The organism is Streptomyces sp. NPDC101237 (assembly GCF_044767465.1).
GTDB classification, from domain to species: domain Bacteria; phylum Actinomycetota; class Actinomycetes; order Streptomycetales; family Streptomycetaceae; genus Streptomyces; species Streptomyces gramineus.
In genome coordinates this window covers 1-57,671 of the sequence record NZ_JBIWNY010000037.1, presented here as the reverse complement: position 1 = coordinate 57,671, position 57,671 = coordinate 1, and the positions used below count along the sequence as shown (strand labels likewise).

Here is a 57,671-nt window from a genome sequence, read left to right as displayed (position 1 = left end):
GGCCGTCGCCAGGACCTGGGCGGAAAGGTCCACCGAGGGTTCGGCGAGCAGCCAGGCGTCGTCCTGGTCGGGACGGTACGACGGGACCGCCACGGGCGCCGGCGCGCCGGCGGGAGGCCCCTCGGGGCCCGGTGCCTCCCGCGCGTCGTCCGAACGCAGCAGGAGCAGTGACGCCAGGAGCGACGGCCGTTCCGCCGCCGGGCCGACCGCCGGCCGGAAGCGCACACCGGACGGGGTCAGCAGCGGGCGCAGCGGATGCCCGGGAGGAACGAACGGCTTGACGAGGGCGTGCAGTTCGGCCGCCGCCGCCTCGGGATCGGCCTCGGCGTCCGCCAGGATCTCCCGCGCCTCACGACGCGCGGGGACGTCCAGCAGCCCGTACAGCTCGTCCCAGTTGGCCCGGATCGCCTCGACCGCGTCCGTCAGGAACGACAAGCTCACCACCCCCTCTCCGCCAGGCACCGTAACAGCGCACGCAGAAGACGGCGCCGAGATCGCCGAACAGGAGCCACGGGGACCGTCGGTGATGCATCATTGCACCCTGTGACACGGCGGCCCTGGGGGAGGGTCAGTGAGCAACTCCGCTGCATACGAGTGGACCTACGTCGACGTCGAGGCGGAACGGCGGCGGGACCTGCGCGCCCGGCTCGCGCAGGAGATCAGCCGCTCGCGCAATCTTCGCGGTCAGGCCAGGTCCCTGCGCCGCGCCTACGGGACGGCCAAGATCGACGTGCACGTCGTCAGCGTGCCCGGCTCCGCCGACTCGTCCGAACTCGCCGCCGCGCTGGCGTCGGCCCAGGCCGTCAACGAACGCGCGGAGACCGAACTCGCCCGCGCCGCCGCCGGCGTGTGGTCGCTCCCGGACACCGGGAAGCAGGCACGGGACGACGGCGGCCCGGCGGCGGGCCCCGCCCGCGAGGCCCGGCCCGGGACCGCCCCCGCCGCCCGCCGGACCGACCGCACCGACCAGGTCAGGGCCGCCGCGCTGGTCGAGGCCGAGGCGCTCCTCACCCGCGACGGTCCGTCCTGCGAGCCCGCCGACCTGCCCGTCTTCGCACGCCGACTGGACGCGCTGCGCCGGGCCCGCACCGCCGAGGAGGCCCGGCTGCTCCTGCACGACCTCGGCGTGCTCGTGCACCGGTCGACCCGGCGGCAGCGCGACGCACTCCGGGACGACGCGCTGCGCGCCCGCCTGCTCGACCGGCTCGACGACGCCGAACCCGCCGAGCGGGAGCGGCTGGCGGAGGCCGTGCGCGAGGCGCCCGACCCGTCCCGGCTGGAGGGCGAGGTCGACCTGGCCGTGGCCCGCGCGGACACCGCCCGGCACCGCTCGACGGTCGCGGACACCCTGATGCGGGTGCTGCGCGAGCGCGACTACGCCGTGGGCGAGGACTTCGCCGACCTGCTCGCGGAGCACGGCAGCGTCGTCGTGCCCTTCGACGAGGCCGACGGCTACGGGGTGCGGCTGGCGCTCGCCGCCGACCGGCCCGGCCTCAGCACCGTGCTGGTCGCCGAGGAGGAGACGGACCCGGAGACCGACCGCGAGGTCCAGCGCTGGTTCTGCGACGAGCAGTTGCCCGGCATCGAGGAGGCGGTGCGCGCGCACGGCGTCGGCCTGGCGCGGACGTCCGCGCTGCCGCCCGGAGTACGGCCCACGGCCGTGGTGCCCGACGGGACCTGGCCCGACACCGGCCTCGCCCACGACCGTACCGGCGAGGGCGAGGGCGAGGGCGAGGCCGCGGACCAGCGGGAGCGGGACGGGCGGCCGGAGCGGCGCAGGACACGGCGCACCAGGCCCGCGCGGTCCACCACGTACGGACAGGAGCGGCAGCGTGAGCGCTGACACCACGGATGCCTTCCGCAAGGACCGGGCGCCCGCCGTCCTCGCCCCGGCCTGGATCCGCGAGCTGGACATGGCGCTCACCGTGTACCCGCAGATCCTCCTCACCGGCAACGTACGGGACGTCTTCCTGCTGGCCGAGGACGACGAGGGCGGCGTCGCCGCGCCCGAACCGGGCCGCCCGCCCACGCCGTTCACGCTGGAGGAGGTCATCGAGTCGGTCTGCCGCGGCCGCGGCTACGGCGCCCTGGCCCGGCAGAGCATGGTCGACGACCGGGTGGTCGCCTGGCGGCTGACCGGCGACCCGTTCTCGCTGCCGCCCGCCCTGCGCCGCATGGCCGAGGAGGACGCCCGCGCCGACCGTGAACGCGCCGCACGCGACGCAGCGGCCCGCGACGCCGCCGACGCGGGCCGGGACGACGCCGACGACGGCGACGTCGAGGCCGGCATCGCCCGCTTCCGGGAGATCATGATCGGCACGGTCCAGCACACGGGCCCCGCGATCGGCCTGATCATCCCCTACACCGCCCGGCTCGGCTCGCCCCGCGGTCCGGTGGCCGGTGAGGCGGCCCGCCTGCTCGCCGCCGCCGAGGAACTCGGCCACACCGCGCGCCCGGTGCGCGGCACCGGGGACGTGACGCCGTACAACACGATCTTCTGGGTGGTCGAGAAGCAGGAGGACCTGCCGCTCGAATTCGCCATCGGCAGCCGGGCGTTACGTGTCATCACGGTCCCCGAGCCGCCGCACGACCAGCGGCACGCGGCCGGCCGGTTCGTGGTCGAGCGCCTGGCGAGCCGCCCGCCGGCCGAGGACGGGGACGGCGGCACCGGGGAGGCCTCACCCGCGACGGAGGCCGAGCAGCGGCAGGCGACCGAGGCACTGGCCCGCTCCTCGTACGGCATGGGGGTCGGGGAGATCCTGGCGGTGGGCCGGATGGCCGCCGACCGGGGGCTGCCGCTCAGCCGCCTCGACGAGGCCGCCCGGCTGTACCGGGTCGGCGTCCTGGACAACCCCTGGGCCACACAGGCCGTCCGGGAGAACATCCTCAACGGCGAGGACTATCTCAACGCGGCGGTCATCGGCCAGCCGCACGCCGTGCGGCGGACCATCGAGATCTTCATGCGCTCGGCCGCCGGACTGACCGGCGCCCAGTCCTCCAGCTCTCCCAGCAGGCCCCGCGGCACCCTCTTCCTGTCCGGGCCGACCGGGGTCGGCAAGACCGAACTCGCCAAGGGCGTCGCCAAGATGATCCTCGGCGAGGACGCCCGCCCGATCCGCTTCGACATGAGCGAGTTCGCCGAGGAGCACGCCAGGGACCGGCTGATCGGGGCCCCGCCCGGCTTCGTCGGGCACAGCGCGGGCGGCGAACTGACCAACGCGGTACGGGCGTCGCCGATGAGCGTGCTGCTCTTCGACGAGATCGACAAGGCCCACCCACGGCTGTTCGACCTGTTCCTGCAGATCCTGGAGGACGGCCGGCTGACCGACGGACAGGGCGCCACCGTCCACTTCACCGAGTGCGTGCTGATCTTCACCTCGAACCTCGGGGTGTCGGCCGAGGTGATGCGGCCGAGGAACCGGCGCGGGGCCACGAGCGAACAGGGCGACGCCGACCCGGAGGCCGACCCGGAGGCCGAGGCGGCGGCACGGCAGCCCCGGCTCAGCCGGCACGACCGGCCCGAGGACGTGCGCGAGGCGTTGCGCGCCGCCTTCGACACCTTCTTCAACGACCACATCGGCCGGCCCGAACTGCGCAACCGGTTCGGCGACAGCTTCGTCGCCATGGACTTCATCCAGCCCGACTCGGTCGCGCCGATCCTCAACAAGGCCCTCGGCTCGGTGGCCGGCCGCGTCAAGGAGGTGCACGGCGCCGAGCTGACGATCCGCGACGACCCCTGGGAGGTCCTGCGCGTCGAGGCCACCCGCCGCCTCGACCACGGCGGCCGCGGAGTGGTGACCGCCGTGGAGTCCGCGCTGGTCAACCCGCTCTCCAGAGAACTGTTCCACCAGCCGGCCCGGCCCGGCGAGCACATCGAGATCGAAGCGGTGGACGGACAGGACGAGGCCTACACGCTGAAGGTGCGGCGATGGCGGTGAACGACGGCGACCGCGCGGCGGCACGGGCCGTGCCGCACCCGGCGGAACCCGTGCTGCGGGTGTCCCAGGTGCTCGGGCCGGTGACCGCGCTCGGGCCCGGCCGGCGCCTCGGCGTCTGGGTGCAGGGCTGCCCGCTCGCCTGTGCCGGCTGCATGTCCCGGCACACCTGGGACCCGCGCGGCGGCCACGACGTCGGCGTGGCACGGCTGGCGGCGCTGTGGCGGCGGGGCCTGGCCGAGGGCTACGACGGACTGACCGTCAGCGGCGGCGAACCGCTGGAGCAGCCGGCCGCCCTGGCCGCGCTGCTCGACGCGGCCGACCGGGTACGCGTCGCCGAGGGCCGGGCCGACGCCGACCTGCTCGTCTACACCGGCTGGGAGGACGCCGAGATCGCCGCCTCGCCCGAGGCCACGGCCGTGCTCGACCGTGCGGACGCCGTCGTCACCGGACGGTACCGGGCCGGCGAACCGACCGCGCTGGTGTGGCGCGGCTCCGCCAACCAGAACCTGACCCCGCGCACGTCGCTCGGCACCCGCCGGTACGGCCCCCATCTGCACCGCACGGCCGACCGGCCGGAACTCCAGATCCAGGTCACCGGCCGGGCCGTGCACATCATCGGCGTACCGCGCCCCGGTGAACTCAGCGCCCTGGAGCGCGACCTGTCCGCACGAGGGGTGACCTTCGGGGAGAACACATGGCGACCGTGACCATCCGCTACCGCTGCCCGGTGACCCCGGACGAGTGCCCGTCCTCGGACCGGCGCGGCTTCTGCGCGGTTCACCAGTGGGAACGGCTCGTTCCCGAACGGGTCTACGTGACCGCGGAACCGGACGACGCGCCGCGGACCGGTGCGCCGGACGGCTCCGGACCGCGTCCCGGCACGGACGCGGACGCGGACGGTGTCGCGGACGCCCGGCCCGAGGCGCTCGCCGACCGGCCCCGTGACCGCCCCGCCCGGCCGTCGGCCCGGCCGGACCCCCGCGAGCCGCGCGAGGGGACCACGGCACCGCCCGCCCGGCAGCCCCCGTCCGCCGCGCCCTGCCTCGCCCTCGTGCTCGCCGGTGCCCTCGTCCCCGTACGCGCCGAGGGCCAGGGGCCCACGCGGCTGGGACGGGACGCCGCAGACTGCGCCCACGTCACGGACCTGGCCGCGCTCGACCAGCTCTCCCGCCGGCACGCCGAACTGACCTGGCGCGCGGGCCGGCTCTACGTCACCGACCTGGGCTCGGTCAACGGCACGTACGTCGACGAACGGCCCGTCACCCGGCCCGTCCAGCTCTGGCCGGGCGGCCACCGCCTGCGGCTGGCCGACGACGTGGACGTACCCCTCGTGGAACTGGACGAGTACGGCGCGCCGCGGTGACGTGATCCGCCCGCCGCCACCGCACCGGCCACCGCACCGCCCGCACCGCCGCCATCCGTCCGACGCCCGCCTCCGGGCCGGGCACCAGGAACCGTCGAGGACTCCGCATGGCCGACAACCCGACCGAGGAACCCGCGGGCCCCACCGGCCCGCCGCGCACCCCCGCGAGCCCGCCGACCCGCAGACAGAAGCGGCCCGAGCCGGCCCCGCCGAGCCCGCGGACGCGGATCCAGCGGCAGGATCAGGCTCCGCAGAGCCCGCCGACACGGGTGCAGCGCCCTGATCCGGGCCACGACGAGCCCGCGAACCCCGCAGCCGCAGCGGCCGGTCCACCGAGCCCGCCGACCCGCGTCCAGCGCCCGGACCCCGCACCGCCCGGTGCCCCGCCGCACCCACCGCGGGCCGCGGACGCGGGCTCCTCCTCGCAGGCCCGGACACGTCCCGCCCGTCCCACCGACCCGCCCACCCGGCGCGATCCCGCCACCGCCCACGCCGAGTTCCCCGAGGCGCTCCGCGACCGCTACGAGCCGCACGGCATCGCGGGCGCGGGCAGCGAGGGCACGGTCTGGCACGTGCGCAGGCTCGCCGACGGCGCCGACGCGGCGGTGAAGATCGCCCACCCGGGCCAGGCCATGGACCTGGACACCCTCGAACACCTCGCGGCCCCCGACTTCCGCCGGCACGTCCCCGCCCTCCACGAGTTCGGCGACATCGCGATCGGCGGCACGGTGTGCGGATGGGTCGCGATGGAGTACCTGCCGACCACCCTGGAGGACCACCTCGCCCGCCGCCTGCGGGACGGCAGACCGCGCGAGGAACGGGCCCAGACCGAAAGGACCGTGCGCGAACTCGCCGACCTGCTCGACTTCTGGCAGACGCGGATCGACCGCAACCCGCTGGACCTCAAGCCCGCCAACATCCTCGTCCGGCAGAGCCACGGCGGCACCAGGAAGGACAACGACGACCGGTTCCAGCTCGTCGTGGCGGACTTCGGGGGAGTGGCCAGGTTCACCGCCAGCCAGAGCTACCGCGACTTCCAGATCACCGCGCTCTACATGGCGCCCGAGCAGATCGTGAACCAGAACCTCCGGGCCACCCCGTGGTGGACCGTCGGACTCGTCCTGTACCAGGTCTTCACCGGGCGCCCGCTGTACGTCCTCGGCGACGACGCCCGCATCACCGACGAGGCGTGGACCCGCGCCCTGATCGTCAACCACGAGGTCGACCTGTCCGCCGTCACCGACGCGCGGCAGAACCTGCTGCTCCAGGGCCTGCTCACCAAGGACCCCGACGACCGCTGGACCGCCGCCGAGGTGCGCCGCTGGCTCAAGGGCGAGACCCCGGAGGTGGTCCGTCCCGCCGCCCCGGACGCACCCGCCGCCGCCCGGCACGCCAACAGCCCCATCACCTTCCGCGGCACCGCCCACCACGAGGCCGAGAGCCTGGCCGCGGCCATGGCCCGGCACTCCCAGGAGGCGGCCGACTGGCTCGTCGCCGACGGCGGCCAGCGGCTGGCGACCTGGCTGCGCGACGACCTCAGGGACACCTCGTACGACCGCGGGCAGCTGCTCGCTCTGAACCGCGGACCCGACCGGCCGGTCCGCGCCGCGGTGGCCGCGCTGGCCTTCGTCGCCGTGTTCGCGCCGACCGCGACACCGCAGTACCGGGGCCGGCGCGTGGACGCCGACGGCATCGCGCGGATCGCCCAGGGACAGGGCGCGGTCGCCTTCGTCGACGAACTCCTGAAGGCCGACGTGCCGACCGTGGCGGCCGGCTTCCACTGCGCGCACGACGACTGCCCCGAGGGGCGCTGCGAGGTGCTGCTCACGCTGGCCGAGCAACTGCCCGCCACGCTCGAGGACGTGCGCGCCCGGGCCCGCACGCTGGGCCGGCGCACCGGCAACGACGGCGGCGCCGGCGGCAGCCTCGACCGGCGCGAGACGGACGCCGCCTACGGCCTGGCCGCCGCGCTCATCGTGCACCCGGAACAGCGCGGGCGGGCCCTGCTGCCGCTCGCGGGGCTGCCCGGCCTGCTCGCCACGTTCCTCGCGAAGGCCCCGGTGGGCCTGCTCGCCGCGCTGGCCCGCCTGGGCGCCGTACGCCATCGGCTGGGCGCACTGGCGCGCGCCCGCGCCGCGGACGCCGGTTTCCTGCGGCGCTGGGCGGAACTGCACCGCCGGGCGGCCGCCGGTGACGTGCGCACGGTGCCCGGACGGGCCGACCTGGTCGCGGCGGCCGTCCTGCTGCCCAGGGCGCTGCGCGCCGACGAGATCGGGCGGGACCACACGGTCACCCTCACCGAATGGTGGTCCACGGCCTGGCGCCCGCTGGCCCGCCGACTGGCCGCCGGCGTCGCCCTGTTCCTGGCGTTCTGGCTGCTGATCTGGTCCGGCGCGATGCTCCGCTCCGTGCACGACAGCGGGCTCGGCGGCGAGGCCCTCGACCCCGCCGACCGGCTCGTCGCCCCGCTCGCCCACGCCGCCGACCTCGCCTCCGCGGCCCAGACCGGGCTGTGCGCGGTGGCCCTGGCCGGCGCGGTGGCGTTCGCCGCGGCCACCGGCCGGATCTCCGGATGGCTGCTGGCCGCGGGCGCGGCCGTGGCGGCGTACGCCGGTTACGCGCGCCCCGACCTGCCCCCGCTGGGTCCGCTGCACGCTCCCGGCTGGGCGGCCGAGCGGATGCGGTACTTCCTGGGCGGCTGGAAGAGCTGGAACGGTGTCACCGCCCTGCTGCTCGTCCCGCTGGTCTGCGTGGTGCTGATGGTCCTGGCCCGCAGGCAGCTCGGCCTGGCCCGCGCCGCCGAGCAGGAGCAGTCCCGGCTGCGACGGGAACGGGCCGAGCAGCGCCGGGCCGCGGCCGGGCTGCCGAGGCGGCCGTACGAGAATCCGACGCGCTGGCGCACCGGTTCCCGCGGCACCCGAGACCGCGCGCTGTTCGCCGTGTCCGCCCTGCTGATGCTGGTCACCTCGCTGTGGGCGGCGGTGGAGGTCCGGGTCGCGCTCGACGGCGACCACCGGACGGCCGCCTCCTGGGGGACCGGACAGCAGGGCGCCTCCTACCAGTCGCAGTACGTCCTGGCCTGCGCGGCCGTCTGCGTGCTGGCCGCGCTCGCCTCACCGGCGGTCGCCCGCCGCGTACTGGGCTGGGCGGCGACCGCGGTGCTCGTGCTCGGCCTGTGGCCACCGCCCGTGGAGCCCGCCCGCGCGCTCAGCGTGCCCGTGGCACCGGACCTCTTCGGCGCGTTCGCCGAGACCTGGGGACACGGGGCCTTCTGGGCCGCGCTGCTGCTCGCGCTGCCGCTCAGCGTCTACGCCGCGGGCTTCGCGGTGCGCCGGACCCGGCGCGCCGCGCGATGACGGCCGCCGGCGCCGAGGCGCTCGACCTCCTCGACGAGGCGGTGGACCTGCTCGCCCGGCACGACGAGCAGGACCGGCCGGAGGAGGCCGGCGACTCCTGGCGGCGCTGCCGCGACATCCTGCTGAGCGCCCGCGGCCTCCTGGAGGACCAGGGCGCCCGGGCCGACCCGGCGGCCCTGGCCCGCGCGCGGTTCCTGCTCGGCCTCACCCTGTCCGTGGGCTACTGGCAGGCGGTGGCGGGCCACGCCGACGCGTACGGAGTCCAGGACCCCCAGGACCTGCGCGACCGGGCCGCGCCCCTCCTCGCGCTGGCCCGCGCGACCCTGCCCGGGGACACGGAGGAGTACGCCACCGCCTGCGTCCGCCTGGGCCTGCTGCTGCACGCCCGGTACGAGGACACACCCCCGCCCGAGGAGCCCGCCGAGGACCCGGCCCGAGCGGGGAGTGGCCGGGGTCCCGGTGCCGGTCAGGGCCGAGAGGCGGGGGCCGACGGTCCGGTCGATCCGGACACGGGCGGCGTTCGCGCTGACGATCTCGACGAGGCGCTCGCCGCCTTCGGCGACGGGCTGCCGCTGCTCGGCGACGACGTCCACCCCGGTCTCCTCGTCAGCCACGGCTGCGCGCTCGCCGACCGCTACGACCGCGACCGGATCCCCGGCGACCTCCGGGACGCGGCCACCGCGCTGGAAGCGCTGCTGGCGGACCTGAGGCCGTCCGGGTGGGAGCCCGCGGCGCACGGCGGAGGCTCCTTCGCGGACGAGGCCGACGAGATCGAGACCGAGGCCCGGGTCCGGCTGGCCAGGCTCTTCCTGGACCACTCCGACACCCCCGAGCGCGCCCATCCGCACCTGGAACTGCTGGCCGCGACGCTGCCGGAGGAGCACGGTTCCCGCATCTTCGCCGCCGCCCACCTCGTCGACGTCTACCGCGAACGCGGCGACGGCCGGGTCGCGCCCGCGGACCGTACCGCCTATCTCGCGCGGCTGCGCGACCTGTACCGGCTGCTCGATCCCGCGAGCCCCTACCACGCCCAGGCGACCTCGATGCTCGGCGCGGCGCTCGCGGAACGGGACGAGTCGGCCGGCCCGGGCACGGCGCCCACCGCGGAGAACGAGGAGGCGGTCGGGCTGCTCCGGGAGGCGCTCGACACCCTCCCCGAGGACGACGCCAGACGCCCGCCGACCCACGCCGTCCTCGGCTGCCTCCTGAACTCCCTGCGCGAACGCCATCCCGAGCGGTACGACAACGACGAGGCCCTGCGCCATCTGGAACGCGCCGTCGAGCTGTACCCGGCCGACGACCCGATGCGCAGCGACCTGCTCAACCAGCTCGCCCACGCGGCGATCGTCCGCGACGACCGGGGCCGCGCCGACCTCGAAGGCGTCGACCGGACCATCGCGCTGCTCAACGAGTCGATGCGGGTGCCCTCGCACTCCCCGGGCTTCGGTTCGCAGGCGCACGGCGCCTACGCCGCCGCGCTCAGCCAGCGGCACGCGCTGTCCAACTCCGCCGACGACCTGGACGGGGCGATCCGCCATCTCACCATGGCGTTCCGGCAGACCGCGCTTGACGACGTGAACCGGGTCGTCTACCTCCAGAACCTGGCCGTCAGCCTCTACCAGCGCTACCAGACGGGCGGCGACCTCCAGGACCTGGAGACCGCGGTCCGCTACATGCAGGAGGTCGGCGCCGTCCTGGACGGCGGCGACACCGGCGCGCCGATCGACCTGTACCTGATCGAACGGGACCGGCCGCATCTCGAACACGGCCTGGCGCAGCTCCAGTTCATGTTCGCCGTCGCCTCCCGCTCGGGACCGGGAACGGCGGCGGCCGTGGAGTCGATGCGCCGGCTGCGGGACTCCTTCGCCGAGGACGACCCCGAACGCCTCACGGTCGACGCGGACTTCGGCCTGATGCTGATGGTGTGGTCCTTCCACGGCGGCGGCCTGCGGGACCGCATGGAGGGCCTGGTCCTCCTGTCGGAGACCGTGGACGCCCTGCCCGAGGACCATCCCGAACGGCCCCGGCTGCTGCTGCGCACGGCGGGCGCGCTGCTGATGACGTCGTTCTCGCCCTACAACGGACGAGGCGTCGAGTCGGCCGCGACAATGCTCGGGGACGTCCTCGACGCCGTGCCGCCGGACAGCCAGGAGGGCCTCAGGGCCGCCGCGTTGACCGCGATGCTGCACCACGGCCGGTTCCTGCACGGGCGGGTCCCCGCCGACGCCGACCGGGCCGTCGAGGTGGCCCGGTCGGCCCGCGACCTGCTCGCCGACCGGCCGCCTTCCCCGGTCGGCGCCCAGCTCACCAACGTCCTCGCCGACTCCCTGCGGCTGCGCTCGGCCCCGGGGGACGCGGCGGACGGGCGGCGCACGGGCATCGCCGGGCTGCGCGAGGCGGCCACCGTCGTGCTGCTCCAGGCCGCCGCCGAACCCGCCCTCCAGGTGGCCCGCAGCGCCGCCGACCGGGCGCTGCACATCGCCCGCTGGTGTCTGGCGGACGGCGATCTGGCCGCCGCCGTCGAGGCCCTGGAGCTGGGACGCGGGCAGGTGCTGCACGCCTCCACGACCACCGCCGACGTGCCCGCGCTGCTGCGGGAGGCGGGCCGGGCGGACCTCGCGCAGGAGTGGGAGGGCGGCGGCAGCCGCGGGGCACCGGCCCCGATCGACCTGGCGGCGCTGCTCGACGGCCCCGGCTCACTGCTCGGCTCCCTCGGCGAGGGCGCCGAGATCCCGCTCCCCGACGACCTCCGCAGGCGCACGGTCACCGCGCTGGCCCGCTCCCGGGCGGGCACGGCCCTGATGACCCCGCCCACCGTCGACGAGATCGCCGCCGCGCTGCGCACGGCCGGCGCGCACGCGCTGGTCTACCTGCTCCCGCCGGGCGGCGACAACGCGGGCACGGCGGTGCTGGTGACCCGCGAATCCCGCGTGGACACCGTCGAGTTCGGCCTGCTCAGGCGCGACGGCCTGGACGTCCTGAGCACCTACCGGGCGGCCCACCACAGCCGCCAGGAGGCCCTGGACACCTCCACCGACCCGGACGTCCACCGGGCCGCGCACGCCCGCTGGCGCTCCGCGCTCACCGAACTCTGCGACTGGGCGGGCCCGGTGGTGATGGCCCCGCTCCTGCGCTCACCCCTCGTCCGGGCCGCGGGCTCCGAACCGCACCTCGTCCTGGTCCCGTTCGGCGACCTCGGCGGCATCCCCTGGCACGCGGCGCTGCTCAGCAGCGGTCTGCGCGACGGCGGACGGCCGGTGCGCGCGCTGGAGCGCCTGACCCTGTCGTACGCGGCCTCGGCCCGCCAGCTCCACGAGGTGCTGGGCCGCCCGCGCCTGCCGTTCGACGCCCGCCCGGTGATCGTCGGCAACCCCGACGGCACGCTGCCGGGCGCCACCACCGAGGCCCGGCAGATCCACGCCGCGTTCTATCCCTCGGGCCGGCTCCTCGGCAAGGTGCGCCGGGCGGCCGGTCCCGGCACGCCCGCCGAGGTCCTGGCCGCACTGCCGGCCGCGGCCGGAACGGGCGCCTCGGTGCTCCATCTCGCCTGCCACGCCCGTCCGTCGGGCACCTCCCCGCTGGACGCGTGCCTGCTGCTCGCCGCGCCGCCGGACGGCGGTCCGGGACGGCTGCCCGTCCGCGAGATCCTGCGCCAGGCCCGCGGCCGCCCGCCCGGGGCGCCCGGCGGCCTGGTCGTGCTCGACGCCTGCGTCAGCGACCACACCACCGGCGACTTCGACGAGTCGCTCACGCTCTCCACGGCGTTCCTCGCCGCCGGAGCGACCGCGGTCGTCGGCTCGCGGTGGGAGGTCCCGGACGGGCTGACGGGCCTGATGATGTACGTCTTCCACGACCGTCTGCGCACCGGCGCCACCCCCGTACAGGCCCTGCGCCAGGCACAGTTGTGGCTGCTCGACCCGGATCGCCCCGTCCCCGGCGACATGCCCCGCACCGTCGCGGACATACTCCACGACGGGGATCCTTCGGCTCTGGAGATGTGGGCGGCCTTCGCCTGCCAGGGACACTGAACGCGACGGGCGGCACGGGGGAGAGGCACGATGGACTCGGCGGTGACGGGCCTGCTGGCGGCACTGGTCGGCGTGGCCGGCACACTCGGCTCCGCCTGGCTGACCCAGCGCCGGGCGGACGCCCTGCGGCGCGAGGAGTGGGACCGCGTCGAGCGCGCCCGGAGGGCCGAACGCGCCGACGAGCGGCGGCAGTCGGGACGTGAGGCCCGGCAGGCGGCCTACACGGCGTTCAACGCGTCGGCCCGCCACTACCTGGCGACGCTCAACGACCACGCGCACGTCCTGCGCGACGGAGGCGACCCCGGGGAGTCCCTGGACGCGGTGGAGACCGCCCGGGTCGAGTACCGCCGCAGCTACGCCGAGGCCCAGATGATCGTGCCGGACACGGTGCTGGCCGAGGTGCGGAAGGTCGACCGGGGACTGGGCTCGGTCTACGGCAGCCTGGCCCGCGTCACCCGCGACCGGGGCCGGGACGGCGACGACCCGGACAGCGTCCGCACGGTGATCGCACAGGGCTGGCGGGACCTGTCGGACACCCGGGCCGCCATGCGGGCCGACCTGGACGTGACGGGTCCCACCCGGGGCCCCGCTGGGTAGTCTGCAGGCGCCCGGTCCGGCCCACGCACACCCACCGAGGTGAGAGATGTCCTTCACCACCCGGCCCACGCTCCAGGGAACCTTCGGGATGGCGTCCTCCACGCACTGGCTGGCCTCCCAGTCGGCGATGGCGGTCCTGGAGAACGGCGGCAACGCCTACGACGCGGCCGTGGCGGGCGCCTTCGTGCTGCACGTGGTCGAGCCGCACCTGAACGGACCGGCCGGCGAGGTGCCGATCCTGCTCGCCCCGGCCGGCGGCGAGGTACGGGTGCTGTGCGGGCAGGGCGTGGCCCCGGCCGGCGCCACCGTGGCCCACTACCGGGGGCTCGGCCTGGACCTGGTGCCCGGCACCGGACCGCTGGCCGCCGCCGTCCCCGGCGCCTTCGACGCCTGGCTGCTCCTGCTGCGCGACCACGGCACCAAGCCGCTGGACGAGATCCTGGCGTACGCCGTCGGGTACGCCGAGCACGGACACCCGCCCGTGGAGAACGTCGGCGCGACCGTGGCGAGCGTACGCGGGCTGTTCGAGACCGAGTGGACCTCGTCGGCGGAGCTGTATCTGCCCGGCGGCCGTCCGCCCCGGCCCGGCGAGCTGCTGCGCAACCCGGCCCTCGCCGCCACCTGGCGGCGGCTGCTCGCCGAGACCGCGGGCGCCGGGGACCGGGAGGCACGCATCGACGCGGCTCGCGAGGTGTGGCGCACCGGCTTCATCGCCGAGGCCCTGGTCCGGCAGGCGGCCCGGCCCACCATGGACACCAGCGGCGAGCGGCACACCGGCACCCTCACCGCCGACGACCTGGCCGGCTGGTCGGCCGGCTACGAGCCGCCGGTGTCGTACGACTGGAACGGCTGGACCGTGTGCAAGGCCGGCCCCTGGAGCCAGGGCCCGGCCTTCCTCCAGCAGCTGGCCCTGCTGCCGCCCGAACTGCCCGAGTACGGCTCCGCGGACTACCTGCACCTGCTGGTCGAGGGCTGCAAGCTCGCCATGGCCGACCGGGAGGCCTGGTACGGGGACGCCGCCGAGGTACCGCTGGCCGAACTGCTCTCGGACGACTACAACGCGCGGCGGCGCCACCTCGTCGGCGCCAAGGCCTCCGACGAGCTGCGGCCCGGCAGCCCCGGCGGCCGCGTGCCCAGGCTGCCCGCCCACGCGCGCGTGGAGGCCGCGCGGAGCACCGCCTTCGACCCGCTGGGCGGCGGCGAGCCCACGGTCGCGCAGGTCGCCGCCGACGGCACCACCCGGGGCGACACCTGCCACCTGGACGTCGTCGACCGCTGGGGCAACATGGTGGCCGCGACGCCCAGCGGCGGCTGGCTGCAGTCCAACCCGGTCGTCCCCGAACTCGGCTTCCCGCTCGGCACCCGGCTCCAGATGACCTGGCTGGAGGAGGGCCTGCCGAACTCCCTCACCCCCGGCCGCCGCCCCCGCACCACGCTCACCCCGTCCCTGGCCCTGCGCGACGGGGTCCCGGTGCTGGCCTTCGGCACGCCGGGCGGCGACCAGCAGGACCAGTGGCAGCTGCACTTCTTCCTCGCCGTCGCGCTGCGCGGACAGGTGCGCGGCGGCCTCGACCTCCAGGGCGCCATCGACGCCCCGAACTGGCACAACGACAGTTTCCCCAGCTCCTTCCACCCGCGCGGGCGCCGCCCCGGCAGCGTGACCGTCGAGTCGCGCACGGATCCCGGCGTGGTGGAGGAGCTGCGGCGGCGCGGCCACGACGTGACGGTCGGGCCGGGCTGGTCGGAGGGCCGACTGTGCGCGGTGGCCCGGGACCCGGAGACCGGCATCCTGTCGGCGGCGGCGAACCCGCGCGGCATGCAGGGCTACGCGGTCGGGCGCTGACCCGGCGGGGCCGGCCGGCGGCCCGCTGATCGCCGGCACCGGTTGTTCGTCCGTATTCCAGATCACGTACACCCGAGTGGGGGGGATTGTCAGTGACACGTGCTCTCATGGGGCACATGATCGAAGCAACGGAGACCATCGACGAGTTTCTCCACCAGCACGCCGGCGACGTCGAGGACGCCGTCCGCAAGGCCGCCCGGACCGAGATCCTGCCCCGCTGGCGGCGGCTCGCCGACCACGAGGTCGACCAGAAGAGCGGGCCCCACGACCTGGTGACGGACGCCGACCGGCTCGCCGAGAAGTACCTCACCGGAGCGCTCGGCGCCCTGCTGCCGGGCTCCGTCGTGGTCGGCGAGGAAGCGGTGCACGCGGACCCGGAGACCTACGGGGCGCTCCAGGGCGACGCACCGGTGTGGATAGTCGACCCGGTCGACGGCACCCGCCAGTTCGTGCGCGGTGAGGACGGCTTCTGCACCCTGGTCGCGCTCGCCCACCGCGGCGCCCTGCTGGCCTCCTGGACCTACGCGCCCGTCCGCGAGCAACTCGCCACCGCGGTGCGGGGCAAGGGCGCCTTCCTGGACGGCGTACGGCTGCACGCCGGGCCGCCCGCCGCGGGCCGTGACCTGCGGATCGCCACCTCCCACCCGGACTACACCACGGACGCGCAGAAGCGCGCCCTGTCCGCCCTGTGGGTCGACGGCGTCGCCCCGCGCGCCTGCGGCTCCGCGGGCCTGGAGTACCTCGCCGTCGCGCGCGGCGAGTTGGACGCGACGGCGTTCTCCTGGGAGGCGGCCTGGGACCACGCGGCCGGGCTGCTCCTCGTCGAGGAGGCGGGCGGCGCCCACCGCACGCTCGCCGGCGAGCCGTTCCGGATCACCGGCGACAACGTCCTGCCGTTCACCGCGGCCCGCGACGCCGCCACCGCGCAGCGGGTGCTGGACCTGCTGCGGAACCCGCACTGGTAGCCCCGGACGGGGGCGGTGTCAGTCCTGCGGCATATCCTGAACCCGAGTGGCCAATCGGCTGACGAAGGGGTGCGAAGGTGCCGTCGATGCTCGATGCGGTCGTGGTGGGGGCGGGACCGAACGGCCTGACGGCCGCCGTGGAGCTGGCCCGGCGCGGGTTCTCCGTCGCGGTCTTCGAGGCCCGCGGCACGGTGGGCGGCGGTGCCCGCACCGAGGAACTGACGCTGCCGGGCTTCCGCCACGACCCGTGCTCCGCGGCGCACCCGCTCGGCGTCAACTCGCCGGCCTTCCGCGCCCTGCCCCTGGAGCGCTACGGCCTGGAGTGGCTCCACCCGGAGCTGCCGATGGCCCATCCGTTCCCCGACGGCCGGGCCGCCGTACTGGCCCGCTCGGTCGCCGAGACGGCGGCCTCCTTCGGGCCCCGCGACGCGGGCACCTACCGCAGGCTGGTCGAGCCCTTCCTGCCCAAGTGGGACACTCTGGCCCGGGACTTCATGTCCCTCCCGCTGACCGCGCTGCCCCGCGACCCGGTCACCCTCGCGCGCTTCGGCCTGGCCGGGCTGCCGCCCGCCGCCCTGCTGCTGCGCCGCTTCCGCGAGGAGCGGGCCAGGACCCTCTTCGCCGGGCTCGTCGCGCACGTGATGGCCCCGCTCAGCGGCTTCGCGACCGGTGCCGTCGGCCTGGTCTTCGCGCTCGCCGCGCACGCCCGCGGCTGGCCGGTGGCCCGCGGCGGTTCCCAGGCCATCTCCGACGCCCTCGCCGCGTACCTCGAAGACCTCGGTGGCGCCGTCCACACCGACTACGAGGTCAAGCGCCTGGACGACCTGCCGCCCGCGCGGTCCTACGTCTTCGACACCTCGCCGACCGCCCTCGCCCGCATCGCGGGCCTCGGCAACTACTACCAGGGCTACCGGTACGGTCCGGGCGTCTTCAAGATCGACTACGCGCTGGACGGCCCGGTCCCCTGGACGGCCCCCGAGGCCCGCCGTGCCGGGACCGTGCAGATCGGCGCGGACAGCGCGGAGATCGGCGCCGCGCTGCGCGCCGCCTCCCGCCAGGGCCGCGCCCCGGACCGGCCGTTCATGATCACCGTGCAGCCCGGTGTCGTGGACCCCTCCCGCGCGCCCGAGGGCAAGCAGGTCTTCTGGGCCTACGCCCACGTGCCGAGCGGCTGGAGCGGCGACCTCACCGACGTGATGGAACGTCAACTGGAGCGCTTCGCACCGGGATTCCGCGACCTCGTACTGGCCCGCGCCACCGCGGGACCGGCCGAACTCGCCGCCCGCAACGCCAACTACGTCGGCGGCGACATCGGCACCGGCGCCGTCTCCGGGCTGCAGATCCTGCTGCGCCCCAAGCTCTCCCTGTTCCCTTACGGCACCCCGCACCCGGCAGTCTTCATCTGCTCGTCCGCCACCCCGCCCGGCCCCGGGGTACACGGAATGTCCGGGCACAACGCGGCCAAGGCCGTCTGGAGGAGGCTGAGACAGACATGACCCGCATCACGCTCGTCCAGGGCGACATCACCCGGCAGACCGCCGACGCGATCGTCAACGCGGCCAATTCCTCGCTGCTCGGCGGCGGAGGCGTCGACGGCGCCATCCACCGGCGCGGCGGCCCCGCGATCCTTGAGGAGTGCCGCAAGCTGCGCGCCGGCCACTACGGCAAGGGCCTGCCCACCGGCCAGGCCGTCGCCACCACCGCCGGCGAGCTCGACGCCCGGTGGGTCATCCACACCGTCGGTCCCGTCCACTCCCGCGGCGAGGACCGCTCCGGGCAACTGGCCTCCTGCTACCGCGAGTCCCTCCGGCGCGCCGACGAACTCGGCGCCCGCACGGTCGCGTTCCCGGCCGTCTCCACCGGGATCTACGGCTGGCCGCTCGACGACGGCGCCCGGATCGCCGTGACGACCGTCCGCGAGGCGGACACGGCCGTCGAGGAGGTCAGGTTCGTCCTCTTCGACGAGCGGGCCTACGAGGCGTTCGCCGCGCAGCTGCCCTGAGCGTGGAGGCGAATCCCTGCCGGGGCCGGGCGACCGTCCCGGCACCGGGCGCGGCACGGTGGCGCGTGCCGGGCTCGGCGCCGGCCACGGGCGCCCGCGCCGACGCACGGGGCGGCCGTGACCCGGCACACCGCGAACAGCCACGCCCTCCGGCGCCTCCGCCCCATACCTAGCCCACCTCCGGGCACCCGCCCCGTGGCCCGGCCCCGCCGCTCGGCTCCGCCCCCACCAGGCCCGCCTACGGGCAACCGGCCGTGACCCGGCCCCGGCCGTCGGCTCCGCTCGCACCGGCCCGCCTCACCGGCAACCGTCTCTCACCCGGCCCGCCGCTCGGCTCCGCCCGACCAGACCTGCCTACGGGCAAACGGCCGTGACCCGGCCCCGGCCGTCGGCTCCGCTCGCACCGGCCCGCCTCACCGGCAACCGTCTCTCACCCGGCCCGCCGCTCGGCTCCGCCCCACCAGACCTGCCTACGGGCAAACGGCCGTGACCCGGCCCCGGCCGTCGGCTCCGCTCGCACCGGCCCGCCTCGCCGGCAACCGTCCGTCACTCGGCCCCGGCCCTCGTTCCCCGCCCCTGCGGCTCTCCCGTCCGGCCGGTGCCGGGCGGGAGGAGGCAGGCCTTGGCCGCTCGGCGGAACGCCGGCAGCAGGGGATGGTGGTCGTCGGGGCGTGCGGCCAGGACCACCTGGACCGGGGCCGCGTCCTCGACCGGTACGGCGACGATGTCCGAGCGCAGGCTGCCCCGGAACCCGGCCGGTGCCAGCGACACCACCTCGCCGCTCGCCACCAGCTCCAGCTTGTCCTCCAGCGTGTCCACCAGGGCGCCCAGGTTGGTGTGCCCCGGCGGATTCGCACCGGACCGGTCCGCGCCGGTGAAGCGGGGCAGCGGCTCGTCGGCGAAGTCGGCGAGGGTGACCGACGCCCGGCCCGCCAGCCGGTGGCCGAGCGGCACCAGCAGCACCCGCGGCTCGTCGTACAGCACCGTCACGTCCAGGCCGTCCGAGCCGAACAGGAACCGGGTGACCAGCACGTCGACCCGGTGGTCGAGCAGCGCGTCGCGCGGCTCGCTCCAGTCCACGTGCAGGGTGCGGACGTCGGCGTCCGGGTGGCGGCGCCGCACCTCACGGACGGCCGGGGTGACGATCTGGTGCGTGGTGTACCCGACCGTGAACGGGCCGTGGGCCGCGGCCGAACGGGCGCTCGCGGCGGCTCGGGCGGCACTGCGCAGCAACTCCCTGGCCTGCGGCAGAAAGGTCTCGCCGGCCTGGGTGAGCCGGGTGCCGCGAGGGCCGCGGTCCAGCAGCGGGACGCCCAGCTCCCGCTCCAGCCGCCGGATCTGCCGGCTCAGCGACGGCTGCGCCAGCCGCAGCGCGTCGGCGGCCCGGCCGAAGTGCAGCTCGTCGGCGACGACGGTGAAGTAGCGCACCAGGCGCAGCTCCAGGTCCACCGGCGGTACGAAGGATTCGGGCACCCGTCGACTCTACTCCCGCCGCTGTGGGCTGCGGTCATGACCGTACGGTCATCACCGGGTGCGGAACGGGTCTTGGACCCCGGCCCCGGGCCGGACGCAGGCTGGAGCCGTTCCTGACATCCACTCTCCGTGAGGTGATTTCGTCATGCGTGTGTTCGTCACCGGCGCCACCGGCTTCATCGGCAGCGCCGTCGTCCGCGACCTGCTCGCCGCCGGCCACCAGGTGCTCGGCCTGGCCCGCTCGGACGCGGCCGAGGCGGCACTGAAGGAGGCGGGAGCCCAGGCGCACCGCGGCGACCTGAACGACACCGACGGCCTGCGGGCCGCGGCCGCCGCGGCGGACGGGGTGATCCACACGGGCTTCCACCACGACTTCTCCGACATGCCCGGCGCCCTGCGCACCGAACTCGCGGCCCTGGCCGCCTTCGGCGACGCCCTCGCCGGCTCCGGCCGCCCGCTGGTGGTCAGCTCCGTGACGGGCCTGCTCACCCCGGGCCGCCTCGGCGTCGAGACGGACGGACCCGACCCCGCGGCTCCCGGCGCGCACCGCGCCGAGTCCGAGCGGGCCGCCCTCGCCCTGGCCGGCCGCGGGGTGCGGGTCAGCGCGGTCCGGCTGCCGGCCTCCGTGCACGGCGCGGGCGACCACGCCTTCGTCCCGCTCCTGATCGGCCTCGCCCGCGAGAAGGGCGTCGCCGCGCACCCGGGAGACGGCACCAACCGCTGGCCGGCCGTGCACCGCCTGGACGCGGCCGTCCTGTTCCGCAAGGCCCTGGAGGACGCCCCGGCCGGTGCCGTGCTGCACGCCGTGGCCGAGGAGGGCGTACCCCTGCGGGACATCACCGCGGTCATCGGCCGCCGCCTGGGCCTGCCGGTGGTGTCCCTCGCGCCGGAGGAGGCGGCCGGCCACTTCGGCTGGATGACCCGCTTCGCCGTGAACGACAACCCGACGTCCAGTGCCGCGACCCGCGAGCGCTACGACTGGCGGCCCGAGCGGCCGGGACTGCCGGCCGACCTCGACCAGGACCACTACTTCCGCGGGTAGCCATCGCGGCCGTCAGGTCAGCGCACCTACGTGTCGGATTTCCGCCAGCACCGGCCGCACCCGGTGGCCGATGCTGGACCCATGCAGAAGGGGACGAAACTCGACCGGGAGCACTGTGTACGAGCCGTGCAGTCCAAGGACGCACGGTTCGACGGCTGGTTCTTCACGGCCGTCCTGACCACCCGCATCTACTGCCGGCCCAGCTGCCCGGTGGTGCCGCCCAAGCCCGAGAACATGACGTTCCACCCGAGCGCGGCCGCCTGCCAGCAGGCCGGGTTCCGGGCCTGCAAGCGCTGCCGCCCCGACACCAGCCCCGGCTCCCCGGAGTGGAACCAGCGCGCCGACCTGGTCGCCCGCGCGATGCGGCTGATCGCCGACGGGGTCGTGGACCGCGAGGGCGTACCCGGCCTGGCCGGCCGCCTCGGCTACAGCCCCCGCCAGGTCGAACGCCAGCTCCTCGCCGAACTCGGCGCCGGCCCACTGGCCCTGGCCCGCGCCCAGCGCGCCCAGACCGCCCGGCTGCTCGTGGAGACCACCGGCCTGCCGATGGCGGAGATCGCCTTCGCGGCCGGATTCTCCTCGATCCGCACCTTCAACGACACCGTCCGCGAGGTCTTCGCGCTGTCCCCGACCGAGCTGCGCGCGCGAACCCCGAAGAGCGCGCCGGCCGCCCCCGCCCCCGCTCCCGGAGCGCTGTCGCTGCGGCTGCCCTTCCGCGCGCCCCTGAACCCCGACAACCTCTTCGGCCATCTCGCGGCCACCGCCGTCCCCGGCGTCGAGGAGTGGCGGGACGGCGCCTACCGGCGGACCCTGCGGCTGCCGTACGGCCACGGCATCGCGGCCCTCACCCCGAAGCCCGACCACATCGCCTGCCGGCTCGCCCTGAGCGACCTGCGGGACCTGCCCGTCGCCATCGCCCGGTGCCGGCGGCTGCTCGACCTGGACGCCGACCCGGTCGCGGTCGACGACCAGCTGCGGACCGACCCCGTGCTGGCTCCGCTGGTGGACAAGGCGCCGGGCCGCCGGGTGCCCCGCACGGTCGACGAGGCGGAGTTCGCGGTGCGCGCCGTGCTCGGCCAGCAGGTCTCCACGGCCGCCGCCCGCACCCACGCGGCCCGCCTGGTCACCGCGCACGGCACCCCGGTGGAGGACCCCGAGGGCGGCCTCACCCATCTCTTCCCGGCCCCCGCGGAGCTGGCCGGGCTCGACCCCGAGACCCTGGCGATGCCCCGCAGCCGGCGCACCACCTTCACCACCCTGGTCGGCCGCCTCGCCGACGGGACCCTCCACCTGGGAGTGGAGAGCGACTGGGCCGAGGCCCGCGCCGGACTCCTCGAACTCCCCGGCTTCGGCCCCTGGACCGTCGACGTCATCGCCATGCGCGCCCTCGGCGACCCCGACGCCTTCCTCCCCACCGACCTCGGCATCCGCCGCGCGGCCCTGGAACTGGGCCTGCCGGGCACCCCGGCCGCCCTCACCGCGCGCGCGGCCGCCTGGCGCCCCTGGCGGGCCTACGCGGTCCAGTACCTGTGGGCGACCGACTCGCATCCGATCAACTTCCTGCCCGTGTAAGGACTCCTCCGTGAAGAACCACACCGTCACCGACAGCCCCTACGGCCCCCTCACACTGGTCGCCGAGGACGGCGTCCTGTGCGGCCTGTACATGGAGGACCAGCGCCACCGCCCGCCCGAGGAGAACTTCGGCACCCGCGACGACGACCTCTTCACCGAGGCCGGGGAACAGCTCGCCGGCTACTTCGCGGGCGACCTGACGGAGTTCACCCTCGAACTGCGCCTGGACGGAACCCCGTTCCAGCGCAGCGTCTGGGAACAGCTCCGTCTGATCCCCTACGGGCAGACCCGGTCGTACGGCGAACTGGCCGGCGCCCTCGGCAGTCCGCAGGCCTCCCGGGCGGTGGGCCTGGCCAACGGCAGGAACCCGATCGGCATCATCGTCCCCTGCCACCGCGTCATCGGCGCGAACGGCGGTCTCACCGGCTACGGCGGCGGCCTGCCCCGCAAGCGGCGCCTGCTGGACTTCGAGCGGGGCGCCGGCCTCTTCTGACCGGCGCGGGGACCTCGGGCGCGCGGGCGGCGGGCACCCCTCGCGCCGCTCAGGCGCCGTCGTCCGCCAGGCCGCGCAGCAGCCGGGGCAGCGCGGTGCCGATCGGTTCGCGGACGACCTCGTCGGCGCGGTCGTCGTAGGGAGTCGGTTCGGCGTTGACGATGATCAGGCGGGCGCCGTGGTCGGCGGCGACGCCGACGAGGCCGGCGGCCGGCTGGACCTGGAGACTGCTGCCGACGGCGACGAACACGGTGCAGGCCTTGCTGATGGCGGCGGCCTGGCCGAGGACGACCGGGTCGAGGTTCTCGCCGAACATCACGGTCGCCGACTTCAGGACGCCCCCGCACTCCAGGCACGGCGGGTCGTCCTCGCCTGCCTCGACACGGGCGAGCGCGTCCGCCATCGACCCGCGCGTCCCGCACTTGGTGCACACCACGCTGCGGGCCGAACCGTGCAGTTCGAGCACCTTGCGGGCGGGCATCCCGGCGAGCTGGTGCAGCCCGTCCACGTTCTGCGTGATCACCCGCACCGGTGTCCCGGCCCGCTCCAGCTCGACGACGGCGTGGTGCGCCCGGTTCGGCTCGGCCCCGAGCGCGCGGCTCTCGCGCCGCATCCGCCAGGACCGGCGCCGGATGTCGGGGTCGCCCATGTAGTACTCGTACGTCACGAGCTTCTCGGCCTCGGGATCCCTGCGCCACAGCCCGGCCGGTCCGCGGTAGTCGGGGATCCCGGAGTCGGTCGAGATGCCGGCGCCGCTGAGGACGGCGACGAGGGGCTTGGTCATGTGTTCGAGGGTAGGGCGGTCGTGGCGCGGGCTGCGAACGGTTATCGGGGCGGCCCGGTCAGCCCGCGCGCCGGCCGTTCTCCAGTTCCGCGGTGCCCGTGCCCTCGGTCAGTACGTCCAGGGCCGCCAGCACGCGGTGGCCGAGCGAGCCCGGCAGGTAGGTGGTGAGCTCGGGGCGCGGGACCAGCCGCCAGGACAGCAGTTCCTCCTCCTGGAGCCGGATCGCCGCCAGGTCGGCCTCGGTGACGACACCGCCGTCGTAGAGGTAGGCGACGATCGGCGGGCGGGCGGTCCCGTGCACCCAGTCCACCGCCAGCAGCCGGCCCATCTCCCGGTCCAGGCCGATCTCCTCCAGGGTCTCCCGTCGGGCGCCCTGGCGCGGGGTCTCCCCGTCGTCGGACTCGACGGTCCCGCCGGGCAGCGCCCAGCCCTCGCGGTAGTTCGGCTCGACGAGCAGTACCCGCCCCTCGGCGTCCCGGAAGAGCGCGGCCGCCCCGGCGAGGATCCGGGGGAGGCCCGCGATGTACGTGGCGTAGGCGTCAGTCGTGGTCACCCGGGAAGGGTATCGAGGGCCGGGCCGGCGCTCGTCCGGGCGAGCCGCGCGGTGCGTTCGGCGAGGTCGCTGATGCGGGCCCCGTCGAAGCCGAACACGGCGCTGCGGACCGTGTCGCGCAGCGGGTCCTTCCACTGGCCGGGGATGTCGGCCGCGCCGGTCAGCACGCCGGCCACCGAACCCGCGGTCGCCCCGTTGGAGTCGGTGTCCAGGCCGCCGCGGACGGTGAGCGCGAGGGTCCGGGTGAAGTCGCCGTCGCCGTACAGCAGCCCCGCGGTGAGCACGGCCACGTTCGGGACGGTGTGGATCCAGCCGAGGCCCGCGGTCTCCTCGGACACGGTGCTCAGGGTGTCCTCCCAGCTCAGCCGGGTCTCGTGCAGGGAGACGACCCGCCGCACGGTCCGCGCCAGACGGCAGCTCGGCGGTACGACGGTGAGCGCGCTGTCGATCGCCTGCCGCACGGTCGGCGCGGTGAAGGCCGCCGAGATCAGCGCGGCGGCCCACATCGCGCCGTAGACCCCGTTCCCCGTGTGCGAGAGCACGGCGTCCCGGCGGGCCAGCAGGGCGGCCCGGCGCGGGGCGTCCGGGCAGGTCCAGCCGAAGATGTCGGCGCGTATCAGGGCGCCGATCCACTCCTGGTAGGGGTTGTCGTAGGTGGCGGTCAGGGGCGGCTTGAGGCCGTCCGCGAGATTGCGGTAGGCGGCCCGTTCCGCCGTGTACGTCTGCAGGTAGGGCAGCCGGAGCAGCCACAGCTCGCCGACCTGCTCCGTGCTGAAGCCGAAGCCGTGGGTCTCCAGGAGGTCCAGGCCGAGGATCGCGTAGTCGACGTCGTCGTCGCGGCAGCTGCCGTGGATCCGGCCGCGCACGCACCGGTCCCAGTCGGGGCGCAGCGCGAGGGCGTCTCGCTCGTCGGCGGGCTCGGGCAGGTAGTCGGTGAGCGGCAGGGCGGCGGCCCGCCGCAGGTAGCCGTCGATGCGGTCCCTGGTCCACACCTCGCCCTGCTCGACGGGCTTGCCGAGCATGTTGCCCGCGATCCGGCCGAGCCAGCCGCCGAGCACGCGGTCTTCCAGGTCCGGACCGGGGGTGCCGTCGTTGCCCATGGCTGTGGTGTACCCGATTTCCCAGGCGGTTCCCAGGCCCGTCCCGGGCTCCGGGCGGGGCATGACGGCGAGGCTCTCCTCCGGTTAAGGTCGCAGCGGCGCGACTGGCCTCGACGTGCGCGAGGCCCGGAGAGCAAGGGGATACAGGTGACACAGCGCGTGCTCATCGCCGCGGACAAGTTCAAGGGCTCGCTGACGGCCGTGGAGGTCGCCGAGCGGGTCACTGCGGGGCTCCGGCGGGTCGTGCCCGGCCTGGAGGTCGCGGCGCTGCCCGTCGCGGACGGCGGGGACGGCACCGTGGCCGCGGCCGTGGCCGCCGGTTTTGAACGCCATGAGCGGGTGGTCGCCGGGCCGCTGGGACAGGAGGTCACCGCCGCGTTCGCGCTGCGCGGTGACACCGCGGTGGTGGAGATGGCCGAGGCGAGCGGACTGCAGCGGCTGCCCGCCGGTGTCTTCGCGCCCCTGACGGCCTCCACCTACGGCTCCGGCGAGCTGCTGCGGGCCGCGCTGGACGCGGGCGCCCGCACGATCGTGTTCGGCGTCGGAGGCAGCGCCACCACCGACGGCGGCGCCGGCATGCTGTCGGCGCTCGGCGCGCGGTTCCTCGACGGGGACGGCGAGCCGGTGGCGCCGGGCGGCGGCGGCCTGGCCGGTGTGGCCCGCGCGGACCTGTCCGGCCTGGACCCGCGGCTGTCCGCCGTCGACCTGGTGCTCGCCAGCGACGTCGACAACCCGCTGACCGGGCCCACGGGCGCGCCGGCCGTGTACGGCCCGCAGAAGGGCGCCTCGCCGGACGACGTGGCGGTCCTGGACGCGGCGCTCGCGCACTTCGCGAAGGTCCTGGAGGCCGAGGCCGGTCCGCGCGCGGCCGAGTACGCGATGGCGCCGGGCGCCGGGGCCGCCGGCGGCATCGGCTACGGCGCGCTGCTGCTCGGCGCCCGCTTCCGGCCCGGCATCGAGGTCATGCTCGACGTCCTCGGCTTCGCGCCCGCCCTGGAGGGGGCCACGCTGGTCGTCACCGGTGAGGGTTCGCTGGACGAGCAGACTCTGCACGGCAAGGCACCCGCGGGGGTGGCCGCGGCCGCGCGGGCCGCGGGCAAGGAGGTCGTGGCGGTGTGCGGGCGCCTGGCCCTGGCACCGGCCGACCTCGGACGGGCGGGGATCCGACGCGCCTACCCGCTGACGTCCGTGGAACCGGACGTCGCGAAGTGCGTCGCGGAGGCCGGCCCGATCCTGGAGCGGGTCGCGGAGCGGATCGCCACGGACTTCCTGACCTGATCCACGGCGGACCCGGGCGGTTCGCGGGGAACCGCGGGACCCGCCCGGGACCCGCGGGGAGCCGGGGCAAGGCCCCGGGAACGACGCAGGGCCCCGGACCGCACGCGGTCCGGGGCCCTGTCGCCTCGTGGTTACGGCAGCTGCGCCGTCCTCGCCTCGCGGCGGTTGTCACGGATGTTGTTCACCCGGCGCGCCGTGGCGAACAGCGGGATCACCGCGCCCATCACCAGCTGCAGCGCGCAGCCGGTCTGGAGCAGCAGCTGGCCGCCGGGAGCGTCGAACGCCCAGGCCGCCAGGAGGCCCATCGAGAGCACGATCCAGGACAGCATCGCCCCGGCGAGGCGGCCGCGCGGCTTCGGGTACTCGACCCGGCTCACCATCAGCCAGGCCGTGCCGAGGATCGCCAGCAGCGTCGCGATGAACGGCAGCTCCAGCAGCACGATCGAGACCACCGTGAGCGCGCCGAACGGCGAGGGCATGCCCTGGAACATGCCGTTCGGCGGGGTCACGCAGCTGAAGCGGGCCAGCCGCAGCACCACCGCCAGCAGGACGACCACCGCTCCGACCGCGGCCACCTTCTGGTACGCGTCGTCGGCCACCATGCCGTAGACGAGCACGAAGTACGCGGGGGCCAGGCCGAAGCTGACCAGGTCCGAGAGGTTGTCCAGCTCGGCGCCCATGGGCGAGGAGCGCAGCTTGCGCGCCACGAGCCCGTCGAACAGGTCGAAGACCGCCGCGCAGAGCATGAGGATGACCGCGGTGGCGGCGCTGTGCCGCGCCATGCCCGCCGACTGGTCGTCCCCGGTGAGGTGCGGGATCAGGATGCCCGTGGTGGTGAAGTACACCGCCATGAAGCCGCACGTGGCGTTGCCCAGCGTGAGGGTGTCCGCTATCGAGAGGCGCAGAGAGAGGGGCATCTCCTCCTCGTCCTCGCCGATCTCGTCGGCCTCGGGCACCCAGCCCGCCTGGGTCTCCGGATCAATCACGGTCAATGCGAGTCACCCCAGCCACCGTCTTCTGACCGACCTCGACCGCGACCTCCACGCCCTCGGGCAGGTAGATGTCGACGCGCGAGCCGAAGCGGATCAGGCCGATGCGGTCGCCCTGCTCGACCTTCGTGCCCCGCGGGAGGTAGGGCACGATGCGACGGGCCACCGCGCCGGCGATCTGGATCATCTCGATGTCGCCGAGTTCGGTGTCGAAATGCCAGACTACGCGCTCGTTGTTCTCGCTCTCCTTGTTGAAGGCGGGAACGAAGCCACCGGGGATGTGCTCCACCGACGTCACGGTGCCGGACAGCGGGGCCCGGTTCACATGGACGTTGAGCGGGCTCATGAAGATCGCGACGCGGGTCCGGCCGTCCTTCCACGGCATGATGCTCTGCACCACACCGTCGGCGGGAGAGATGACGCGGCCCTGGGCGATCTCACGCTCGGGGTCGCGGAAGAACCACAGCATGCCCGCCGCGAGCGCGGTGGCGGGCACGGCGACGGCCTTCGCGGCGCCGGAGCGACGGGCACGCAGGAGGCTGACGGCTGCGGTGGCGACGGTCGGGAGAAGCCACGGCGATGCTCCGCGCGCGAGGCGTACGCCGGCCAGGCTGTCTCGATGTGCAGAGGTTTGGCTGTGGGGCATGGATGACCTTCGTAGCGGATGATGCCGCGCGGGAATCGGGGACGGCGGCTTTCCCGGATCGTACCGGTCGCGGGCCACAACTGGGCAAGCCAGGATACCGAGTCGGCGGCCGAAGACCGTTGACGGGGTGTGATCTTCTTCTCGAAGAAAACACCCCGCACCCGGACAATCAGCCCTGGAACCGATACTCTTCGAGCAGCCTCCGGCCGATGATCATTTTCTGGATCTCGGCGGTGCCCTCGCCGATCAGCAGCATCGGAGCCTCGCGGTAGAGGCGCTCGATCTCGTACTCCTTGGAGAATCCGTAGCCGCCGTGGATGCGGAAGGCGTCCTCGACGACCTCCTTGCAGTACTCGGACGCGAGGTACTTCGCCATCCCGGCCTCCAGGTCGTTTCGCTCCCCGGAGTCCTTTTTACGTGCGGCGTTCACCATCATGGCATGCGCGGCCTCGACCTTGGTGGCCATCTCCGCGAGCTTGAACTGGATGGCCTGGTGCTGGGCGATCGGCTTGCCGAAGGTGTGACGCTGCTGGGCGTACCGGACACCCAGTTCGAACGCACGCTGCGCGACACCGCAGCCCCGCGCCGCCACGTTGACCCGGCCGACCTCCACTCCGTCCATCATTTGGTAAAAACCTCGGCCGGTGACCCCGCCGAGCACCCGATCGGCCGGAATCCGCAGCCCGTCCATGATCAGCTCGGTGGTGTCGACGCCCTTGTAGCCCATCTTGTCGATCTTGCCCGGGATGGTGAGGCCGGGGCGGACCTCGCCGAAGCCGGGCTCCTTCTCCACCAGGAAGGTCGTCATCGACTTGTGCGGGGCGGTGCCCTCGGGGTGGCCTTCGTCACTCCGCACGAGGACCGCCACGAGGGACGACGTGCCGCCGTTCGTCAGCCACATCTTCTGGCCGTTCAGGACGTACTCCTCGCCGTCCTTCACCGCCTTCGAGGTGATGGCGGAGACGTCCGAGCCGAGGGCCGGCTCCGACATCGAGAACGCGCCCCGGATGTCGCCGGCCGCCATCCGCGGCAGGAAGTGGTCCTTCTGCTCCTGCGTGCCGTGCTGCTTGAGCATGTACGCGACGATGAAGTGCGTGTTGATGATGCCGGAGACGGACATCCAGCCGCGGGCGATCTCCTCGACGCACAGCGCGTACGTCAGGAGCGACTCGCCCAGGCCGCCGTACTCCTCGGGGATCATCAGGCCGAACAGGCCGAGTTCCTTCAGGCCGTCGACGATGTCCTGCGGGTATTCGTCGCGGTGCTCCAGCTCGGTGGCGACCGGGATGATCTCCTTGTCCACGAAGTCGCGGACGGTGGAGAGGATCTCCTGCTGGACGTCGGTCAGACCGGCGGTCTGGGCGAGACGGGCCATGGCTACTTCTCCTGCTCCCTGAGCTCCGGGCGGCCCGGCTGTTCGCCGCCGCGCTCCTTGATGTACGTCTCGGTCGGCACCATCACCTTGCGGCGGAAGACGCACACCAGCGTGCCGTCCTGCTTGTAGCCCTTGGTCTCGACGTGGACGATCCCGCGGTCGTCCTTCGACTTCGAGGGCCACTTGTCGAGCACGGTCGTCTGGCCGTAGAGGGTGTCGCCGTGGAAGGTCGGCGCCACGTGCTTGAGCGACTCGATCTCCAGGTTGGCGATCGCCTTGCCGGAGACGTCCGGCACGCTCATGCCGAGCAGCAGGGAGTAGATGTAGTTCCCGACCACCACGTTCTTGCCGAAGTCCGTCGTCCTCTCGGCGTAGTTGGCGTCCATGTGGAGCGGGTGGTGGTTCATGGTGAGGAGACAGAACAGGTGGTCGTCGTACTCCGTGACCGTCTTTCCGGGCCAGTGCTTGTACGTCGCCCCGACCTCGAACTCCTCGTACGTTCGTCCGAACTGCATCGCCCTCAGGCCTCCGGGATCTCGAACTTCGACGTACGGGTCATGCCGGCGGCCCGGCCCTTGCCGGAGATGACCAGCGCCATCTTGCGGCTGGCCTCGTCGATCATCTCGTCGCCGAGCATCGCGGAGCCCTTCCTGCCGCCCGCCTCGGACGTGTAGTAGTCGTACGCGTCCAGGATCAGCTCGGCGTGGTCGTAGTCCTCCTGCGACGGCGAGAAGATCTCGTTGGACGCCTCGACCTGGCCCGGGTGCAGCACCCACTTGCCGTCGAAGCCGAGCGCGGCGGCGCGCCGCGCGACCTCGCGGTAGCCCTCCACGTTGCGGATCTGGAGGTAGGGGCCGTCGATCGCCTGGAGGTCGTTGGCGCGGGCCGCCATCAGGATCCTCATCAGGATGTAGTGGTAGGCGTCCGCCGGGTAGCCGGGCGGCTGCTCGCCCACGACCAGCGACTTCATGTTGATGGACGCCATGAAGTCGGCCGGGCCGAAGATGATGGTCTCCACCCGCGGGGAGGCCTGCGCGATCTCGTTGACGTTGTTGAGGCCCTGCGCGTTCTCGATCTGCGCCTCGATGCCGATCCTGCCGACCTCGAAGCCCATCGTCTTCTCGATCTGGGTGAGCAGCAGGTCCAGGGCGACGACCTGCTGGGCCGTCTGCACCTTCGGCAGCATGATGCAGTCGAGGTTCGGCCCGGCGCCCTCGACCACGGTCACGACGTCACGGTACGTCCACTCGGTGGTCCAGTCGTTGACGCGCACCACCCGCGTCTTGCCGGTCCAGTCGCCCTCGTTGAGGAACTTCACGATGGTGTGGCGCGCCTCGGGCTTGGCGAGCGGGGCGCACGCGTCCTCCAGGTCCAGGAAGACCTGGTCCGCCGGGAGCCCCTGCGCCTTCTCCAGGAAGCGGGGGTTCGAGCCGGGCACCGCGAGGCACGAGCGCCGCGGGCGCAGACGGTTGACGGGCGTCGTCATGCGGGGACCTCCAGGGGGTCGAGCTTGTTCGCTTTGCGGATCTCGTCGACGATGCGGCCGATGATTCCGGTGATGTCGAAGTCCTTCGGGGTGAAGACCGCGGCCACTCCGGCTTCCCTGAGCTGCTCGGCATCACCGTTCGGGATGATGCCACCGGCGATCACGGGTATATCTGTGGCACCGGCCACACGGAGGCGTTCCAGGACGTCCGGGACCAGCTGGGCGTGCGATCCGGACAGGATCGACAGTCCCACCGCGTGCACGTCCTCGGCGAGCGCGGCGTCCACGATCTGCTCGGGCGTCAGCCGGATGCCCTGGTAGACCACTTCGAAGCCGGCGTCCCTGGCCCGTACGGCGATCTGCTCGGCGCCGTTGGAGTGCCCGTCGAGGCCGGGCTTGCCGACCAGGAAGCGGAGCTTGCCGGTGCCCAGGTCGCGGGCGGTGGCGTCCACCCGCGCCCGCACCCCGGCCATCGCCGAGCCGGCCTCGGCGGGCACCGCGACCGGAGCCGAGGAGACCCCGGTGGGCGCCCGGAACTCGCCGAACACCTCGCGCAGCGCGCCCGCCCACTCGCCGGTCGTGACACCGGCCCGGGCGCACTCCAGGGTGGCCGCCATGAGGTTGTCGGTGCCCTTGGCGGCCTCCTTCAGCCGCTCCAGCGCCTTGCAGGGGCGCGGGTGGTTGAACGGCGGCTGGTAGCGCGTGTCGCGCCAGTCGCCGATCGCTTTCACCACCCGGGCCTCGACCGCCGGGTCGACCGTCTGGATCGCGGTGTCCAGGTCGGCGGTGAGCGGGTTGGGCTCGGTCGTCTCGAAGATGTTGACGCCGACGATCTTCTCCTGCCCGGACTCGATCCGGCCCCGGCGCTCCGCGTGCGAGGCGACCAGCTGCGACTTGAGGTAGCCGGACTCGACGGCGGCCATCGCGCCGCCCATCTCCTGGATCCGGTCGATCTCGGCGAGGGAGTCCTCGACCAGCTCCGCGACCTTCGCCTCGACGACGTGCGAGCCCTCGAAGATGTCCTCGTACTCCAGCAGGTCGCTCTCGTGGGCGAGCACCTGCTGGATGCGCAGCGACCACTGCTGGTCCCAGGGCCGGGGCAGGCCGAGGGCCTCGTTCCAGGCGGGCAGCTGCACGGCACGCGCGCGGGCGTCCTTGGAGAGCGTCACGGCGAGCATCTCAAGCACGATCCGCTGGACGTTGTTCTCCGGCTGCGCCTCGGTCAGGCCGAGCGAGTTCACCTGGACGCCGTAGCGGAACCGCCGCTGTTTGGGGTTCTCGATGCCGTAGCGCTCGCGGGTGACCTTGTCCCAGATGCGGCCGAACGCCCGCATCTTGCACATCTCCTCGACGAAGCGCACGCCCGCGTTCACGAAGAACGAGATCCGCGCGACCACGTCGCCCATCCGCTCCTGCGGCACCTGGCCGGAGTCGCGGACGGCGTCGAGCACGGCGATGGCGGTGGACATCGCGTACGCGATCTCCTGGACCGGCGTGGCGCCCGCCTCCTGCAGGTGGTAGCTGCAGATGTTGATCGGGTTCCACTTCGGGATGTGGGAGACCGTGTACGCGATCATGTCCGTCGTCAGCCTGAGGCTCGGCCCCGGCGGGAAGACGTGCGTCCCCCGGGACAGGTACTCCTTGACGATGTCGTTCTGGGTGGTGCCCTGGAGCCGGGTGACGTCGGCGCCCTGCTCCTCGGCGACGACCTGGTAGAGCGCCAGCAGCCACATGGCGGTGGCGTTGATCGTCATCGAGGTGTTCATCTGCTCCAGGGGGATGTCCTGGAACAGCCGGCGCATGTCACCGAGGTGCGAGACGGGCACGCCCACCCGGCCGACCTCGCCGCGGGCGAGGATGTGGTCGGGGTCGTAGCCGGTCTGCGTCGGCAGGTCGAACGCGACCGACAGGCCGGTCTGGCCCTTGTCGAGGTTGCGCCGGTACAGCTCGTTGGACGCCTCGGCGGTGGAGTGTCCGGCGTACGTGCGCATGAGCCACGGCCGGTCCTTCGCACGCGCCCCGTCGGTGATCTGACGCTCAGTCATCTATGACCTCGGGTGTCTCAGACGTTGCGGAAGCGGTTGATGGCGTCGACGTGCTTGGCGCGCATCTCCTCGTCGCGCACGCCCAGGCCCTCCTCGGGGGACAGGCACAGGACGCCGACCTTGCCCTGGTGGAGGTTGCGGTGCACGTCGTAGGCGGCCTGGCCGGTCTCCTCCAGGGAGTAGACCTTCGACAGGGTCGGGTGGATCTTGCCCTTCGCGATCAGCCGGTTGGCCTCCCAGGCCTCGCGGTAGTTGGCGAAGTGCGAGCCGATGATCCGCTTCAGCGACATCCACAGGTAGCGGTTGTCGTACTCGTGCATGTAGCCCGAGGTCGAGGCGCAGGTGGTGATGGTGCCGCCCTTGCGGGTGACGTAGACGCTCGCGCCGAAGGTCTCGCGTCCGGGGTGCTCGAAGACGATGTCGATGTCCTCGCCGCCGGTGAGTTCGCGGATGCGCTTGCCGAAGCGCTTCCACTCCTTGGGGTCCTGGGTCCGCTCGTCCTTCCAGAACCGGTAGCCCTCGGCGTTGCGGTCGATGATCGCGTCGGCGCCCATCGAGCGGCAGATGTCCGCCTTCTGGTCGCTGGAGACGACGCAGATCGGGTTGGCGCCGCCGGCCAGCGCGAACTGGGTGGCGTAGGAGCCGAGTCCGCCGCTGGCGCCCCAGATCAGCACGTTGTCGCCCTGCTTCATGCCGGCGCCGTTGCGGGAGACCAGCTGGCGGTAGGCGGTGGAGTTGACCAGGCCCGGGGCGGCGGCCTCCTCCCAGCTGAGGTGGCCGGGCTTCGGCATCAGCTGGTTGGACTTGACCAGCGCGATCTCCGCGAGGCCGCCGAAGTTGGTCTCGAAGCCCCAGATGCGCTGCTCGGGGTCGAGCATCGTGTCGTTGTGCCCGTCCGAGGACTCCATCTCGACCGACAGGCAGTGCGCGACGACCTCGTCGCCGGGCTTCCAGGCGTTGACGCCGGGGCCGGTGCGCAGGACGACGCCCGCGAGGTCCGAGCCGATGATGTGGTACGGCAGGTCGTGGCGCTTGGTCAGCTCGCTGAGGCGGCCGTAGCGCTCCAGGAAGCCGAAGGTCGACAGCGGCTCGAAGATCGAGGTCCACACCGAGTTGTAGTTGACGCTCGACGCCATGACGGCCACCAGCGCCTCGCCGGGGCCCAGCTCGGGCAGGGCCACCTCGTCGAGGTGGGTGGACTTGCGCGGGTCCTTGTCGCGGGTCTCCAGGCCCGCGAACATCTCCGTCTCGTCCTTGTGCACGGTGATCGCGCGGTACGACTCCGGGAGCGGCAGGGCGGCGAAGTCGGCCGGCGTCGAGTCCGGCGACTGGATCGCGTCGAGAATGGCCTGAGTGGTCACGGTGTTGCCTCCGGCGGGGTCGGCGCCCCTGAGGGAAGGGGCGCTGAGGGTTGCGTCGGTGCTGCTGAGGGTCTTGGGAGGGGTGCCGTCGGTTCGGCGGGGGTGGTGCTTCGGCAGCGCTTTGTGGCGCGGGAGGTTGCCTGTGACGCAGGCGTCCGGCGGGGCGGGCTGGTGGGCTCGCCGGGACAGGCCGGACATCAACAACGTATGACACCGCGTGTCAGGTGGCAAGGCACTGAGTGCCAGAACTTGCTCTCAGATGAAATCTTTACGTAACAAATGAGCGATGATCGATCAGAGCTACTGGTCAGTAGCCCAAGGTGTGCCGAATTGCGGAGGTCTTTCCGGTGCCCCGGCCGGCACTCGGCACGCAGTGCCATTCCGGGCCGAAAAAACAGCGACGCGCCCTCCCGGAGGAGGGCGCGTGGCGAGTGGCGGGTCCGCGGCGGGCGGTCAGCGCTCCTTGAGCGCCTGCTCGATCGTGCGCATGACCTCGTCGAGCGGGGCGTCGGTCCTGGCCACCGTCACCAGGACCTCGCCCTGGGAGGCCACGGAGGCGGCCGCGCCGGCGCGGGGCGGGGTCTCCCGGCCCGCTCCGATGCCGTTCCCGAACGTCTTGCGGACGATCGCGAAGGCGTGGTCCAGCTGCGACTCCACGTCCCCCTGCCCGCCGGCCCGCAGCCAGCGGCGCAGCACGTGGTTGTGGGCGGTGACCACCGCCGAGGCGGCGACCTCGGCCAGCAGCGGGTCGTCGTTGGCGTCGTCCGCGTGCGCGTGCTCGTCGAAGTGGCCGAGGAGATAGCGGGTGAAGAGGCGCTCGTAGCGGGCCACCGAGGCGATCTCGGCCTCGCGGAGCGTGGGCACCTCGCGGGTGAGCTTGTAGCGGGCGACCGAGATGTCCGGCCGGGCCGCGTACATCTTCATGACTTCTTTGATGCCGCGGCACACGGTGTCGAGCGGGTGCTCGTGCGCCGGGGCCGCGTTGAGCACGGCCTCCGCGCGGATCAGGGTGTCGTCGTGGTCCGGGAAGATCGCCTCTTCCTTGGAGCGGAAGTGGCGGAAGAAGGTGCGGCGGGCGACGCCGGCCGCGGCCGCGATCTCGTCGACGGTGGTCGCCTCGTACCCCTTGGTCGCGAACAGCTCCATCGCTGCGGCCGCCAGCTCGCGGCGCATCTTGAGCCGCTGGGCTGCCGCGCGGCTGCCCGCGGCACTTTCCGGCGCGTCGGACGTGGCGGGTGTACGTGAGGACCTGGCGGGCTGGGGCATGCCCCGAACGTACTGCATGTGCGCAGCTCGAGGGGCATGACCGGGGTTTCCCCCGCCCGCGAGGAGCGGGGGGCCCTCCCAGGGGTCGAGCAGCCCGCCCCAGTCCCGTTCGTCCCGGTACCAGTCGCCCAGGCCCTCAGCGGCGGGCATATTCGCGGAAGCCACGGCCGGTCTTGCGGCCGAGGCAGCCCGCGGCCACCAGGTGTTCGAGGAGCGGCGCGGGCGCCAGCCCCGGATCGCGGAACTCCCGGTGCAGGACCTTCTCGATCGCCAGCGAGACGTCCAGGCCGACCACGTCCAGCAGCTCGAAGGGGCCCATCGGATAGCCGCCGCCGAGCTTCATCGCCGCGTCGATGTCGTCCAGCGAGGCGTAGTGCTCCTCGACCATCTTGATCGCGTTGTTGAGGTACGGGAACAGCAGCGCGTTCACGATGAACCCGGCCCGGTCGCCGCAGTCCACGGCGTGCTTCCCGGTCCTCGCGCAGACCTCGCGGACGGTCGCGTGGACGTCCTCGGCGGTCAGCACGGTCCGCACGACCTCGACCAGCTTCATGGCCGGCGCCGGGTTGAAGAAGTGCATCCCGATCACGTCCTGCGGACGCGAGGTGGCCCGCGCGCAGGCCACGACCGGCAGCGAGGAGGTCGTGGTGGCCAGGACCGCGCCGGGCTTGCAGACCTTGTCCAGCGCGGCGAACAGCTGCTGCTTGATCTCCAGGTCCTCGGCGACCGCCTCCACGGCCAGGTCGACGTCGGCGAAGGCGTCGTAGGAGCCCGCGGCGGTGATCAGGTCCAGGGTCCGCGCGGCCGCCTCGGCGGTCATCCGCCCCTTGCCGACCGAGCGGTCCAGGGACTTGCCGATGCGGGCCCTGGCGGCCCGCGCCTTGTCCTCGCTGCGGGCCGCCAGGACCACCCGGTAGCCGGCCTTGGCGAACACCTCGGCGATGCCGGAGGCCATGGTCCCCGAACCCGCCACCCCGACCGAGTGGACCGGCCGGCCCTGGGCGAGCACGGCGCCGTCCAGCGGGGTCAGCGCGTCCCGGACCACCGTGGCGCTGCCCGGGGCCTCGTAGGTGTAGAAACCGCGCCCGGACTTGCGGCCGGTCAGGCCCGCCTCGCTGAGCTGCTTGAGGACCGGCGCCGGGGCGTGCAGCCGGTCGCGGGACTCGGCGTACATGGCCTCCAGCACCGTCCGGGCGGTGTCCACGCCGATCAGGTCGAGCAGGGCGAGCGGCCCCATCGGCAGGCCGCAGCCGAACCGCATGGCCGCGTCGATGTCCTCACGGGAGGCGTACTTCGCCTCGTACATCGCGGCGGCCTGGTTGAGGTAGCCGAACAGCAGCCCGTCCGCGACGAACCCGGGGCGGTCGCCGACCGCGACCGGCTCCTTGCCCAGCTCCAGCGCGAGGTCGGTGACCGCGGCGACCGCACCCGGTGCGGTGAGCACCGAGGAGACGACCTCGACCAGCTTCATCGCCGGGGCCGGGTTGAAGAAGTGCAGGCCGAGCACGCGCTCGGGACGGGCCGAGTCGGCGGCCAGCCGGGTCACGGAGAGCGCGTTGGTGCCGGTGGCCAGGATGGTCTCGGGGCGGACGATGCCGTCCAGCTCGCGGAAGACCTGGTGCTTGATGTCGTACGACTCCGGAACCACCTCGATGACGAGGTCGGCGTCGGCCGCGGCCGACAGGTCGGTGCCGGTGCGGACCCGGGCCAGGACGCCGGCGCGCTCCTGCTGGGTCAGTCTGCCGCGCTCGACGGCGCGGGCGGTGGAGGCCTCCAGCGCGGCGAGGGAGCCGGCCGCCTGCGCCTCGCTGACGTCGATGCCGATCACCTCGCGGCCGGCCCTCGCGAGGACCTCGGTGATGCCGGTGCCCATGGTGCCGAGGCCGACCACGGCGACGGTCCTGAGCGGGGACAGGGAGGGGTCGGACTGGGGAGTGGCCATCGCGGGACTCCAGGAATGAGGGTGACGACTGGAAACGCCCCCGGGTGCGCCGAGCAGGCGCACCGGGTGCGGGAAGAGCTGCGTGGATGCGGGTGTTGCCGGGCTTCTTGCGCACACGCCCGGTGTCGTCGCCGCGGGCGTGCACACGCCCGTGAACGACCGGTCCCGACCGGCCCTGTCCCGGAGCCGAGCCGTACATGCGGTACGAGGTACCGAACCGACTGGATGCTCACGCGGCTGCGTCACCAAACCGGAGTGAGCGTTCATGCGAGTGGGTGACTCGCTCGATTGAGCTTAACCGGCGGGTAACGAGCGCGCCAGCCCCCCGACTTTGTGATGTACGTCCCTCCGCTCCCGCGACGCCTCTACGCTGGGGCTCGTGGACGAAGAGTTGCGATCGCTCACGGAGCGTCTGCGGCAGGAGTCGCAGGGAACGGCCGCCTGGGACCGGCTCCTTGCGACCGAGGACCCCGACGAGCTGGCGGAGGTGCTCACCGCCGCCGGACAGCCCCTGTGGGCCAGGGAGTTGGCGGCGTACCGGCTGGGGACGGCCGGTGACCGGCGCGCCTTCGAGACCCTGGTCCTGCTGTTGAACCACCGCGACCCGCCCCGGTGCGCCTCCGCCGCGCACGCCCTGTCCCGCCTGGCAGACCCGCGCACCGCCCGCGCGGCCGCCGCCCTGGCCACCAACGAACTGCGGGTCGCCTACGCCCTGCACCCGGTGCGCCTCCTGGTCGTGCTGCGCGCCCCGGAGTCCGTCCCGGCCCTCATCACCACCCTGGAGCGCCGGCTGCGCCCGCACGACCCCTACCGCAAGGTCGCCCTCGCCTGCGTGGAGGGACTCGGCGCCCTGGGCGACAGCCGGGCCCGCCGCGTCCTGAGCGAGGCGCGGGCCCACCCGGCCCTCGCCGAGGCCGCGGTGCGGGCCCTCGCCCTCATCCCGAGGCCGAGGTCAGGCCGCGGCTCCTGACGTACCGCACCTCGGGCACCGGCACCCCGTCGACCTCGTACGGCTCCTCGGCGCCGTCGGGGCGGAAACCGGCCGTCTCGTAGAACCGCCGGGCGCGCGTGTTCCCCTTCAGCACCCACAGGTACACGCGCGGGTAGCGGGCGCACTGCCCGAGCACCGTCTCCAGCAGCCGCCGCCCCGCCCCGGTGCCGACATGCGCCGGGTCGAGGTAGATGGCGTACAACTCGGCGTCGGAGGTGCGGACTTCGCCGTCCCGGTACGGTCCGTGCGCCGCCCAGCCGACGACCTCGCCGTCCCGCTCGGCCACCAGGTCCGTCACCCCGTCCCCGCCGTCGCGGAACCGGGCCCGGCGCCGCACGGCGTCCCGCTCGGCACTGAGCCCGTCCAGGAACGGCTGCGGCATGAGCCCGCGGTAGGCGTACTGCCAGCCCCGGACGCGTATCTGCGAGACCCGGTCGCAGTCGTCCAGGGCCATCGGCCGGATACGCAGCAGGTCGTCGGTCATGACGGCACCTCAGGCTCGCCCGGCGGACCGGGCCGGGTCCGCCCGGTCCGCCACCACCGCGAGGGCCTCGATCTCCATCAGGAACGCGGGCGCGACAAGCGCGGCCACCTGGATCGCGGACGACGCCGGGAGGCGGTCGTCGGGGATGTGGGCCGCGCGCGCCGCGCGGACGGCCGGCATGTGGGCCATGTCCGTGACGAAGCAGGTGAGTTTGACGACGTCGTCGAAGCCGGCGCCCGCGGCCGCCAGACAGCGGCGCAGGTTCTCGAAGACCTGCCCGGCCTGCGCGGCCGGGTCGCCTTCGCCGACCAGCCCGCCGTGCTCGTCCAGCGGGAGCTGGCCGGAGACGGCGACGAACCGGCCGGTGGCCGCCACGACATGGCTGTACTGCGCGGCCGGGGCGACGCCGACGGGGGCGGTGATGCGGGTCGGGTCGGTCATGCGTCCATGGTGGACCACGGGTCCGACGCCGCTCCCGGCGGGTCGGCGGGACGGGTTCAGCCGCGAAAGCCCAGCAGCCCGTGCAGGGTCGAGCCGCGGGACGACGTCGACGCCGCCCTGGTGCTCAGCGGCTTCGGGTCCGGGGTCCTGGGGCAGACCGCGTCGGCGGTGCCGTCGCCGTGCGGCACCGTGCCGTCGGCGAGGTAGGCGGCGAGGCGGTCGTCCAGGCAGGTGTTGCCGCTCAGCGTGATGCCGTGGTTGCCGCCGCCCTGCTCGACCACCAGAGCGGAGCCGGCCAGCAGCCGGTGGACCGTCACGCCGCCCTGGTAGGGCGTGGCCGCGTCGTCGGTGGCCTGGAAGAGGAGGGCCGGCGGGATCCTGCGGTTGGCGATGTCCGGCGGCTTCAGCGCGGACGTCGGCCAGGACGCGCACGCCGCGTTGTACCAGGCGTTGTTCCAGACCATGAAGGGCGCCTTCTCGTAGGCGGCCCAGTTGTCCTTGCGCCACTGGTTCCAGTCCCGCGGCCAGGAGGTGTCCCGGCACTGGACGGCCGCGTAGACGCTGTAGCCGTTGTCGCCCGAGGCGTCGACGGCCCCGAAGTTCTGGTACGCCTCGACCAGCGCGGCCGTCTTCTTGCCGTGGGCGTAGGCCGAGAACGCCTCCGCCAGGTAGGGCCAGTAGCCGTTGTAGTAGCCGCCCGGGATGAAGGTGTCCTCCAGCTCCGAGGCACCCACCTCGCCGCCCGCCGGCTTCTTCGCCAGCGCCGCCCGCATGGCGTACCACTGGGCCTCGACCCGCTTCGGGTCCGAGCCGAGCTTGTAGACGGAGTCGTACTTGGCGATCCACGCCATCAGGGCGCGGTGCCGCTCGTCGAAGGCGTGGTCCTGGGCGAGGTTGTCGTCGTACCAGACGCCCGTCGGGTTCACGACCGAGTCCAGGACCAGGCGGTGGACGCGGTCCGGGTGCAGCTTGGCGTACACGGCGCCCAGGTAGGTGCCGTACGAGTAGCCGAAATAGCTGATCCGCGTGGCCTTCAGGGCCTGGCGGATCAGGTCCATGTCCTGCGCGGCGCTGACCGTGTCGAGGTGGGGGAGCACGCTCGCGTACTTCTTGCCGCAGGCCGCGGCGAACGACCGCACGCGCGTGAGGTTGGCCTGTTCCAGGGCCGGCGTCGACGGCACCGAGTCGGGGCGCACCGGCGCGAAGTAGCCGGGCGCGCAGTCGATCGACGGACTGCTCTCGCCCACGCCGCGCGGGTCGAAGCCGATGACGTCGTACCGGGCCGCCACCTCCTTCGGCAGCGTCGCGGCGACGAATCCCGCGAGGCTCAGCCCGCTGCCGCCGGGGCCGCCCGGGTTGACCAGCAGCGGCCCCTGGTAGGCGGAGGCGGTGTGCGGGACGCGGGAGAGGGCGAGCGTGATCTTCCTGCCGCCGGGGTCCCGGTGGTCGAGCGGCACGTCGAGGGTGCCGCACTGCAGCGTGGGGTAGTCGGCGGTGCCGCACTTCTTCCAGGTCACCGCGGACGCCGCACCGGCGGGCCGGGCGGTGGCGCCGGCGGGCGGGGCGGAGACCGACCCGGCCATGACGGCGGCGGCGCACAGCACGGCTGCGCGTGTTCGCATGGGTCCTCCCAGGACGGAGGGTCGCGGACCGCACGTGTCGCGGTCCTCGCCGCATCGTCCCGGCAACGGCACCCGGAAGAACCTGTTATGACGATTATTGACCCAATTGGTCCGAGGGTTGCGCTCGAACGCTCCCGGCCGCGCGGGCCACGGCCGGGGCCGCCCTCAGAGCAGCGTGAGCTGGGTCGGCTCCGGCGGCGCGGGCTCCTCCGCCACGGGCGGAGGCGGCGGCAGCCGGCGGGCCGCGCCGGGGCGGTTCGGCCCGATGCCGTACTCCTCGGCCAGTTCGTGCACCTGGCGGGTGATCCGGCGCTGGTACCACTTGGGCGCGTAGGCGCCCTCCGCGTAGAGCCGTTCGTAGCGGCGGACGAGGTGCGGGTGGCGGGCCGCCAGCCAGCTCATGAACCACTCGCGGGCGCCCGGCCGCAGGTGCAGCACCAGAGGCGTCACGGAGGTGGCCCCGGCGGCCGCGATCGCCCGTACCGTGGACCGCAGTTGGGCCGGGTGGTCGCCGAGGAAGGGGATCACCGGGGCCATCAGGACCCCGCAGCCGACACCCGCCTCGGTCAGGGCCCGTACGACGTCCAGGCGGCGCTCGGGGGCCGGGGTGCCCGGCTCCACGGTGCGCCACAGCTCGGTGTCGACGAAGCCGACCGAGACCGAGATGCCGACCTCCGTGACCTCCGCCGCGCGCCGCAGCAGATCGAGGTCGCGCAGGATCAGCGTGCCCTTGGTCAGGATCGAGAACGGGTTCGCGTGGTCGGTGAGGGCCGAGATGATCCCGGGCATCAGCCGGTAGCGGCCCTCCGCGCGCTGGTAGCAGTCGACGTTGGTGCCCATGGCGATGTGATCGCCCCGCCACCGCCGTGAGCCCAGCTGGCCGCGGAGCAGGTCGGGCGCGTTCACCTTGACCACGATCTGGGTGTCGAAGCCGATCCCGGTGTCGAGGTCCAGGTAGCTGTGCGTCCGGCGCGCGAAGCAGTACACGCAGGCGTGCGTGCAGCCCCGGTACGGGTTCACCGTCCATTCGAACGGCATCCGCGAGGCGCCCGGCACCCGGTTGATGATCGACCGGGCCCGCACCTCGTGAAAGGTGATCCCGTGGAACTCGGGCGTGTCGAAGGTCCGGGTCGTCACCGCGTCCGCGCCGAACAGCGCGGTGCCGGCACGGCCGTGTTCGGCCTCCTCGGTGAGGTTCTCCCAGCGCATGACGCCTCCTCGGTAGCACTGCCCACAGAATAGAACATCTGTTCCCTTGATCGTGCGGACGATCCGTGGAGACCGTGCGCACACCCTTTCCGACCGCTTGCGCCACCCCGATTTGGGCGGCCGGGCGCCGGGGTGGTTGGCTTGCCGTGAATCCCGAGAACTCAGGTGCTGGAGGAACTCAATGGCGCAGGTCGAGGCCACTACGGAGCGGGTCGTCGCGGCGGACGCGGAGACGGTGTTCGACGCGCTCGCCGACTACACCGGCACGCGCGCGAAGCTGCTGCCCCAGCACTTCAGCGAGTACGAGGTGCGCGAGGGCGGCGACGGCGAGGGCACCCTGGTCCACTGGAAGCTCCAGGCCACCAGCAAGCGCGTGCGCGACTGCCTCCTGGAGGTCAGCGAGCCCACCGACGGCGAGCTGGTCGAGAAGGACCGCAACTCCTCCATGGTCACCACCTGGCGCGTCACCCCGGCCGGCGAGGGCGGCTCGAAGGTCGTGGTCCACACCGTCTGGCAGGGCGCCGGCGGCGTCGGCGGCTTCTTCGAGAGGACCTTCGCCCCCAAGGGCCTGGGCCGCATCTACGACGAGGTGCTCGACAAGCTCGCCGCCGAGGTCGAGAAGTAGTCCTCTTCCTCCGGCGGGCAACCGCCGGAGGAACGGCGGGCGTTGGCCTCCCTCACCGGTTCGGGTGGATCTCCGGGCGAACCGGTCCTGTGCCGTAACTCGCCGTGCTTGCCCACAGTTGTCGCCCAGCGGGACACAAGGCGGCAACCGTGCGCAGGCGCGACGAGGGGAGCGGTACGTGGGGACGACTCTGGTGCAGTACGAGGAGCCGGTCACGGCGCCCGTCGACGTCCCCGTGCCGGAACCCGCCCCGGCCGCCGGTCTCGGGGCGCGCCGCACCCGGCTGGTGTTCTGCGGGCTGATGCTCGCCCTGCTGCTGGCCGCCCTGGACCAGATGATCGTCGCCACCGCGCTGCCGAGGATCGTCGGCGAGCTGCACGGCCTGGACAAGATGTCCTGGGCGATCACCGCCTACCTGCTCACCTCCACCATCGGCCTGCCGCTCTACGGCAAGCTCGGCGACCTCGTCGGCCGCAAGAGCGTCTTCCAGTTCGCGATCCTGGTCTTCGTCATCGGCTCCGCGCTGGCCGGCCGGGCGCAGAGCATGGACCAGCTGATCGCCTTCCGCGCGGTGCAGGGCGTCGGCGCCGGCGGGCTGATGATCGGCGTCCAGGCGATCATCGCCGACATCGTGCCGCCCCGGCAGCGCGGCCGGTTCATGGGCCTGATCGGCGCCGCCTTCGGCCTCGCCTCCGTCGCCGGACCGCTGCTCGGCGGCTACTTCACCGACCACCTCTCCTGGCGCTGGTGCTTCTACGTCAACGTGCCCTTCGGCCTGGTCACGCTGGCCGTGGTCACCGCCGTGCTGAAGCTGCCGAAGCCCGCGAAGCGCGCCCGTTTCGACGTCCTGGGCGCCCTGTTGCTGGGCGCGGCCTCCACCTGCCTGGTCCTGCTGACCAGTTGGGGCGGCACGGAGTACGCGTGGGGCTCGCGCGTCATCCTCGGGCTCGGGGCCGGCGCCGTGGCCGCCGCCGCGCTGTTCCTCCTCGCCGAGCGGCGCGCCGCCGAACCCCTCATCCCGCTGCGGCTGTTCCGGGACCCCGTCTTCAACGTGACCGGACTCGTGGGACTGGTCATCGGCGTCGCGCTGTTCGGCGCCGCCAGCTACCTGCCCACCTTCCTGCAGATGGTCGACGGCGCCTCGGCCACCGAGTCCGGTCTCCTGATGCTGCCCATGATGGGCGGGATCGTCGGCGCCTCGATCGTCGCCGGCCAGCTGATCAGCCACACCGGGCGCTACCGGATCTACCCGGTCCTCGGCGGGGCGCTGTCCGCCGTCGGCATGTGGCTGCTGTCCCGGCTGGAGGTCGACACCCCGCGCTGGCAGTACAGCGTCTGGATGGCCGTGCTCGGCGCAGGCATCGGCATGGTGATGCCGGTGCTGGTGCTGGCCGTGCAGAACTCCGTGCGGCCCGCCGACCTCGGCACCGCCACCAGCGCCAACAACTACTTCCGGCAGATCGGCGGCAGCGTCGGCGCCGCCGTCTTCGGCACCCTGTTCGCCGACCGGCTCACCGACGCCCTGCACCGGCGGCTGCCCGCCGACGCCGGCGCCCGGCTCCCCGACCCCGAGTCCCTGACCCCGCACCTCGTCCACGCGCTGCCGCCGGCGCTGCGGGACGCCTACATCCGCGCCTACGCCGACGCGATGCCCAGGATCTTCCTCTACCTGGTCCCGCTGCTCGTCCTCGGCCTGCTCATCGCCTGCTTCCTCAAGGAGAGACCGCTGGTGTCCCACCCCACCGCCGAAACCGCCTCAGGACCCGTGAACACCCCGATCCCGCAGGCGCGTGCAGCGCACAGCGGCGCCGGCGTCCCCGTCTGCGGCACGGTGCAGCACCCCGACGGAACCGTGGTGCCGCGCGCCGCGCTCACCCTCATCGACGCCTCCGGCGGGCAGATCGGCCGGGGCGCCAGCGGCGACGACGGACGGTACGCCCTGTCCACGCCCGGCACCGGGGCCTACGTCCTGATCGCCGCCGCAGGCGGTCACCAGCCGCAGGCGGTCACCGTGACCGTCGGCGAGCGGCCCGTCGAACTCGACGTCGTCCTCGGCGGCGCCGGACGCCTCGCGGGGACCGTCCGCACCGCCGACGGCACACCCGTCAGGGACGCCACCGTCACGCTCACCAACGTGCAGGGCGAGGTCGTCGCCAGCACCCGCAGCGGACGCGAGGGCGGCTACGTCATCACCGAGCTGGTGGCCGGCGAGTACACCCTCGCCGGCAGCGCCCCCGCCTTCCGCCCGGCCGCGCTCCCGGTCACGGTGCAGGCCTCCCGGGAGACCCGGCAGGACGTCGAACTCGCGGGCGGCGCCGTGCTGAAGGGCACCGTCCGGGCCGGCGGCGGACGGCCCGTCGAGGACGCGCGGGTGACCCTGCTCGACGCCGCCGGGAACGTCGTCGACACCCTCACCACCGGTGCGGACGGGACGTTCCGGTTCGTCGACCTCTCCTCCGGCGAGTACACCGTCATCGCCGCCGGCTACCCGCCGGTCGCCACCGTGCTCCAGGTCGCGGGCGGCGGCCGCACCGAACGCGACCTCCAACTGGGCCACGAGGACTGACCACGAGGACCGACCACGAGGACCGACCGTACGGGGCGCGCGGGCGGGCCGGACGCCGATGGGCGCGCGCCCGGACCCGCGCGCCGGTGCGCTCCGGCGACGTCAATTCCCGTATTGCCACACATCGCGACCGGCGGCCACCGTACGGTAGTGGCGGGCGGACAGATCTTTCGCGGAGCCGTGGGCAGAGAGGGCCGGAGCCATGAACCATGGCGGCGAGCGGGACGCACCTGCCGGCCTCGGTGCCGACCGGACCACGGCCGGCCGGATCCCCCTGGCCGTGGTGGTCGTCGGGCGCGCCGGACAGGTCTCCCACTGGAGCACCGGCGCGCGCCGCCTGTTCGGCGCCGCCAGGGAAGACGCCGTCGGCCGCCCGGTCCTCGACCTGCTGCCGGTCTCCGGAGCCCTTCCCGAGGACGACGAGATCACCCCGTACGGCGCCTACGCGGCCTACGACGGACTCGGTCCCGACCTGGAGTCCTCCCTCGACGGACGGGTCAGCTTCCCGGCCGCGGGGCGGGCCCGCATCACCGTGCGCGACCGTGACCGTGTCGACGTGCTGTGGTGGGCGTATCCGCTGGTCGGCCCCGGCGAGGAGCGGCTGCTGGTGCTCGCCGCCGACGCCGCGCGGCTGCGGCTGTCCGAGCCCGCCGAGGACGTGGCCTTCGAGCGCATCGCGCCCGGGTTCGCCCTGCACACCGACTTCCCCGGCGCCGAGGAACTGGCCCGCAGGCTCCCCGAGATCCTGCCCAGCATGAGCGTCGAGGAGAGCGCCCGCATCGTCGCCCAGGTCCTCGAACTCGGCTACCCGATCCTGGAGTTCAGCCAGAACGAACGGGTCCCCGTGACCCCGGACTGGGGCGTCGCCCGGCGCACCGAGCGCCGGGCCCGCCGCGAGCGCGCCGCCCTGGCGGCCGCCCAGGGCCTGCCGCTGCCCGCGGACCTCACCGATGACGACGGCGAGGACCTGGAGTACGCGGCCGTCCGCGAACGCCTCGAATTCCTCAACGAGGTCAGCGGGCGGATCGGCACCTCGCTCGACCTGTCCCGGACCATCGTCGAGGTCAGCAGGGCCGTCGTGCCCCGCTTCACCGACGTCGCCGGCACCTACCTGCGCGAACAGGTCGTGGCCGGTGAGGGGTTCCCGGACGGCGTGCCCGACACCACCACCATGTGGCATCGGGTCGCCCTCGAGCACACCGACGAACCGGGCCGCTGGGACGACGTGGTGCCGGTCGGCGAGGCCATGCCGTTCCCGGCGCACACCCCGTTCTTCCAGTGCATGACCACCGGCGAGCCGGTCCTGGTGCCGCGGATCAGCGAGCAGATGGGCCACGCCATCGCCGCGCAGTTCGAGAAGCGCGACATCCGGCCGCTGATCACCGGCCGCTCGATGCTGGTCGTCCCGCTCAAGGCCCGCCAGGTCGTGCTCGGCTTCATGATCCTGCTGCGCCACCCCGAGCGCGCCTCGTTCGACGACATGGACCGCGTCACCGGCGCCGAACTCGCCGCCCGCGCCGGCCTCGTGCTCGACAACGCGCGCATGTACACCTTCCAGGAGAGCGTCGCCGAGACCCTCCAGGACAGCATGCTGCCGCACATCCCGCCGCGCATGGCCGGCTGCGACATCGCCACCCGCTACCTGCCGGGCACCCTGCTCGGGCGCGTGGGCGGCGACTGGTTCGACGCGGTGAAACTGCCCGGCGCCCGCACCGCGCTGATCGTCGGCGACGTCATGGGGCACGGGCTCAACTCGGCCGCCATGATGGGCCAGTTGCGGACCGCCGTACAGACCATGGCGGGCCTCGACCTGCCACCGGCCCAGCTCCTGCGCAACCTCGACGACCTGGCCCAGCGCCTCGGCGACGGCTACCTCGCCACCTGCCTCTACGCCGTCTACGACCCGATCGCGAGCGAACTCCACCTCGCCAACGCCGGTCACATCCCGCCCGTGCTGGTCCGTGCCGCGGACGGCCGCAGCGAACTCCTCGACCTGCCCACCGGGGCGCCGATCGGCGTCGGCGGAGTCGCCTTCGAGTCGCTGCGGGTGCCGGTGGAGCCCGGCGACCGGCTGGTGATGTGCACCGACGGACTCGTCGAGATGCGCGGCGCCGACATCGGTGTCGGACTCGCCACCCTCTGCGAGTCCGCCGCGCATCCGGCCGCCGCCATGGACGAGGCCTGCGACACCATCATCCGCTCCCTCGCCGCCGCGTTCTCGACAGCGGGCCACGGCGACCGCAAGGACGACGTCGCCCTGCTGATGACCCGCCTCAACGGCATCGAGCCGGACGACGTCGCCGAATGGCGGCTCGCCCTGGACCCCGCCGAGGTCGGCCGGGCCCGCGCCGCCGTGCGCGAGCAGCTCCACGACTGGGGTCTGGCCCGGCTCGCCGACCCCGCCGAGCTGATGGTCAGCGAACTCGTCACCAACGCGATACGGCACTCGCACAGCCGCCCGGTGCAGCTCCGGCTGATCCGCGACGAGACGCTGCTGTGCGAGGTGGACGACGACGACCACACGCTGCCGACCCTGCTCGGCGCGGACCGCGGCGCCGAGACCGGGCGCGGACTGCGCGTGGTGAGCACGCTGGCCCGGGAGTGGGGCACCAGCCGTACCGCCGCCGGCAAGACCGTGTGGTTCGAGCTGACCTCACGCCGCCGCTGACCCGGGGGCGCACGTTCGCCGAAGGTGACGTGAAGGAACGTGCCAGGCGCTTGTGGCCCAAACCGGCGCGGGGTAGACCGTACTGGCCCGTCGTACATGACGGCCTTGAGCGGTCACACCCTGGGGAGTTGGGCATGAGCGTGACGAGTCGGTACCGGAACGCGTGGGAGGACTTCTGGCGCGAGGCGCCCGGAGGGACGGGGGCGGTGTTCTGGGACGCCGAGCCGGGCGTGACCGCCGCGGTCCACGTCCCCCTCTTCGAGCCCCACCTCACCGACCCCGGTCTGCCGCTGGTCGACCTCGGCTGCGGCAACGGCACCCAGACCCGCTTCCTCGCCGGCCGGTTCCCGCGCGTCCTCGGCACCGACATCGCCGAGGCCGCCCTGGCGCACGCCCGGGACGCCGACCCGGCCGGCCTGGCCCGCTACCGGCGGCTGGACGCCTCCGAGAAGACCGAGGCCGAGGCCCTGCACGCCGAACTCGGCGACGCCAACGTCTACATGCGGGGCGTCCTGCACCAGTGCGACCCGGACGACCGGCAGCCCCTGGCCGACACCCTCGCCACGCTCGTCGGCGAGCGCGGCCGGGTCTTCCTCGTCGAACTCTCCGAGACCGCCCGCCCCGTCCTCGGCGCCCTCGCCCAGAGCCCGTCAGGTCCGCCGGCCACCCTGGCCCCGGTCTTCCGGCACGGCCTCACCCCCGGCGAGGTCGCCGACGCCGCGGTGCCCGAGTACCTGAGCGACGCCGGCCTCGCGATCCTCGCGAGCGGCGAACTTCCGCTGACGACAGTGGAGTTCACCGCGGAGGGCGAGCCGGTCGCGCTGCCGTCCAGGTGGCTGGTGGCCGGCCGCCCCGCCTGACCGCGGGCCGGGCGGCCGCACACCGCGCGGAGCCGGCGCCGCCCGGCCCTCGAAGGCGTCGGCCCGCTTCCTGGTCGGCGACCGCCCGGACGCGTAACGTGGCGCACCATGAAGATCCTCATCAGCGCCGACATGGAGGGCGCCACCGGGGTGACCTGGCCCGGCGACGTGCTGCCCGGCACGCCCCAGTGGGAGCGGTGCCGGTCGATGTTCACCTCGGACGTCAACGCCGCCGTCCTCGGCTTCCTCGACGGCGGCGCCGACGAGGTCCTCGTCAACGAGGCCCACTGGAGCATGCGCAACCTGCTCCTGGAGCGGCTCGACGACCGCGCCGAGATGATCACCGGCCGCCACAAGACCCTCTCCATGGTCGAGGGCGTCCAGCACGGCGACGTCGACGGCATCGCCTTCATCGGCTACCACACCGGCGCCGGCATGGAGGGCGTCCTCGCCCACACCTATCTCGCCAACTCGATCACCGGCGTCTGGCTGAACGACGTGCGCGCCAGCGAGGGCCTGCTCAACGCCCACGTCGTCGCCGAGTACGGCGTCCCGGTCGTCCTCGTCACCGGCGACGACCTGGCCTGCGAGGACGCCCTCGGCTACGCGCCCGAGGCCCTCAAGGTCGCCGTCAAGGACCACGTGTCCAGGTACGCGGCCAAGTGCAGGACGCCCGCCAGGACGGCCGCGGACATCCGGGCCGCCGCCAAGGAGGCGGCCGCCCTCGCGGTGCGCCACGAGCCCGTGACCGGCGGGCCGTTCACGATCGCCCTGGAGTTCGACGCCGAGCACCTCGCCCTCTCCGCCACCGTCGTCCCCGGCGTGCGGCGGATCGGCGAGCGAAAGGTGGCGTACACCGAGCAGACCATGTACGACGGCATCCGCACCTTCAAGGCGGTCACCACGATCGTCTCGGCCGCGGTGGAGGAGCAGTATGGCTGACGAGCAGGCACTCGACGAGGTGGTCCGGTTCACCTCCGAGCTGATCCGGATCGACACCGCCAACTTCGGCGGCGGCGACTGCCGGGAGCGGCCGGCCGCCGAGTACGCGGCCGAGCGGCTGGCGGGCGCCGGGCTGGAACCGATCCTCCTGGAGCGGACCGAGGGCCGCACCAACGTCGTCGCCCGCGTCGAGGGCACCGACCCGTCGGCCGACGCGCTGCTGGTCCACGGGCACCTCGACGTGGTGCCCGCCCAGGCCGCCGACTGGCAGGTCGACCCGTTCTCCGGGGAGGTCCGCGACGGGGTCGTGTGGGGCCGGGGCGCCGTCGACATGAAGAACATGGACGCGATGATCCTGGCCGTGGTGCGGGCCTGGGCCCGCCAGGGAGTACGGCCGCGCCGGGACATCGTGATCGCCTTCACCGCCGACGAGGAGGCCAGCGCCGAGGACGGCTCCGGCTTCCTCGCCGACCACCATCCCGAGCTGTTCGAGGGCTGCACCGAGGGCGTCAGCGAGTCGGGTGCCTTCACCTTCCACGACGGCTCCGGACGGCAGCTCTACCCCATCGCCGCGGGCGAGCGGGGCACCGGCTGGGTGAAGCTCACCGCGCGCGGCCGCGCCGGACACGGCTCCAAGGTCAACAAGGAGAACGCGGTGACCCGGCTGGCCGCCGCCGTCACCCGCATCGGCGAGCACGACTGGCCGCTCCGGCTGACCCCGACGGTCACCGCCGCCCTCACCGAACTCGCCGCCCTCTACGGCGTCGAGCCCGACCTCGCCCGGGTCGACCTGCTGCTGGACAAGCTCGGCCCGGCCGCCAAGCTGGTCGAATCCACCGTGCGCAACAGCGCCAACCCGACCATGCTGACCGCCGGTTACAAGGTCAACGTCATCCCCGGCGAGGCCGTCGCCTACGTCGACGGACGCCATCTGCCCGGCATCGAGGACGAGTTCCGCGCCACCCTGGACCGGCTCACCGGGCCCGACGTCGACTGGGAGTTCCAGCACCGGGAGACCGCCCTGCAGGCGCCGCTCGACTCGCCGACGTACGCCCGGATGCGGGCCGCCGTCGAGGAGTTCGCGCCCGAGGGCCACGTCGTGCCGTACTGCATGTCGGGCGGCACCGACGCCAAGCAGTTCTCGCGGCTCGGCATCACCGGCTACGGTTTCACCCCGTTGCGGCTGCCCGAGGGCTACGACTACCAGGCCATGTTCCACGGCGTGGACGAACGCGTCCCCGTCGAGGCACTGCACTTCGGCGTCCGGGTCCTGGACCGCTTCCTGCGCACGGCATAGGAGACATCGTGGAGACGAAGCCGTACGGCTCCTGGCCCTCGCCCATCGACGCGGCCCTGGCCGCCGCGCACGACGGCAGCCCCGAGTGGGTGGGCTTCGTCGGCGACGAGGCCTGGTGGACCGAGCCGCGCCCCGCGGAGGGCGGACGCCGGACCCTGGTGCGGGGCAGCACCCGCGAGTCCGTGCTGCCCGCGCCGTGGAACGTCCGCAGCCGGGTCATCGAGTACGGCGGCCTGCCCTGGGCCGGCGCCGTGTCCGCGCCCGGCGCGGCACCGATGCTGGTCTTCGTGCACTTCGACGACCAGCGGCTGTACCGGTGGGAGCCCGGCACCGAGCCGCGCCCGCTGACCCCGCCCGGACCGCGCCTGGCCGAACCGCGGCTGCTGCCGGAGCGGGACGAGGTCTGGTGCGTCCTCGAGGAGTTCACCGGCGAGGGTCCCGGTGACGTGCGGCGGGTGCTCGCGGCCGTACCGCTGGACGGTTCGGCCGCCGGGGACCGCGGCGCCGTACGCGAACTCACCGGCGAACGGCACCGGTTCCTGACCGGCCCGCGCCTGTCACCGGACGGGCGGCGGGCCGCCTGGCTGGCCTGGGACCATCCGCGGATGCCCTGGGACGGCACCGAAGTGCTGGTCGGCGAGGTCGGCGACGACGGCGCGCTGCACGGCGTCCGCACGGTCGCGGGCGGCCCCGAGGAGTCGATCGCCCAGGTCGACTGGGCGAAGGACGGCCGCCTCCTGTACGCGAGCGACCGCAGCGGCTGGTGGAACCTCTACCGCGACGGGACCCCGCTGTGCCCGCGCGAGGAGGAGTTCGCCGGACCGCTGTGGAAGCTCGGCCAGCGCTGGTTCGCCCCGCTGGACAACGGGCTGATCGCCGTCGTGCACGGCCGGGGCGCGACCGCGCTCGGGATACTCGACCCGGAGTCCGGGGAACTCGTCGACGCCGCCGGCCCCTGGACCGAGTTCGCGCCCGCCCTCGCGGCGCACGGCACCCGCGTCGTCGCGGTCGGCGCGAGCCCGCGCACCGCCTCCGAGGTGGTCGAACTGGACACCGCGAGCGGCCGCGCCCGTGCCGTCGGCGCCACCCACCGCGACCCCGTCGACCCGGCCCTCTACCCCGAGCCTCAGGTCCGCACCTTCACCGGCCCGGACGGCCGTGAGGTGCACGCCCACATCTACCCGCCGCACCACCCCGGCCACCGGGCCCCCGACGGCGAGCTGCCGCCGTACGTCGTCTGGGCGCACGGCGGACCCACCGGCCGGGCGCCCCTCGTCCTCGACCTGGCGATCGCCTACTTCACCTCCCGGGGCATCGGGGTCGCCGAGGTCAACTACGGCGGCTCCACCGGCTACGGGCGCGAGTACCGCAACCGGCTGCGCGAGCAGTGGGGCGTGGTCGACGTCGAGGACTGCGCGGCCGTCGCCCTCGCCCTCGCCGAGGAGGGCACCGCCGACCGGGCGCGGCTCGCGATCCGGGGCGGCAGCGCCGGCGGCTGGACCGCCGCGGCCTCGCTGACCGGCACCGACGTCTATGCGTGCGGCACCATCGCCTACCCGATCCTCGACCTCACGGGCTGGGGCACGGGGGAGACCCACGACTTCGAGTCACGGTATCTGGAGTCGCTGATCGGCCCGCTGGCCGAGGTCCCCGAGCGGTACGCCGAACGCTCGCCCAGCGAGCACTCCGACCGGCTCACCGCGCCCTTCCTGCTGCTCCAGGGCCTGGACGACGTGATCTGCCCGCCCGTGCAGTGCGAGCGCTTCCTCGCCGGCCTCGACGGACGGCACGTACCGCACGCCTACCTCGCCTTCCCCGGCGAGGGCCACGGCTTCCGCCGCGCCGAGACCATGATTCGCGCCCTGGAGGCCGAACTCGCGCTATACGCAAGGGTGTTCGGGATGAACGTGCCCGGGATCCCCGAGCTGGAGCTGGTGAAGTGAGCGAGCCGGTGCGTCCGCCGAGGCTCACCCCCGGAGCGCGGGTCGCCGTGGTGGCACCGAGCGGCCCGGTGGCCGAGGAACGGCTCCAGGCGGGTCTGGACGTCCTGCGCGGCTGGGACCTCGACCCCGTGGTGGCACCCCACGTGCTCGACAGGGACGGACGGCTCGGCCACCTGGCGGGCTCCGACGCCGACCGGGCCGCCGACCTGCAACGGGCCTGGTGCGACCCGTCCGTGGCCGCCGTCCTCTGCGCACGCGGCGGCTACGGCGCCCAGCGCCTGGTCGACCTGCTCGACTGGGAGGCGATGCGGGCCGCGGGTCCGAAGGCGTTCGTCGGCTTCAGCGACGCCACCGCGCTGCACGAGGCGTTCGCCACCCGGCTCGGCCTCGCCACCCTGTACGGGCCGGTGGCCGCCGGGGCCGACTTCGTCAAGAGCGCCGAGGCGCAGCAGCACCTGCGCGCCACCCTCTTCGCCCCGGAGACGGTCCGGACCATCACCGGCCGGGGCCGCGCGCTGGTGCCGGGCCGCGCCCGCGGCCTCACCGTCGGCGGCTGCCTGCGGCTGCTCGCGACCGGCGTCGGCACCCCGCACACCCACCCCGGCGCGCGCGGCGGCCTGCTCCTGCTGGAGGACGTGGGCGAGCAGCCGTACAGCCTCGACCGCAGCATCACCCAGCTGCTGCGGTCCGGATGGCTCGACGGCGTCGCCGGGATCCTGCTCGGGTCCTGGGACGCGTGCGGGCCCTACGAAGCCGTGCGGGCCGTGCTCGTGGACCGGCTCGGCGGACTCGGGGTGCCGGTGGTGGAGGAGTTCGGCTTCGGGCACTGCGAGGCGGCGCTGACCGTGCCGCTCGGCGTCACCGCGGAGCTGGACGCCGACGCCGGCACGCTCACCCTGCGGGAACCGGCACTGCGCTGACGCCGTGGCCGGCCTTGCATAAGGTGGCCGAATGCCGCACATCGCATCCCGCTATCTCGCCGAGGGCCCACGCGTGGGCATCCGCCCCTTCGGCTACGAGGACGGCGCCGAGTTCATCGCCCGCGCCCTGGAGAGCAAGGACCTCCACCAGCCCTGGCTGTTCCCGCCCACCACGGACGCGGCCTACGCCGGCTACGCCGGCCGGCTGATCGAGGACCGCAGCAAGGCCGGGTTCCTCGTCTGCGAGAAGGACGCGGGGGAGCACGGCGGGGCCATCGCCGGCTTCATCAACATCAACAACATCGTCGAGGGCGGCTTCCAATGCGGCGCCCTCGGCTACGGCGCCTTCGCCCACGCGGCCGGGCGCGGCCTGATGCGCGAGGCGATGGGGCTGGTCGTGGACCACGCCTTCGGGCCGATGCGGCTGCACCGGCTGGAGATCAACGTCCAGCCGGGCAACGCCGCCTCCATCGCGCTCGCCCGCGGCGCCGGGTTCCGGCTGGAGGGCTTCTCACCCAAGATGATCTACATCGACGGGGCCTGGCGGGACCACGAGCGATGGGCGATCACGGCCGAGATGCGCTGATTCGGGCACGGGTGGAGGCCTTTGCGCAATCCTGACCGGCAGCTCCCCTGGTCAGCACGTCCGGTCCCGGGTTCCATGACGGTCGTGACGAGGATCCGACGTGAGGTACTGAACCTGCCGGCCGCCGAGCTGGGTCCGGACAACCCGCTGCCCCCGCTGCGCCCGCTCGACGAGACGCACCGCGCCGACGCACGCGACCGGGACGACCTGCCGGCGGACATGGCCCGCCGGATCGGCCACGAGCCGCTGCGCAGCCTGCTGCCGGTACGGATCCGCGACGGCTACGGCCGAACCCGCGAACCCCGCGCCCTGGACGCGCTGGTGATCGAGAACGACCGGCTGCGCGCCACCGTGCTGCCCGGTCTCGGAGGCCGCGTCGCCTCCCTGGTCCACCTGTCCACCGGCCGTGAACTCCTCCACCGCAACCCGGTGTTCCAGCCCGCCAACCTCGCCCTCAACGGCGCCTGGTTCGCCGGTGGCATCGAGTGGAACATCGGTGCCACCGGCCACACCACCCTCTCCTGCGCCCCGTTGCACGCGGCCCTCGTCCCGGCCCCCGACGGCGGGGAGATGCTCCGGCTGTGGGAGTGGGAGCGGCTGCGCGACCTGCCCTTCCAGGTCGACCTGTGGCTGCCGGACGGCTCCGACTTCCTGTACGCGGGCGTCCGCGTCCGCAATCCGCACGAGCACCCGACGCCGCTGTACTGGTGGTCCAACACCGCCGTGCCCGAGGACCACCGGGTGGTGGTACCGGCCGCGCGGGCCTGGGAGTTCGGGCCCGAGCGACGGCTGCGCCGGGTGCCCGTTCCACCGCACGACGTCCAGCAGCCCTATGCCACCGACCACTTCTACGATCTCGCCGAAGGCGGCCGCCGCTGGATCGCCGCGCTGGACGCGGCCGGGCACGGGCTGGTGCAGGTCTCGACCGACGCACTGCGCGGCCGGAAACTGTTCGCGTGGGGCACGGGTCCCGGCGGCCGGCGCTGGCAGGAGTGGCTCGGCGGCGCCGGGACCGGCGGCTACCGCGAGATCCAGGCGGGCCTCGCCCGCACCCAGCTCGAACACGTGCCGCTGGACGCCGAGGGCGAGGTCTCCTGGCTGGAGGCCTACGGACCGCTGTCCGTCGCGCCGCAGGCGTCCTCGGAGGCGGTCGAGGAGCGGCTGGCCCACCTGCTGCCCCGCACCGCCCTCGACGCCGCGTACGCCGCCTGGCAGCCGTGTGCCGACACCGCGCCCGGCGCACTCCTCGCCACCGGCTCCGGCTGGGGCGCCCTCGAAGTCCTGCGCACGGACCTGAAGCTGCCCGGCACGCCGTTCCCCGAGTCGACGCTCGGCGAGGAACAGGCGCCCTGGCGGGAGCTGCTGCGCACCGGCACGCTGCCCGAACCCCGCCGGGTCCGGCCGCCGGGCCCCACCCTGGTCGCCCCGCACTGGCGGGACATGCTGGAGACCGCCCCCGCCACCCCGCACACCGAGTACCACCTGGGCGTCGCCCAGTGGCACGCGGGCGACCGGGCCCAGGCCGTGCGCAGCTGGGAGCGGGCCCTGCGCCTCGCGCCGTCCCGGTGGCCGCCGCTGCGCTGCCTGGCCGTCGCCGACCAGGAGTCCGGCCACCACGAGCGGGCCGCCGAGCGGTATGCCGACGCCTTCGACGACCTGTGCCGCGAGCGCCGCGACGACGGCGAGGCCTGGACGGCGGCGGCCGCCGCGCTGGGCCGTGAGGCCCTCGAAGCGCTGCTGCGCGCGGGCCGTCCCACCGACGCCCGCGCCGTGTGGGAGGCGCTGCCCCCGGCCACCCGCGAGCGCGGCCGGTTCCGGCTCCTGGAGGCGGAACTGCTGCTCGCCGAGGGGCGGCGAGCAGCCGCCCGTGCCGTGTTCGCGGACGGCTTCGAGGTCGCCGACCTGCGCGAAGGGGACGACGCCGTCGGCCGGTTGTGGGCGCGGCTCGGTGACGGTCCGCTGCCCCGCCGGTACGACTTCCGGATGCGGCCGCCCACCCCCTGATCAGGCCGGGTGCTGGTCGACGTACTCGAACAGCGAGCCGTCGGGGTGCATCGCGAGCAGGTTGCGGCCGGCCGGGGTGGGGACCGGACCGGCGAGGACGTGGGCGCCCAGCTCGTCCAGCAGACGGTGGGCCGCGTCGACGTCCTTCACCGCGATCGTCGCGGTGACCTTGCGCAGCACCTCCAGCTCCTCCTCCGGGCCGCTCATCAGAAGGAAGGAACCGACCGCGGCGACCTGGACGCCCCCGCGTTCGAAACGCTGGGCTCTGCCGCCGCAGAGGCGTTCGTAGAACGGGATCGCGGTGTCGAGGTCGTCGACGCAGATGCGCAGGGAGGCGCCCAGAATCTCCATGCCACGAGCCTAGTTGGCGCCGGGCGACACGGCGGCCCCTCCGCTGATCTCCTGTTACCGCCTTTGCCCTCCGGGTACCCGCCCCGCATGGAACATCTGGATCATCTCGAACACCTGGACAAGGACCTGGTCGACGAACTGGCCCAGGTCGCACGCGAGACCGTGCGGGACGAGCTGCGCGAGCAGGGCCGCAAGCGGCGGCGGTCCGCCCTGCTGTACGGCGCCTCCGGGGCGGTGGGACTGTACGCCGGAGCGGCGCTCGCGGCGGCCGTGGGCCTGGGGCTGGCGACCGTGCTGCCCGGCTGGGCCGCCGCGCTGGTCACCGCCGTGGTGCTGGGCGCGGGCGCCGCGCTGCTGCGCCAGGCCGCCCGGCCCAGCCGCCCGCACGCCCCCGGCCGGGTCGTGGGCGGAACGGCGCCCGCGGCGCCGCCGAGCGGACTGGGGATGCCGTACCCGCCCGTGCCGGCGCAGCCGCCGGTACCGCCGATCACCCCCGTCACCCCGGTCACGCCCGACGCCGGCCCGGACGCACCGCGCCGCAGGGCCTGAGCCCCGGCCCCCCCGTGGGGGGGGGGCGCGCCCCCCCGCCCCCGGCCCCCCCGCCCCCGGGGGCCCCGCCGGGGCCCCCCCCCCCCGGGGGCCGCGCGGGGGCCCCCCCCCCCGGG

The 57,671-nt window shown here is 74.0% G+C and carries 46 protein-coding genes (1 of these 46 running past the window's edge); 27 read left to right on the top strand and 19 right to left on the bottom strand.

Annotation, left to right across the window (positions count from 1 at the left end; translation table 11 throughout):
* On the bottom strand, positions 1-441 hold the 5' portion of the coding sequence (locus ACIRQ9_RS36495) for a hypothetical protein (protein ID WP_404183777.1). It extends 264 nt beyond the left edge of the window; 441 of the gene's 705 nt are visible here — the first part of the coding sequence; it begins with the start codon at positions 439-441; its stop codon lies beyond the left edge, outside the window.
* Positions 442-571: 130 nt separating this feature from the next.
* Between ACIRQ9_RS36495 and ACIRQ9_RS36490 the strand changes: the two genes are divergently transcribed.
* From ACIRQ9_RS36490 to ACIRQ9_RS36440, 11 genes are all read left to right on the top strand, one after another.
* Positions 572-1,843 (top strand): hypothetical protein, encoded by a 1,272-nt coding sequence (locus tag ACIRQ9_RS36490; protein ID WP_404183774.1) that lies wholly within the window; start codon positions 572-574, stop codon positions 1,841-1,843.
* Positions 1,833-3,938 carry an AAA family ATPase gene (locus tag ACIRQ9_RS36485; protein ID WP_404183771.1) on the top strand — a complete coding sequence of 702 codons (2,106 nt, stop codon included), beginning with the start codon at positions 1,833-1,835 and terminating at the stop codon, positions 3,936-3,938. Before ACIRQ9_RS36490 ends, ACIRQ9_RS36485 begins: the two co-directional genes overlap by 11 nt.
* Entirely contained in the window at positions 3,929-4,645 is a 717-nt protein-coding gene (locus tag ACIRQ9_RS36480) for a 4Fe-4S single cluster domain-containing protein (RefSeq protein ID WP_404183769.1), read from the top strand. The genes ACIRQ9_RS36485 and ACIRQ9_RS36480 overlap by 10 nt, the downstream gene beginning before the upstream one ends.
* On the top strand, positions 4,633-5,301 hold the full coding sequence (locus ACIRQ9_RS36475) for an FHA domain-containing protein (RefSeq protein WP_404183766.1): 669 nt from the start codon (positions 4,633-4,635) through the stop codon (positions 5,299-5,301). Before ACIRQ9_RS36480 ends, ACIRQ9_RS36475 begins: the two co-directional genes overlap by 13 nt.
* A 107-nt stretch (positions 5,302-5,408) precedes the next feature.
* Positions 5,409-8,657, top strand: coding sequence for a hypothetical protein (locus tag ACIRQ9_RS36470; protein WP_404183763.1), 3,249 nt, complete (start codon positions 5,409-5,411; stop codon positions 8,655-8,657).
* Positions 8,654-12,685 carry a CHAT domain-containing protein gene (locus ACIRQ9_RS36465; protein WP_404183760.1) on the top strand — a complete coding sequence of 1,344 codons (4,032 nt, stop codon included), beginning with the start codon at positions 8,654-8,656 and terminating at the stop codon, positions 12,683-12,685. The genes ACIRQ9_RS36470 and ACIRQ9_RS36465 overlap by 4 nt, the downstream gene beginning before the upstream one ends.
* 30 nt (positions 12,686-12,715) lie before the next feature.
* Positions 12,716-13,282: a hypothetical protein gene (locus ACIRQ9_RS36460; RefSeq protein ID WP_404183757.1), complete on the top strand. Its 567-nt coding sequence runs from the start codon at positions 12,716-12,718 to the stop codon at positions 13,280-13,282.
* A gap of 46 nt (positions 13,283-13,328) precedes the next feature.
* Complete coding sequence (locus ACIRQ9_RS36455; RefSeq protein ID WP_404183754.1) at positions 13,329-15,125, top strand: gamma-glutamyltransferase family protein; 1,797 nt, start codon at positions 13,329-13,331, stop codon at positions 15,123-15,125.
* A 116-nt stretch (positions 15,126-15,241) separates the two neighbouring features.
* On the top strand, positions 15,242-16,090 hold the full coding sequence (locus ACIRQ9_RS36450; RefSeq protein ID WP_404183751.1) for an inositol monophosphatase family protein: 849 nt from the start codon (positions 15,242-15,244) through the stop codon (positions 16,088-16,090).
* 86 nt (positions 16,091-16,176) lie between these two features.
* Entirely contained in the window at positions 16,177-17,586 is a 1,410-nt protein-coding gene (locus tag ACIRQ9_RS36445) for a phytoene desaturase family protein (RefSeq protein ID WP_404183748.1), read from the top strand.
* Positions 17,583-18,092 (top strand): O-acetyl-ADP-ribose deacetylase, encoded by a 510-nt coding sequence (locus tag ACIRQ9_RS36440; protein ID WP_404183745.1) that lies wholly within the window; start codon positions 17,583-17,585, stop codon positions 18,090-18,092. The genes ACIRQ9_RS36445 and ACIRQ9_RS36440 overlap by 4 nt, the downstream gene beginning before the upstream one ends.
* A gap of 546 nt (positions 18,093-18,638) precedes the next feature.
* On the opposite strand, the gene ACIRQ9_RS36435 is transcribed toward ACIRQ9_RS36440, so the two are convergent.
* Positions 18,639-19,565, bottom strand: a complete 927-nt coding sequence (locus ACIRQ9_RS36435; RefSeq protein ID WP_404183742.1) for a LysR family transcriptional regulator — start codon at positions 19,563-19,565, stop codon at positions 18,639-18,641.
* A 145-nt stretch (positions 19,566-19,710) separates the two neighbouring features.
* Between ACIRQ9_RS36435 and ACIRQ9_RS36430 the strand changes: the two genes are divergently transcribed.
* The 3 genes from ACIRQ9_RS36430 (at position 19,711) to ACIRQ9_RS36420 (ending at position 22,672) form a co-directional block, all read left to right on the top strand.
* Positions 19,711-20,607, top strand: a complete 897-nt coding sequence (locus ACIRQ9_RS36430; protein ID WP_404183739.1) for an SDR family oxidoreductase — start codon at positions 19,711-19,713, stop codon at positions 20,605-20,607.
* 81 nt (positions 20,608-20,688) lie between these two features.
* Positions 20,689-22,179, top strand: a complete 1,491-nt coding sequence (locus ACIRQ9_RS36425; RefSeq protein ID WP_404183736.1) for an AlkA N-terminal domain-containing protein — start codon at positions 20,689-20,691, stop codon at positions 22,177-22,179.
* A gap of 10 nt (positions 22,180-22,189) precedes the next feature.
* Positions 22,190-22,672, top strand: coding sequence for a methylated-DNA--[protein]-cysteine S-methyltransferase (locus ACIRQ9_RS36420; protein ID WP_404183732.1), 483 nt, complete (start codon positions 22,190-22,192; stop codon positions 22,670-22,672).
* A 49-nt stretch (positions 22,673-22,721) separates the two neighbouring features.
* On the opposite strand, the gene ACIRQ9_RS36415 is transcribed toward ACIRQ9_RS36420, so the two are convergent.
* The 3 genes from ACIRQ9_RS36415 to ACIRQ9_RS36405 are packed head-to-tail and all read right to left on the bottom strand — an operon-like array spanning position 22,722 to position 25,109.
* Positions 22,722-23,456, bottom strand: a complete 735-nt coding sequence (locus tag ACIRQ9_RS36415; protein WP_404183730.1) for an SIR2 family NAD-dependent protein deacylase — start codon at positions 23,454-23,456, stop codon at positions 22,722-22,724.
* A 58-nt stretch (positions 23,457-23,514) separates the two neighbouring features.
* The gene (locus ACIRQ9_RS36410) at positions 23,515-24,009 is read right to left on the bottom strand and encodes an NUDIX domain-containing protein (RefSeq protein ID WP_404183727.1); all 495 of its coding nucleotides are present in this window, start codon (positions 24,007-24,009) and stop codon (positions 23,515-23,517) included.
* Positions 24,006-25,109: an ADP-ribosylglycohydrolase family protein gene (locus ACIRQ9_RS36405; protein ID WP_404183724.1), complete on the bottom strand. Its 1,104-nt coding sequence runs from the start codon at positions 25,107-25,109 to the stop codon at positions 24,006-24,008. Before ACIRQ9_RS36405 ends, ACIRQ9_RS36410 begins: the two co-directional genes overlap by 4 nt.
* Positions 25,110-25,268: 159 nt before the next feature.
* Here ACIRQ9_RS36405 and ACIRQ9_RS36400 point away from each other — a divergent pair, with 159 nt between their 5' ends.
* Positions 25,269-26,387 carry a glycerate kinase gene (locus tag ACIRQ9_RS36400; protein WP_404183815.1) on the top strand — a complete coding sequence of 373 codons (1,119 nt, stop codon included), beginning with the start codon at positions 25,269-25,271 and terminating at the stop codon, positions 26,385-26,387.
* A gap of 131 nt (positions 26,388-26,518) precedes the next feature.
* Here ACIRQ9_RS36400 and pssA read toward each other — a convergent pair whose 3' ends face one another.
* From pssA to ACIRQ9_RS36355, 9 genes are all read right to left on the bottom strand, one after another.
* Positions 26,519-27,379: a CDP-diacylglycerol--serine O-phosphatidyltransferase gene (gene pssA / locus ACIRQ9_RS36395; RefSeq protein ID WP_404183721.1), complete on the bottom strand. Its 861-nt coding sequence runs from the start codon at positions 27,377-27,379 to the stop codon at positions 26,519-26,521.
* Positions 27,366-28,022, bottom strand: a complete 657-nt coding sequence (locus tag ACIRQ9_RS36390; RefSeq protein WP_404183812.1) for a phosphatidylserine decarboxylase — start codon at positions 28,020-28,022, stop codon at positions 27,366-27,368. Before ACIRQ9_RS36390 ends, pssA begins: the two co-directional genes overlap by 14 nt.
* A gap of 169 nt (positions 28,023-28,191) precedes the next feature.
* The gene (locus ACIRQ9_RS36385; protein ID WP_404183718.1) at positions 28,192-29,397 is read right to left on the bottom strand and encodes an acyl-CoA dehydrogenase family protein; all 1,206 of its coding nucleotides are present in this window, start codon (positions 29,395-29,397) and stop codon (positions 28,192-28,194) included.
* A gap of 2 nt (positions 29,398-29,399) precedes the next feature.
* On the bottom strand, positions 29,400-29,912 hold the full coding sequence (locus ACIRQ9_RS36380; protein ID WP_404183715.1) for a MaoC family dehydratase: 513 nt from the start codon (positions 29,910-29,912) through the stop codon (positions 29,400-29,402).
* Positions 29,913-29,917: 5 nt separating this feature from the next.
* The gene (locus ACIRQ9_RS36375; RefSeq protein WP_404183713.1) at positions 29,918-30,883 is read right to left on the bottom strand and encodes an HpcH/HpaI aldolase/citrate lyase family protein; all 966 of its coding nucleotides are present in this window, start codon (positions 30,881-30,883) and stop codon (positions 29,918-29,920) included.
* Complete coding sequence (locus tag ACIRQ9_RS36370; protein WP_404183710.1) at positions 30,880-32,928, bottom strand: protein meaA; 2,049 nt, start codon at positions 32,926-32,928, stop codon at positions 30,880-30,882. The genes ACIRQ9_RS36375 and ACIRQ9_RS36370 overlap by 4 nt, the downstream gene beginning before the upstream one ends.
* A 17-nt stretch (positions 32,929-32,945) precedes the next feature.
* A complete protein-coding gene (gene ccrA, locus ACIRQ9_RS36365; protein WP_404183707.1) occupies positions 32,946-34,289 on the bottom strand; it encodes a crotonyl-CoA carboxylase/reductase in 1,344 nt (447 codons plus the stop codon).
* Positions 34,290-34,742: 453 nt separating this feature from the next.
* On the bottom strand, positions 34,743-35,573 hold the full coding sequence (locus tag ACIRQ9_RS36360; RefSeq protein ID WP_404183809.1) for a TetR family transcriptional regulator: 831 nt from the start codon (positions 35,571-35,573) through the stop codon (positions 34,743-34,745).
* Between the two features lie 118 nt (positions 35,574-35,691).
* Positions 35,692-37,497: a 3-hydroxyacyl-CoA dehydrogenase family protein gene (locus tag ACIRQ9_RS36355; RefSeq protein WP_404183704.1), complete on the bottom strand. Its 1,806-nt coding sequence runs from the start codon at positions 37,495-37,497 to the stop codon at positions 35,692-35,694.
* Between the two features lie 379 nt (positions 37,498-37,876).
* Between ACIRQ9_RS36355 and ACIRQ9_RS36350 the strand changes: the two genes are divergently transcribed.
* Positions 37,877-38,467: an adenylosuccinate lyase gene (locus tag ACIRQ9_RS36350; protein WP_404183702.1), complete on the top strand. Its 591-nt coding sequence runs from the start codon at positions 37,877-37,879 to the stop codon at positions 38,465-38,467.
* On the opposite strand, the gene ACIRQ9_RS36345 is transcribed toward ACIRQ9_RS36350, so the two are convergent.
* The 4 genes from ACIRQ9_RS36345 to ACIRQ9_RS36330 all read right to left on the bottom strand — a co-directional run bounded on the left by ACIRQ9_RS36345 (position 38,433) and on the right by ACIRQ9_RS36330 (position 42,244).
* Positions 38,433-38,972, bottom strand: coding sequence for a GNAT family N-acetyltransferase (locus ACIRQ9_RS36345; RefSeq protein ID WP_404183699.1), 540 nt, complete (start codon positions 38,970-38,972; stop codon positions 38,433-38,435). The genes ACIRQ9_RS36350 and ACIRQ9_RS36345 overlap by 35 nt on opposite strands.
* A gap of 9 nt (positions 38,973-38,981) precedes the next feature.
* A complete protein-coding gene (locus ACIRQ9_RS36340; protein ID WP_404183696.1) occupies positions 38,982-39,413 on the bottom strand; it encodes a RidA family protein in 432 nt (143 codons plus the stop codon).
* A 56-nt stretch (positions 39,414-39,469) separates the two neighbouring features.
* The gene (locus ACIRQ9_RS36335; RefSeq protein ID WP_404183693.1) at positions 39,470-41,035 is read right to left on the bottom strand and encodes an alpha/beta hydrolase; all 1,566 of its coding nucleotides are present in this window, start codon (positions 41,033-41,035) and stop codon (positions 39,470-39,472) included.
* Positions 41,036-41,200: 165 nt separating this feature from the next.
* Positions 41,201-42,244 (bottom strand): Rv2578c family radical SAM protein, encoded by a 1,044-nt coding sequence (locus ACIRQ9_RS36330; RefSeq protein WP_404183690.1) that lies wholly within the window; start codon positions 42,242-42,244, stop codon positions 41,201-41,203.
* Positions 42,245-42,425: 181 nt separating this feature from the next.
* Here ACIRQ9_RS36330 and ACIRQ9_RS36325 point away from each other — a divergent pair, with 181 nt between their 5' ends.
* The 10 genes from ACIRQ9_RS36325 (at position 42,426) to ACIRQ9_RS36280 (ending at position 56,655) form a co-directional block, all read left to right on the top strand.
* Positions 42,426-42,869 (top strand): SRPBCC family protein, encoded by a 444-nt coding sequence (locus ACIRQ9_RS36325; protein WP_404183687.1) that lies wholly within the window; start codon positions 42,426-42,428, stop codon positions 42,867-42,869.
* Positions 42,870-43,047: 178 nt separating this feature from the next.
* Complete coding sequence (locus tag ACIRQ9_RS36320) at positions 43,048-45,435, top strand: MFS transporter (protein ID WP_404183684.1); 2,388 nt, start codon at positions 43,048-43,050, stop codon at positions 45,433-45,435.
* Positions 45,436-45,637: 202 nt separating this feature from the next.
* Complete coding sequence (locus ACIRQ9_RS36315) at positions 45,638-48,103, top strand: SpoIIE family protein phosphatase (RefSeq protein ID WP_404183682.1); 2,466 nt, start codon at positions 45,638-45,640, stop codon at positions 48,101-48,103.
* A 134-nt stretch (positions 48,104-48,237) separates the two neighbouring features.
* A complete protein-coding gene (locus ACIRQ9_RS36310) occupies positions 48,238-48,963 on the top strand; it encodes a class I SAM-dependent methyltransferase (RefSeq protein WP_404183679.1) in 726 nt (241 codons plus the stop codon).
* 108 nt (positions 48,964-49,071) lie between these two features.
* Positions 49,072-49,905, top strand: a complete 834-nt coding sequence (locus ACIRQ9_RS36305; RefSeq protein WP_404183676.1) for a M55 family metallopeptidase — start codon at positions 49,072-49,074, stop codon at positions 49,903-49,905.
* Positions 49,898-51,202, top strand: coding sequence for a M20/M25/M40 family metallo-hydrolase (locus tag ACIRQ9_RS36300; RefSeq protein ID WP_404183673.1), 1,305 nt, complete (start codon positions 49,898-49,900; stop codon positions 51,200-51,202). The genes ACIRQ9_RS36305 and ACIRQ9_RS36300 overlap by 8 nt, the downstream gene beginning before the upstream one ends.
* A gap of 8 nt (positions 51,203-51,210) precedes the next feature.
* Positions 51,211-53,145 (top strand): prolyl oligopeptidase family serine peptidase, encoded by a 1,935-nt coding sequence (locus ACIRQ9_RS36295; RefSeq protein ID WP_404183670.1) that lies wholly within the window; start codon positions 51,211-51,213, stop codon positions 53,143-53,145.
* Positions 53,142-54,065, top strand: coding sequence for an LD-carboxypeptidase (locus ACIRQ9_RS36290; RefSeq protein WP_404183668.1), 924 nt, complete (start codon positions 53,142-53,144; stop codon positions 54,063-54,065). The genes ACIRQ9_RS36295 and ACIRQ9_RS36290 overlap by 4 nt, the downstream gene beginning before the upstream one ends.
* A 31-nt stretch (positions 54,066-54,096) precedes the next feature.
* Positions 54,097-54,651: a GNAT family protein gene (locus ACIRQ9_RS36285; RefSeq protein WP_351937653.1), complete on the top strand. Its 555-nt coding sequence runs from the start codon at positions 54,097-54,099 to the stop codon at positions 54,649-54,651.
* 75 nt (positions 54,652-54,726) lie between these two features.
* The gene (locus ACIRQ9_RS36280; protein WP_404183665.1) at positions 54,727-56,655 is read left to right on the top strand and encodes a DUF5107 domain-containing protein; all 1,929 of its coding nucleotides are present in this window, start codon (positions 54,727-54,729) and stop codon (positions 56,653-56,655) included.
* Here the strand turns inward: ACIRQ9_RS36280 and ACIRQ9_RS36275 are convergent, their stop codons facing one another.
* Complete coding sequence (locus tag ACIRQ9_RS36275; RefSeq protein ID WP_404183662.1) at positions 56,656-57,006, bottom strand: VOC family protein; 351 nt, start codon at positions 57,004-57,006, stop codon at positions 56,656-56,658.
* A gap of 87 nt (positions 57,007-57,093) precedes the next feature.
* Here ACIRQ9_RS36275 and ACIRQ9_RS36270 point away from each other — a divergent pair, with 87 nt between their 5' ends.
* Positions 57,094-57,555: a phage holin family protein gene (locus ACIRQ9_RS36270; protein ID WP_404183659.1), complete on the top strand. Its 462-nt coding sequence runs from the start codon at positions 57,094-57,096 to the stop codon at positions 57,553-57,555.
* Positions 57,556-57,671 lie beyond the last annotated feature (116 nt).

What these genes read in the sequence shown, in the direction of transcription:
- ACIRQ9_RS36340 (WP_404183696.1), bottom strand. Translation starts at nt 39,413, where the DNA reads ATGACCGACCCGACCCGCATCACCGCCCCCGTCGGCGTCGCCCCGGCC.
- ACIRQ9_RS36385 (WP_404183718.1), bottom strand. Translation starts at nt 29,397, where the DNA reads ATGGCCCGTCTCGCCCAGACCGCCGGTCTGACCGACGTCCAGCAGGAG.
- ACIRQ9_RS36300 (WP_404183673.1), top strand. Translation starts at nt 49,898, where the DNA reads ATGGCTGACGAGCAGGCACTCGACGAGGTGGTCCGGTTCACCTCCGAG.
- ACIRQ9_RS36455 (WP_404183754.1), top strand. Translation starts at nt 13,329, where the DNA reads ATGTCCTTCACCACCCGGCCCACGCTCCAGGGAACCTTCGGGATGGCG.
- ACIRQ9_RS36275 (WP_404183662.1), bottom strand. Translation starts at nt 57,006, where the DNA reads ATGGAGATTCTGGGCGCCTCCCTGCGCATCTGCGTCGACGACCTCGAC.
- ACIRQ9_RS36325 (WP_404183687.1), top strand. Translation starts at nt 42,426, where the DNA reads ATGGCGCAGGTCGAGGCCACTACGGAGCGGGTCGTCGCGGCGGACGCG.
- ACIRQ9_RS36380 (WP_404183715.1), bottom strand. Translation starts at nt 29,912, where the DNA reads ATGCAGTTCGGACGAACGTACGAGGAGTTCGAGGTCGGGGCGACGTAC.
- ACIRQ9_RS36445 (WP_404183748.1), top strand. Translation starts at nt 16,177, where the DNA reads ATGCTCGATGCGGTCGTGGTGGGGGCGGGACCGAACGGCCTGACGGCC.
- ACIRQ9_RS36355 (WP_404183704.1), bottom strand. Translation starts at nt 37,497, where the DNA reads ATGGCCACTCCCCAGTCCGACCCCTCCCTGTCCCCGCTCAGGACCGTC.
- ACIRQ9_RS36470 (WP_404183763.1), top strand. Translation starts at nt 5,409, where the DNA reads ATGGCCGACAACCCGACCGAGGAACCCGCGGGCCCCACCGGCCCGCCG.
- ACIRQ9_RS36460 (WP_404183757.1), top strand. Translation starts at nt 12,716, where the DNA reads ATGGACTCGGCGGTGACGGGCCTGCTGGCGGCACTGGTCGGCGTGGCC.
- ACIRQ9_RS36480 (WP_404183769.1), top strand. Translation starts at nt 3,929, where the DNA reads ATGGCGGTGAACGACGGCGACCGCGCGGCGGCACGGGCCGTGCCGCAC.
- ACIRQ9_RS36315 (WP_404183682.1), top strand. Translation starts at nt 45,638, where the DNA reads ATGAACCATGGCGGCGAGCGGGACGCACCTGCCGGCCTCGGTGCCGAC.
- ACIRQ9_RS36450 (WP_404183751.1), top strand. Translation starts at nt 15,242, where the DNA reads ATGATCGAAGCAACGGAGACCATCGACGAGTTTCTCCACCAGCACGCC.
- ACIRQ9_RS36330 (WP_404183690.1), bottom strand. Translation starts at nt 42,244, where the DNA reads ATGCGCTGGGAGAACCTCACCGAGGAGGCCGAACACGGCCGTGCCGGC.
- ACIRQ9_RS36280 (WP_404183665.1), top strand. Translation starts at nt 54,727, where the DNA reads ATGACGGTCGTGACGAGGATCCGACGTGAGGTACTGAACCTGCCGGCC.
- ACIRQ9_RS36465 (WP_404183760.1), top strand. Translation starts at nt 8,654, where the DNA reads ATGACGGCCGCCGGCGCCGAGGCGCTCGACCTCCTCGACGAGGCGGTG.
- ACIRQ9_RS36285 (WP_351937653.1), top strand. Translation starts at nt 54,097, where the DNA reads ATGCCGCACATCGCATCCCGCTATCTCGCCGAGGGCCCACGCGTGGGC.
- ACIRQ9_RS36415 (WP_404183730.1), bottom strand. Translation starts at nt 23,456, where the DNA reads ATGACCAAGCCCCTCGTCGCCGTCCTCAGCGGCGCCGGCATCTCGACC.
- ACIRQ9_RS36440 (WP_404183745.1), top strand. Translation starts at nt 17,583, where the DNA reads ATGACCCGCATCACGCTCGTCCAGGGCGACATCACCCGGCAGACCGCC.
- ACIRQ9_RS36390 (WP_404183812.1), bottom strand. Translation starts at nt 28,022, where the DNA reads ATGCCCCACAGCCAAACCTCTGCACATCGAGACAGCCTGGCCGGCGTA.
- ACIRQ9_RS36425 (WP_404183736.1), top strand. Translation starts at nt 20,689, where the DNA reads ATGCAGAAGGGGACGAAACTCGACCGGGAGCACTGTGTACGAGCCGTG.
- ACIRQ9_RS36270 (WP_404183659.1), top strand. Translation starts at nt 57,094, where the DNA reads ATGGAACATCTGGATCATCTCGAACACCTGGACAAGGACCTGGTCGAC.
- ACIRQ9_RS36430 (WP_404183739.1), top strand. Translation starts at nt 19,711, where the DNA reads ATGCGTGTGTTCGTCACCGGCGCCACCGGCTTCATCGGCAGCGCCGTC.
- ACIRQ9_RS36310 (WP_404183679.1), top strand. Translation starts at nt 48,238, where the DNA reads ATGAGCGTGACGAGTCGGTACCGGAACGCGTGGGAGGACTTCTGGCGC.
- ACIRQ9_RS36335 (WP_404183693.1), bottom strand. Translation starts at nt 41,035, where the DNA reads ATGCGAACACGCGCAGCCGTGCTGTGCGCCGCCGCCGTCATGGCCGGG.
- ACIRQ9_RS36370 (WP_404183710.1), bottom strand. Translation starts at nt 32,928, where the DNA reads ATGACTGAGCGTCAGATCACCGACGGGGCGCGTGCGAAGGACCGGCCG.
- ACIRQ9_RS36475 (WP_404183766.1), top strand. Translation starts at nt 4,633, where the DNA reads ATGGCGACCGTGACCATCCGCTACCGCTGCCCGGTGACCCCGGACGAG.
- ACIRQ9_RS36375 (WP_404183713.1), bottom strand. Translation starts at nt 30,883, where the DNA reads ATGACGACGCCCGTCAACCGTCTGCGCCCGCGGCGCTCGTGCCTCGCG.
- ACIRQ9_RS36405 (WP_404183724.1), bottom strand. Translation starts at nt 25,109, where the DNA reads ATGGGCAACGACGGCACCCCCGGTCCGGACCTGGAAGACCGCGTGCTC.
- ACIRQ9_RS36305 (WP_404183676.1), top strand. Translation starts at nt 49,072, where the DNA reads ATGAAGATCCTCATCAGCGCCGACATGGAGGGCGCCACCGGGGTGACC.
- ACIRQ9_RS36360 (WP_404183809.1), bottom strand. Translation starts at nt 35,573, where the DNA reads ATGCAGTACGTTCGGGGCATGCCCCAGCCCGCCAGGTCCTCACGTACA.
- ACIRQ9_RS36345 (WP_404183699.1), bottom strand. Translation starts at nt 38,972, where the DNA reads ATGACCGACGACCTGCTGCGTATCCGGCCGATGGCCCTGGACGACTGC.